Consider the following 50,938-nt stretch of genomic DNA (forward strand, 5'->3'; position numbering starts at 1 on the left):
ACACCGACACCTCCGGCTCGGCCGCCTACAACGTCGGCCTGTCCAACCGCCGCGCCCGCACCGTTGCGGACGCGCTGGTCGCCCAGGGCGTCAACGGCGGCGTCATCTCGCTGGACGGCCAGGGCGAAACCAACCTGGCCCGCCCGACCGCCGACGGCGTTCGCGAGCCTCTGAACCGTCGCGCCACCATCGGCATCAACTTCTAGGACAGTTGACGTCGACCGCCCCGGTCTCCGGGCCAGGGCGGGCGCAACACAAGACCAGAGCCGCCGGTCCCTCACGGGGCCGGCGGTTTTGCTTTGCCGGTGGCCTCTTGGGACAAACGACCCACAGCAGTGTGTCTCCTCCGCCACCGAACCGGGCTGTCATCTCTCTGTCACACGATTGTCGTCCGATATTCCGACGTGACCCGTAGAGGGAGCGGGATTTCAGCCGGCCGAGGGCCGGTCGGTGAGCGCTCACGCTCTTCTGCATCGGGGATAGATGACAATGACGAACCGCAAACGCGCGTTCTGGGCGACGACCGCCCTCGCCACCAGCATGCTGGCGGCAAGCGCCGTGTACGCCCAGGAGACCACTGCGGCCGTGCGCGGTGCCGTAGTTGCGGATGACGGCTCCGGCGTGGCCGGCGCCGCTGTCACCCTGACGCACCTGCCCTCCGGCACCACGCTCAACACGGTGACCGACACGAGCGGAGCTTTCGCGGCGCGTGGTCTGCGGCCCGGCGGTCCTTACCGGATCGCGGTCTCCAGCCCCAACGGTATGACCGCAGAGCTGTCCGACATCAATCTGCAGGTCGCCCAGACCACCCCTCTGACCCTGACGTTGTCCAGCGCCAGCAACGTTGAGGACGTAGTCGTGTTGGGCGCGCGCGACGTCACCGCCGACAACTCAGGCGTCACCTCGGTCCTCGACCGCGAGGGCGTCCAGAGCGTCGTGGCCGTCACCCGTGACATCCGCGATCTCGCCCGTCGCAACATTCTGGTGTCGCAGAACACCCGCAGCGACGGCGGCATTTCCATCGCCGGTTCCAATCCCCGCACCAACCGCGTGACCATCGACGGCACCCAGGCCCAAGACGACTACGGCCTGAACACTGGTGGCCTGCCGACCCGCCGCGGACCGGTGTCGCTGGACGCCATCGAGCAGTTCAGCGTCAGCGCCGTGCCGATTGATGTCGAGAATGGCGATTTCTCGGGCGGCGCGCTTGATGTCGTGCTGCGTTCTGGCGGCAACGATTTCCACGGCACCGCCTTCTACAACTTCCTGAACAGCGACCTTGTCGGGGACAGCATCCGCGGCGTACCGATCGCCAACGAGGTGGACCAAGAGAACTGGGGCGCCTTCCTGTCGGGCCCGATCTTCCGCGACCGGCTATTCTTCGCCGTGTCCTACGAAACCTATGAAACCACCGATACAACATCGACCGGCCCGACGGGCGGCGGTTTCTCCAACTCCGTCCGTGGCATCACCGAGCAGAACGTCAGCGACTTTGTCGATCTGTTCAACAACACCTATGCTACCGAGTTCGAAATCGGTGAATTCGCCCGCTCCAAGCCGGTGACCGACGAGAAGTACACGGCCAAGCTGGACTGGAACATCAACGACAACCACCGTCTGTCGCTGACGTACCGCAACGCCGAATCCGGCGTGATCCAGCGCACCAACATCAGCACGTCGTCCGCGGGCTTCGACTCGCAATGGTATCTGACGGGCGAGACCGACACCGCTTATGCGGCGGAGTTGAACTCCCAGTGGACGTCGGATTTCTCGACCCAGTTCCGGCTCACCTACCGTGACTACGAGCGACTCCAGCAACCGCCGTCCGGCCAGGAGTTTTCGGACATCACCGTCTGCTCGGACGCGACCAGTATCGTCACATCGGGCGCGATTACCGGTTGCGGCTCGAACTCCGTCTACCGTTTTGGCCCCGACCAGTTCCGTCACGCCAACTATCTGACGACGGATAATCTGCAGTTTCACGCCAAGGGCGAGTACATCCTTGGCGACAACCTCTTCAAGTTTGGCTACCAGTTCCAGGAAGTGGGCCTGTACAACCTGTTCGTTCCGAACAGCAACGGCACCTATTACTTCGACTCGCTGGCCGACTTCCAGGCCGGTCGCGCCAGTCGCCTGATCTACTCCAACGCCATCACCGGCGACCCGGCCGACGGCGCGGCGGATCTCAGTTATGCCGTCCATACTGCTTATGGGCAGGACACGCTTCAGTTGTTTGAGAACTTCAGCATCCAGCTCGGCGCCCGCTTCGACTGGTACAAGATGGACGACGCGCCCGCCTTCAACCAGAATTTCGTCAATCGGACCGGCTTCACCAACCAGACCACGTACGATGGCATGAGCGTGCTCATGCCCCGCGCCTCCTTCGAATGGCAGGCGAACAGCTGGCTGACCTTCAACGGTGGTGTCGGCCTGTTCTCCGGCGGTCTGCCGGACGTCATCCTCGCCAACAGCTTCGGCAACACCGGCGTCCTCACGGCGGGCATCCAGATCGAGCGCAATGCCGACGGCACCTTCCGCGAAACGACGAACGCCGCGGGCTTCACCCAAGCGGTTGGCGCGGCCGCGCTGAACATCGACGTCAACAGCCCGGCCTTTGGCTATGAGATCCCGACCGCGGTCCAGCAACTTCAAGGGGGCGCCGCCGCGCCGATCGCGTCCGAGGTCAACGCCTTGGCGCCGGGCTTCGACATGCCGTCGGACTGGAAATACTTCCTCACCACCACTATCGAAGCTCCGGAAGGCTGGGCCTCGTTCGCGGGGGCCGGGATCTCCGGCTTCCTCGACAACTGGCGTGTGTCGGTTGACCTTGTTTACACCGAGGTCAATGACGGCATAACCTTCCGCGACGCCCGGGCGCAGCCCCTGATGGTCAACGGCGTCCAGCAATACACTCCCGACGGCCGGATCCGTTACGACGGTCTGGGCGGGACGGCGATCCAGCGGGCCGCCTTCGGCGTCACCTCGACCAACCCGGGTTCGAACCGCGATATCGTCGCCTTCAACACCAACGATGGCCGCAGCTACACGGCCGGCGTCAGCGCGAGCAAATCCTTCTTCAACAGAGACCTCGACGTCCTGATCGGTTATGCGCGCTCCAACGTCCGCGACGTCTCCTCGGGTGTCCGTTTCGGCTCCACCGCCAGCACCCAGTACGGTGGCGGCGCGTCGCGGCTCGACCCGAACCAGGACTCGCTGGGCACTTCCTTCGAAGAGATCGCCAATCGCTGGAAGGCCGAGATCAACTATTCGCACAACTTCTTCGGCGACCTGCAAACCCGCGTGAACCTGTTCGGCGAAATCCGGGACGGTCGCCCGATCAGCTTCGTGATGAACGACACCTCGTCGAGCCGCAGCCCGACCTTCGGTGTCAACCGCGGTTCCCACCTCCTGTATGTGCCGGACTTCGCCAACGACGCCAACCCGAACGACCTGACCGTCGGGTTCGTCACCTTCGACTCGGCCGCGACGCGGGACCGGTTCCGCGAACTGGTGGACACTTTCGGTCTTGAATATGGCCAGATCGCCAAGAAGGGCGAGGGATCGAACGACCAGCCCGAAACCTACCAGATCGACATGCAGTTCAGCCAGGAGCTGCCGGCCTTCGGTCTGCCCGGCAAGTTCCGCTTTGTCGCTGACGTGCAGAACCTCGCCAACCTGCTCAACGACGAGTGGGGCATTGTGGAAGAATACAGCGACACCTTGACCCTCATCAACGCCCAGTGCTCGACCGCGGCCGGTGTCGTGCCCGGCTCCGGCAGCCCGGTTTGCGACGGCTACCGTTATTCCAGCCCGAGCTCCACGGCGGACATCCTGAACCGCGACAACAACGGTCGTTCGTTCTGGGCCGTCCAATTGGGTCTGCGCTACGAGTTCTAGGCACGCGCCAAGCTGCGGAAGTGGGGGGCGGTCCGGTGACGGGCCGCCCCTTTCTTTTGCCGGCCCGTCACCCGGGGCAAAGTCGTCAAACCGTCGCCGGACGTTGAAGTCGAGCCCCGTCATGTCTATCTGGCGCGGTTCTCTCCCGCCCAAGGACGCTTCCGCCCATGACCACGCCCGTGCCCGCCGAATGGTCGCCGCATCGCGCCATGTGGGTCGGCTGGCCCAGCCATGGCGACCTGTGGGAGCAGAACCTCGAACCGGCCCAGGCCGAGGTCGAGGCCCTGGTGCGCGCCCTCGCCGGGCCCGGCCGGGAGACGGTAAGGCTGCTGGTCGGAACGCCCGATGCACTGCTCGACGCCCGCGCGCGCTTCGTCGGGGTCGCCAATGTCGAGGTCGTCGAGGGCCGGTTCGGCGACATCTGGCTGCGCGACACCGGCCCGATCTTCGGCCGGGCGTCGGCCACGGCCGCCGCGTTCCGCTTCAACGGCTGGGGCGGAAAGTACGAGCTTGCGCACGACGACACAGTGGCCGAACAGATCGGTCAGGCCGCCGGCGTTTCCCTGGACCGCCATGACGTCATCCTCGAGGGCGGGGCGCTCGACCACGATGGCCAGGGCACGATCCTCACCACGCGCCAGTGCCTGCTGAACCCCAATCGCAACCCTGGCTGGACCGAGGCCGCGGCCGAGGCCGCGCTCGCCGCCGCGCTCGGCGCGCGCAAGGTGCTGTGGCTGGGCGACGGCCTGCTCAACGATCACACCGACGGCCACGTCGACAACCTCGCCCGCTTCGTCGCCCCGGGCGTGGTGGCCTGCCCGGTAGCCTGGGGTCGCGGCGACCCCAACGACGACGTCTATGCCGAGGTGGCGCGGACCCTGTCGGAGATGACCGACGCGGCCGGCCAGCCCATCAAGGTCCTGCCGCTGCCGTCGCCGGGCTTCGTCGGCGATGAGGACGAACGCCCTGTCCCCGCCAGCCATATGAATTTCCTCATCGCCAACGGCGCGGTGATCGTCCCGACCTATGGCGACACCCGCGCCGCCGACCTGGTCTGCCAAGGCCTGAAGACGGTCTTCCCCGATCGCGAGATCATCCCCCTGCCGTCCCTCGCCATCCTGTCAGGTGGCGGATCCTTCCACTGCATCTCCCAGCAGGAGCCCGCCTGATGGCCCGCACGATCTCCGTCGCCGCCCTGCAGACGTCCTACGGCGAGGACCTGCAGGCGAACATCGACAAGACCATCGACCTGATCCGCGAGGCCGCCGGCAAGGGCGCCCAGGTCGTCCTGCCGTCCGAGCTGTTCCAGGGGCCGTATTTCTGCGTCTCCCAGGAGGAGAAATGGTTTGGCACGGCCTTCCCGTGGCGGGAGCACCCCTGCGTCACCGCCCTGCAGCCTGTCGCCGCCGAACTCGGCGTGGCCATCCCTGTGTCGATCTTCGAGCGCGAGGGGCCGCACTATTTCAACAGCATGGTCATGCTGGACGCCGACGGCTCGGCCATGGGCGTCTATCGCAAGAGCCACATCCCCGACGGCCCCGGCTATCAGGAAAAATACTATTTCCGGCCAGGCGACACCGGCTTCCAGGTCTGGAACACCCGTCACGGCCGGATCGGCGTCGGCATCTGCTGGGACCAGTGGTACCCCGAGACCGCCCGGGCGATGATGCTTCAGGGCGCCGAGGTGCTGTTCTACCCGACCGCCATCGGCTCCGAGCCGCATGACAAGGAACTGGACACCGCCGAGCCGTGGCGCCGCGCCATGCAGGGTCACGCCGTTTCCAACGTCGTCCCGGTCGTCGGCGCCAACCGCATCGGCCACGAACAGGTCAATGAGGCCGGGCAGGTCTTTTACGGCTCTTCCTTCATCGCCGACCATCGCGGCGACCTGGTCGAGAGCTTCGACCGCGAGGCGGAGGGGGCGCTGGTCCACACCTTCGACCTCGACTACATCGACCGCCACCGCGCCGCATGGGGCTTCTTCCGCGACCGTCGCACCGACCTGTACGGATCGCTGGTCAGTCCCCGCCCGGCCTGAGCGCACGCCGTTCGGCGGCGCAGGCGGGGCTGGTCAGGCCCTCGGTCCGGGCCCGGGCGAGTTCGGCGCGGGCGGCCTCCAGGTCCGGCTGGAACGCCGGCGACGTCTCCGCCCGGGCATAGAGGGCCTGACCGAGACGCAGCCCGTCCTCGACGTCGGAGGGCCAGTTCATCGCGCAGACCGCGCGACTGACGCCGATCTCGCGGCCCATGGCGCGGGCGTGGGCGGCGCGGTCCGGGGCCAGCGAGGCGAACAACTCGCCGTAGGCTGCGCCAATCACGGCGCCCGTCGCCGGCCATGACCCCCTCGACCGGTCCGCGTCCGTCATCCGCTGGCAGGCGCGACGCGAGGGGTCGGCGACAATCGGCCGGGGCCTCGGGTGCGCCGCCGCGAGACGAGCGCTCAACGCGGTCGAATCCGTCAGGAGGCGGTTCATGATTCGGGACAGGGCGGGCCGGGGGCTCGCAGCAAGCAGAGTTCCCAGCACGCAGTCGAAATGCTGGGCGGCCTCGGGCGGCCGCAGCTCGGCGTGGGCTATGGCCATCCACCAGCGGTCGGTGTCCTCTAAGGCGCGTAATGCTTCGGAGGCGGCCAGGTCGTCGCGATCCCGCCACGTCGCGGCTTCCGCGACCAGCGCCGCCATGCGGCCTGGCGGCAGATAGCCCGGTGTCGGTCCGGTGGGGGCGGGCGTCCTGACCCCGGCGCAGGCGACCGTCAGCAACCCGGCGGCCACAATGGCCGCCGCCGGTTTCACCGACCGGCAGTCCATGTCAGTTGCACGCTGGTCGGTTCGCCCTCGAGTCGGGTCGCCACGACGCTCAGCAGCTGGCCCCGGCCATCCGCCCCGTCCCCGGCCGCATAGCCCATGGAGTCGCCCCGGTTCATGGTGTTGATCGCCTTCAGACCGGCCGATTCGGCGCGCTGGCGATAGAAGTCGATGACATCGGCGGGCGCCGCATCCGTGGTGAATTCGACGATGCCGCCGGGGCCCTCCGGGCCCTGCGCCACCGTCGCGGGGCCGCCGGGCGCGCCGCCGGGATAGATCACGGCGAAGACCGGCGCCCCGTCCGCGGCCGGCGCCGCGCTGGAACCGCCGGTGCGCGGGGCGGAAGGGGCCGCCGGGCCGTCGGCGACCGGGGAGGGCGCTTCGACCAGAGCGACGTCCGCTTCGACGTCGGCGCCCGCGGGGGTACGCTCGCCACAGGCGGTCATGGCCATGGCCGCCAATAAGGCGGTGGCCGCAAGACTACGCTTCATCCCTTGGTCGTCCCTGAAAAAGACTGTGTTGTTGCCGCACCGTGGCGCATGGCGGCGGCGGCGGCAAGGCGGCTTGGCTCCCGGCCAGGGGCGCTGGATGTCACAGGCTTAGCCGGTCGCCGCATCGACGCCGTCGCCCACGCCCGACTTGTCTTCGGAGGGGCCGCCATCGCCGGCCCGGTCGTCGCCGGTGTTGTTGATCGCATCCTCGGCGCTGGTCCCGACTGGCGAAACGGGCGCGGCCGACCGCATCCCTTCGCTGGCCAGGCTCTCGTTGATGCGGTCCTGGTCGGGGTCGATCTCTGACCCGCTGGCGGACCCGCCGCGCAGCGATCCGGCCCGGGTGTCCGAGCCCATGCCGCTGCCGGAAACGGCCTCGGTCAGGGCGTCCGGGGTGCGGCCCAGATCCGGCTTCTCGCCCATGTCGTCCGCCTCGCGGGCGTCGTCGGTCTGGTGCGGGTTCTGGTCGGTCATGGCGAACTCCTTCGACAAATAAGCGAACGGCCCGGGGAGCGGTTCCCGCAGTGTTTAAGCCGCCGCGGCGGGCACGAAAAAGGGCCGGGATTCGCATCCCGGCCCTCCCATCGTTCGGCTGCTCGTTACTTGCCGAACAGCTTGTTCCAGCGGCGCTTGTCGCGATTCTTCCACGCTCCGCGGTGGTAGGCGTCGGAACCGATCAGCGGCACCACGGTGGTGGCTTCGGCGAAGACCATCTGCTCGTGGGTGGTCTGCACCTTGCCCCACGAAGCGGCTTCCTTGAGCGTCGACGACGAGCAGGCGCCGTCGCGCACGTCGGCGACGGTGATCTGGACCGCATAGCGGTGCATCTCCGCCTCGATGCCCAGGATCTCGGCGCAGACGACCGTGTCCTGCGCAAAGTTCTTGGGCACGCCGCCGCCGACCATGAACAGGCCGGTGACGCCCGCCGCGATCTTGATGTCGGTCAGTTCGCGAAAGTCCGCCACCGCGTCGATCATCAGATAGGGCTTGCCCGCCGCCATCCGCTCCTTCTGGTGCTTGACCAGGCCGAAGCCGGCCGAGCTGTCGACGAAGGCCGGGCAGAAGATCGGCACGCCCTCTTCGTAGGCGGTCTGGATCAGGCTGCCGGGCTTTTTGGCGTTCCCTTCGGACAGCCATTTGCCCATCTCCCAGATGAACTCGCGCGAGGAATAGCCGCGCGGCTCCAGGCGGTTGCAGATCTCCAGGATGGTGTGGTCGCAGGCCTGGAGCTCTTCCTCGTCGATGTAGGTGTCGTAGATCCGGTCGATGTAGTTGTCGCGCAGGACGTTGTCGTCGACCTCGCCGGCGGCCTGGTAGTGTTTGAAGCCGAGGGCCTCGAAGAAATCCATGTCGACGATCGAGGCGCCGGTGGCGACCACGGCGTCGATCATGCCGAACTTCACCATGTCGCGGTACACGTGCATGCAGCCGCCGGCCGAGGTCGAGCCGGCGAGGATCAGCCACGGCGAGCAGTCCTTGTCCTCGATGGCCATGTTGAAGATGTCGGCGGCCCGCGCCGTGTCGCGGCTCGAGAACGACATCTTGCGCATGCTGTCGATGATCGGACGGGCGTCGAAGGACGTGATGTCCACGTGCTCGACGGTGTTCTGAAGCAGTTGGGCTTTCTGGTTCGACTGAACAGGAGCGTTCATAGCAAGGGTTTCCCTTTGGTGTGAGCGCCCGTCGTCAAGAGAAGCAGCGGCCCGGACGGAGCGACGGGCCGCTGCTGTTTGTTTAGCGCCGAAAAGCGACGATCTAGCGGCGTTGCTTCTTGCGTTGGCCGGCCTTGCCCTTGGGGCGCGACAGACGAACGACCTTGCGGGCCTGTTCTTCCGCCGTGGTGCGAACCGTCGGGATCGAACGCGGCGCCAGGCCGTACAGCGACGCCATCGGCGCGTCCCCGACGATGGCGAGGTCGTGCTCGCCATAGCCGTTGAAGCCGGTCGACATGGCCACGCCATAGGCGCCGAGCATGCCGATCTCGATGAAGTCGCCTTCCTGCACATCGGCCGGCAGCCAGAACGGTCCCGGCATATGGTCGATGCTGTCGCAGGTCGGGCCGTAGAAGCGGAACGGCTTGAGATCGGCCGAGGCCGCCCCGTCCCGGACCAGTTTGGTCGGGAAGGGCCAGCGCGAGTGCGTGGCGTCGAACAGCGAGCCATAGGACCCGTCGTTCAGATACAGGGCGTCGCCCTTGCGCAGGTCGACGCGGCACAGCACCGACGATGACTCGGCGACCAGCGCGCGGCCGGGCTCGCACCAAAGTTCGGTGGTGTGGGTGACCGGCATCTCGGCGAAGCCGCGATGGATGGCGTCCGCGTACTCACTCATGTCCGGCGGGACCATGCCCGGATAGACCGAGGGGAAACCGCCGCCGACATCAACGATGTCGACGATCACGCCCGCGCGGGTGATGGCGCGGCCGACCTGGGCCATGGCGGCCTCATAGGCGGACGGGCGCATGCACTGCGAACCGACGTGGAAGCTGACGCCCATCAGGCCGTCCTTCACCGCCTGGCGGGTGGCCAGCAGCAGCGACGGGGCTTGGTCCGGCGAGACGCCGAACTTGCCCGACAGGGAATAGGCCGCGCCATCGGCCGACACCGCCATGCGCACGACCAGATTCAGGTCGGCCGCGCCGCCGGTGGCGTCGAGGATCTTGGCCAGCTCGTCGTGGCTGTCGAGCGAGAAGGTGCGGACGCCGAACTCGAAATAGGCGCGGGTGATGGCGCCGCGGCTCTTGACCGGGTGCATGAAGGCCAGGCGCGCGTCGGCGCTGACCGAACGCACCAGTTCGACCTCGGAGATCGACGCAACGTCAAAGGCGGTCACGCCAGCCTCGATCAGGGTCTCGATGACCCAGCGCGAGGGATTGGCCTTCACCGCATAGAAGACGTCAGCCTTTAGATTGTCCTGGAACCAGCGCGCCGCTACGGAAACCGAACGCGGTCGCACGAGTGCGACGGGACGTTCAGGGGACCGCTCGCGGACCAGGTCCAGGGGAAATGGATACGTGCGCAATTCACGTAAACCCCTGTAATTGTTGAACCCAGCCGGCGTTAGCAGCGCAAAGTGTCAGACCACGGGGTCCGCCGGAAGGCGCGATGTAGGGTCAGCGGCCTGTCATGTAAAGCGGTAATTTCGTGTCCAGGCGTCGCTCGGGGCCGTGATTGACGGGGCAAACGAACCTTGGCGGTAGCCGGGCGTTGGATGTTTGACCGTCATCGGGCGGCGGGGACGCAAGAATGAACCGCTGGAAATTCTATTGGCTCAGGCTGACCCGCGAACTGTGGGTCCGGGCCAGCGCCTACGCCGCCTTCGGCGTGGCGGCGGCCCTGCTGGCGTCGGTCGCCGCGCGGTGGGTCCCCGAAGGCCTGGCGGAACGGCTGGGCGGCGAGTCGGTCGAGCAGCTCCTGACCATCCTCGCTTCCAGCCTGCTGGCGGTCGCCACCTTCTCGGTCGGGGCCATGGTCACCGCCTACACCGCCGTGTCCCAGGGCGCGACGCCGCGGGTGGCCGCCCTGGTCACCAGCGACGGCCAGACCCAGCGCTCGCTGGCGACCTTCGTCGGCGCTTTCCTGTACGCCATCGTCGCCGTGACCGCGATCAACGCCGGCTACTATGGCGCGGAGGGCCGGGCGATCCTGTTCCTCGTCAGTCTCGCCGTGGTGGCGCTGGTCGCCTACCGCCTGCTGGCGTGGATCAACCGGCTCTCCAGCCTGGCCCGGATCGGCCACATGATCGATCTGGTCGAGGACCGCACCCGCGAGGCCTTGGTCGCCCGTAGCCGCAGGCCCTTCCTCGGCGGCCGGCCGGGCGTGCTGGCGACGGGCTTTCTGATCCTCAGCGACAAGACCGGCTGGGTCCAGAATGTCGATCCGGACCGGCTCGAGGCCGCCGGGGGCCATGGTGACTGCGACATCCAGGTTCTGGCCGCCCCGGGGGCCTTTGTCCGGCGCGGCGAGGCGCTGGCGCGGATCGGCCGCGATCATTGCGACGAGAAGACCCGATCGGAAGTCCACTCGGCCTTCATTCTCGGGCCGTCCCGCTCCTATGATCAGGATCCCCGTTTCGGCCTGATCGTCCTGGGCGAGATCGCCGGCAAGGCGTTGTCGCCCGCCGTCAACGACCCGGGCACGGCGATTCAGGTCATCGGCGCCGGCGTGCGACTGCTGGATATCTGGCTGGAGCCGCCAAAGGACGACGCCGACCCCTCGCCCTGCTCCAGGGTCCTGGCCGCGCCCTTGGCCGATGCCGACTTGCTGGATGACATCTTCGGCCAGATCGCCCGGTACGGCGCGGGCGATGTTCCGGCGACGATCCGCCTGCTCAAGGCGCTCAGGTCCCTCGCCGCGACCCCTGGCCCCATGCAGGCCCCGGCGCGGGATATGGCGCGCGAACTGATGACACGGGCGCGGCAGTCGATGCCCATCCCCGCGGACCTCGCCCGGGTCCGCGCGGTCAAGGTTTGAGCGGACCGTCACGCTGGACGAAATCGCCGCGGACGTGCCATTAAGACTTGCCTCGCGGGCCTGATCGGGCGATGCGGCGCGCCCCTGCAACCGCACCCAGCGTGTCCATGACCCTAGCCACCGCCGCCGTCGCGTCCGTCAGGGATGTGTCCAAGACATTCGGCGCCCGCAAGGCGCTGAACGGCGTGTCCGTGGAGGTCGGAGCCGGCGAGATGGTCGCCCTGATCGGCCCGTCCGGCTCGGGCAAGTCGACACTGCTGCGCTCCATCACCGGCCTGCAGACCATCGACGCCGGCAAGGGCGTGATCACCGTATTCGGCGAATGCGTCCAGAAGAACGGCCGGACCACCGGCGCCACCCGCGCGGCGCGCCAGAAGCTGGGCATGATCTTCCAGCAGTTCAATCTGGTCGGCCGGCTGTCGCTGTTCTCCAACGTCATGCTCGGCGCCCTCGGGCGGCTGCCGGAATGGAAGGGCCTCCTCGGCCTGTGGCCCGCCGGCGACAAGCGCAAGGCCATGGAGGCCCTTCACCGCGTCGGCGTCTCCGACTACGCCGCCCAGCGCGCCAACACCCTGTCGGGCGGCCAGCAACAGCGCGGCGCCATCGCCCGCGCCCTCGTCCAAGGCGCCCAGGCCATCCTCGCCGACGAGCCGGTCGCCTCGCTGGACCCGGTCTCGGCCCGCAAGGTCATGGAGCTGCTGGTCGAGCTGAACCAGCGCGACGGCCTCGGCGTCATCGTCACCCTGCATCAGGTCGACTACGCCATCCGCTATTGCGACCGCGTCATCGCCCTCAAGGCCGGCCAGATCGTCTATGACGGCCCGGCCACCGGCCTGGACACCAAACAGCTCATCGACATCTACGGTCCCGAGTTCGAGGACGCGTTCTGGGAAACCAAGGCATGACCCTGCCATCCTTCACCCGCCGGCTGGCCCTCGCCGCCGCCCTCGCCCTCGCCCTCGGTGTCGCTTCGTGCGGCGGCGGCGATGACACCAAGGCCGGCGGCCCGCCGGAGGAGGTCGTGTTCTCGATCCTGTCGGCCGAGGGCCAGGCCTCGGCCGGTCCGCTGTGGCAGCCGCTGCTCGACGACATGTCGAAGGCCATCGGCCTGCCGGTGAAGCCCTTCTTCGGCTCCAACTACACCGTCCTGGTCAAGGCCATGGAGGGCGAGCAGACCCACGTCGCCTGGTTCTCGGCCAAGCCGGCCATCGAGGCCATCGACCGCGCCAACGCCGAGGTCATCGCCCGCACCGTCAACAAGGAGGGGATGGACAGCTACGAATCCACCCTGATCGTCCGTGCCGGGTCCGGCATCACCCTCGACCAGGTCCTGGCCTGCGGCAAACGCTTCGATTTCGGCATCGGCGACGCCCAGTCGACCTCGGGCACGCTGGCCCCCATGGCCTTCCTGTTCAATCCGCGCGGCATTGCTCCGTCTGAGTGCTTCAAGACCGTGCGCTCGGCCAATCACCAGTCGAACGCCTTCTCGGTCGCCTCGGGCGTGCTGGACGTCGCCACGTCGAACACCGTCAACACCGTCTTCCTGACCAAGCAGAACCCGCAGGTCGCGGCCCAGATCGAAGAGATCTGGAAGTCGCCGCCGATCCCGGAGAGCGGCATCGTCCTGCGCGAGGACCTCGATCCCGCGCTGAAGGAGAAGATCCGCAGCTTCTTCCTGACCTACGGCCAGGGCGAGGGCGCCGAGGCCGAGCGCCAGCGCGGGGTGCTTGCCGATCTGGAATATTCGCGCTTCAGCGCCGCCGACGACAGCTATCTGAACCCGGTCCGGGAGATGGTCGCCGACCAGCAGCTGGGCGAGGCGCGTGCGAGGGGCGACGCCGCCGCGGTCGCCGCCGCCGAACGTGAGCTGCAGCGTCTGCGCAGCCTGCGTGAGGTCCAGCCTTGACCGAAACCGCCGCCACGACGGCCGCGACGATCCCGAACCCGCCGGCCAAGCCGCTGGGCGCCTGGGTGCTGGACGTCCTGATCTGGGGCGGCGTCGCCGCCCTGCTGGTCTACAGCTTCGGCCCGGTCGAACTGGGCAACATCTCGCGCCTGTTCAGCAATTCCGAGAATACCCAGAATTTCGCCCGCGAGTTGCTGCGGCCCGACTTCACCGACTGGCGGCTGTTCGTCGCCAAGATGTGGGAGACGGTCCAGATCGCCCTGTGGGGCACCTTCCTCGCCGTCTTCGCCGCCATTCCGATGGGATTGGCCGCCGCCCGCAACATCGCCCCCGTCTGGGTCGTCACCCCGGTCCGGTGGCTGATGAACCTGCTGCGCTCAATACCCGATCTGGTGATCGGCCTGCTGTTCGTGGTCGCCGTGGGCTTGGGCCCGTTGCCCGGCGTCCTCGCCATCGCCCTGAACACCGCCGGCGTGCTGGCCAAGCTGTTCTCCGAAGCCGTCGAGTCGATCGACAAGGGCCCGGTCGAGGGCGTGCGCGCCACCGGCGCCACCAAGCTGCATGAGATCATGTGGGGCGTTATCCCGCAGGTCGCCCCGCTGTGGACCTCGTTCGCCCTCTACCGCTTCGAGTCGAACAGCCGGTCGGCGACGGTGCTGGGTCTGATCGGGGCCGGCGGCATCGGCCAGGTGCTGTTCGACCGCATGAACGCCTTCGACTTCCGCGACGTCTCGGCCATCGTCATCGTCGTGGTCATCGCCGTGACCCTGATCGACATGCTGTCGCAGGCGATGCGCAAACGCCTGCTGTAACACCGAAAAGCGGACGGACCCGCAAGGGCCCGTCCGTCATCGTTTTCGTCAGGCGGCCGGACGCATGGCCTCGGCGTTGATCGCCGCGTCGGCGATCGTGGTCAGGTCCTCGTCGGTCTGCGACTCCTCCTGCAGGGTCTCGTCCAGCAGCTTGGCGGCGTCCTTCAGACCCAGCACATTGGCCCAGCGCTTCAGCGTGCCGTAGCGCGTGATCTCATAGTGCTCGACCGCCTGGGCGGCGGCCAGCAGGCCAGCGTCCAGGGCCGGCGAACCCTTGTACTCCTCGGCGATCTCGTCGCCTTCGGCGAGGATACCTTCGATGGCGTCGCAGGTCTTGCCGCGGGCCGGCTTGCCGATGATCTCGAACACCTGCTGCAGCCGCTCGATCTGACCCTCGGTCTGGCCGATATGCTTCTCGAAGGCGGCCTTCAGCTCGGGCGACTGGGCGGCGCGCTTCATCTTCGGCAAGGACTTCAGGATCTTGCGCTCGGCGTAATAGATGTCCTTGAGCGTGTCGTGGAACAGGGTGTCGAGAGTTTTCTCGGCCATGATGTCTAATCCTTTGGGAGGGCGCACGGTGCGCGTCCCGTCCAAAGCCGCCGCCGGTTCGATCAGTTCCTGTGTCTGGAATCCGACATGCCGGCGTTATGCCCGCAGATCGGGTGGTGTCGCCTCTTGCGTCAGAATGCGGATCGCGTCGTCCAGGGACACCACCTCCTGGGCCTGCGAGCCCAGCCGGCGGATCGCCACCGTGCCCTGTTCGGCCTCGGTCTTGCCGACCACGGCGATGACCGGAACCTTGCCGACCGAGTGTTCACGCACCTTGTAGCCGACCTTCTCGTTGCGCAGGTCGATCTCGGTGCGCAGGCCCGCCGCCTTGAACCGCGCCACGACTTCGCGGGCATAGTCGTCGGCCTCGGACACGATCGTCGCCACCACGGCCTGGGTCGGCGCGAGCCACAGCGGGAAGGCCCCGGCGTAGTTCTCGATCATGATGCCGATGAAGCGCTCGAACGAGCCGAGGATGGCCCGGTGCAGCATGACCGGCCGGTGCTTCTGGCCGTCCTCGCCGATGTATTCGGCGCCCAGCCGCTCGGGCAGGACATAGTCGAGCTGGATTGTGCCGCAGGTCCATTCGCGGCCGATGGCGTCCTTGACCACGAAGTCCAGCTTGGGCGCATAGAAGGCCCCGTCGCCCTCGGTGACCACCGGCTCGGTCCCCGCGGCGCGGGCGGCCTCGGCCATCAGCGCCTCGGCCTTGTCCCAGAACTCGTCGGACCCTGCGCGGTTCTCCGGCCGCGTGCCCAAGCTTATGTAAGCTGTTTGCATGCCGAGGTCGGCGTGGACGCTGCGCGCCAGCTTGATGAACTCGGACGTCTCCTCGACGATCTGGTCCTCGCGGCAGAAGATGTGGGCGTCGTCCTGGGTGAAGCCGCGCACCCGCATCAGGCCGTGCAGCGAGCCGGACGGCTCATAGCGGTGGCAGGCCCCGAACTCGGCCATGCGCAGCGGCAGTTCGCGGTAGGACCGCTGGCCCTGGTCGAAGATCTGCACGTGGCCCGGGCAGTTCATCGGCTTGAGCGAAAGCTCCTCGCCCTCGACCGTCTCGCAGACGAACATGTTCGGCCGGTATTTGTCCCAGTGGCCCGACTTCTCCCAGAAGGTCCGGTCCAGCACCTGCGGCGTTTTGACCTCGACATAGCCGGCCGCGTCGAGGCGGCGGCGCATATAGGCCTCGATCACGCGCCACAGTTCCCAGCCCTTGGGGTGCCAGAAGACCATGCCCCGGCCCTCTTCCTGCATGTGGAACAGGCCCATGGCCTTGCCGATCTTGCGGTGGTCGCGCTTCTCGGCCTCCTCGACACGCAGCAGATAGGCGTCCAGATCCTCCTTCGAGGCCCAGGCCGTGCCGTAGATGCGCTGCAGCTGTTCGCGGCTGGAATCCCCGCGCCAGTAGGCGCCGGCCAGTTTGGTCAGCTTGAAGGCCTTGCCGACATGGCGCGTGGACGGGAAGTGCGGGCCGCGGCACAGGTCGATCCAGTCGCCCTGTCGGTAGAGGGTGATCGTCTCCGTGCCCGGCAGGTCGCGGATCAGCTCGGCCTTGAACTTCTCGCCCCGGTCCTCGAAGAACTGGATGGCCTCGGCGCGGTCCCACACCTCCCGCTCGAATTTCGCGTCCCGCTCGACGATCCGGCCCATCTCCTTCTCGATCGCCGCGAAGTCGTCAGTCGAGAAAGGCTCCTCGCGGAAGAAGTCGTAATAAAATCCGTCCTCGATGGCCGGGCCGATCGTGACCTGGGTGCCCGGGAACAGCGTCTGCACGGCCTCGGCCAGCACATGGGCGGTGTCGTGGCGGATGGTGTAGAGGGCCGCCGGATCGTCGCGCATGATCAGGCGGAAATCGCCGCCCGTCTCCAGCACCCGGTTCATGTCCCGCTGCTCGCCGTTCAGCTCGGCCAGCACCGCCCGCTTGGCCAGCGACGGCGAGATGGAGGCGGCCACGTCACGCGCCGTCGAGCCGTCGGGATATTCGCGGCTGGCGCCGTCGGGGAATTTGAGTTCGATCATCGTTCAGTCTTTGCAGGCGGAACCGGGTCATAGCCCGATTTGCCGAAGGGGTGACATTTGCAGAGGCGTCTGACCGTCAGCCATCCCCCCTTGATCGGCCCGTGCTGGATCAGCGCGTCGCGGCCATAGTCGGAGCAGGTCGGCAGGAACCGGCACTGCTGCCCGATCAGGGGGGACAGCGTCAGCTTGTAGCCGCGATGGGCCAGCCGCACGCTGCGTTCATAGAGATTTTCGCCAGGCGCCATGTCGCCGCGCTTATCCCCCGCGACGCGCGCGGGGGCAACGGGCTATGCCGCGCCGGCGAGGCTAGTTCGCGTGTCCGGGGCTTTGCGCGCCAGCGCCTGCCTTACAGCGTCCAGCGTGGCCTCGATGGCCACCATGGTCGAGGCGTGGCGCGCCGGATAGTCGGCGACCAGCTTCAGGGTCCGCAGCCCCTCGAACCGGCCGTCCGGGCCTTCGCCGCCGGCCTTGAGCATGGCGATCATGGCGTCGCGGGCGTCGGCGATCTCCTCGAGCGAGGCCCCGATGACGGACTCGCCGAGCACGCCCGCCGCCGCCTGTCCGAGGGCGCAGGCCTTCACATCCTGGGCGAAGGCGGCGACCCGCCCGTCAGCATCCAGCGAAACATCGACGATCGCCTTGGAGCCGCACAGCTTGGCCACCCGCTCGCCGGTGCCCTGCGGATCGGCCAGCCGCCCGCTGTGCGGCAGATTGGCCGCCAGCTTGAGAATGCGCGCGCTGTAGAGCTCGTCGATCATGCCGTGAAGATAGGACGGGAGGACGGGGCGGGAAAGGTGCGCGCGCCTACGAAGCGGCGGGGTCGCCGTCGCGCCGGAGCGTCAGGGACATTCGCCCGTCCTCCGACACCGCGAGCCGCGCATCGCCATAATCCGTCAGCGTCGGATACGGGGTGGCGATCGGATGGGTCCGGGCCGCCGTGACGACCACGACGTCGGCGCCCGCCGCCTCTCCCGCCTCGATGCCGGCCTCCGCATCCTCGAACACGAGGCAGTCGGCGGCGGCGAAGCCCAGCGCCCGCGCCGCCATATGGTAGCCGGTCGGATCGGGCTTGCCGCGCTCGACGTCACCGGCGGTGATCAGGACGCGGGGCGGGGCGAGACCCGCCGCCTTCAGCCGCGCCATGGCCAGCGGCGCCGCGGCCGAGGTCACCACCGCCCAGCGGTCGGGCGGCAGGCGCCGCACGAACTCGACGGCCCCGGGAATAGGGACCACGCCGTCCAGGTCCTCGGTCTCCGCGCGCTCGACCCAGGCGACTTCGGCGTCCAGGTCGATGTCCGGCAGGTTCTGGCGGCGGATGGTGTCGATCGCCCGCACGCCATGAACGGTCGGAAGAAAGGCCGCGACGTCGAGGCCGTGCCGTTCGGCCCAGCGGGTCCAGACCCGTTCGGCGGCGGCGATCGAGGTGATGAGGGTTCCGTCCATGTCGAACAGGAAGGCGTCGTAGGCGGGGAGGGGGGAGGCCATGGCCTCATCCAGCACGCGGCCGGACGGGGCGCAACGCCCTAGCCGCCCTGCAGCGAACCCCAGGTCCGGGCCTGATCGGCGGCGGCCGAGCCCGCGCGGGCCCGCAGCCATTCGAGATTGCGGTCGGCGGCATCGGGCGGCAGGTCGCGGCGCATCATCTGCTCGGCCTCACCCATCTTGCCGTTCAGCCCGAGCGCCATGGCCAGGTTCAGCCGCACCTTCAGCGAGGCCCCCGGCTGGGCGGCGGCCCGGCGCAGCAACGGCTCGGCCGCGGAGGTGTCGCCCCGGGTCATGGCCGAAATGGCCATATTCGTCAGGACGTCGGGATTGTCGGGCGACAGCGCCAGCGCCTGGGCCCAGGCCGCCTGGGCGTCCTGCGACCGGCGCACCTGCTCATAGGCGGCTCCCAGTAGCGACCAGGCCCGCCAGTCGGACGGACGGGCGTCGCGGGCCCGCTCCAGCGCCGACACGCCATAGAAGGCCTGCCCCCGGGCGATATGGCTGCGCCCGACCTCCAGCATGGCCTCGACATTGGCGGGCTGCACCAGCAGCACCCGCTCGGCCATGTCGGCGGCTTCCTGATAGCGGCCCAGATCGCGCATCGCCTGCGCCGCCTTGACCCCGGCGACCGGATCCATCGGATTCAGCTCGGCCTGTTCTGTCCAGAACACCGACCGGCTCAGCGGATCGGCCCGGTCATAGGCCGCGCGCGCCTCGGCGCTCGCCGGGGCCGGGGGCGCCGCCTGCGTCTGCGGGGCGGCCTGCTGCGCCACGGCGGGGGCGGCGGCGGCCAGCAAGGACGCGGCGAACACGGCGATGGTTGCGATGCGGGCGGTCGTGCGCGACATGGGGAGAACGTTCCGGAAGGTTCGGCCACAGACTCGGCCCTTCCCGTCAATCCTTAGTTAAGATCGGCCGCCCGCCATGTCCGTCCTCCACCCCGACCTGCTGACAGCCGACGGCGCCGACGCCCTGCCGGTGCGGATCGTGCGCAAGGATGCGCCGGTCGACGGGGTCTGGGCCGCCTGGGCGCGGGCCAACGACTTCACCGGCAAGGCCGGCCAGCTGCTGTTGCTCCCGGCCTCCGACGACGGCGTGTCGGGCGCCCTGTTCGGGGCCGGCGACGCCTTCGACCCCATGAGCGCCCGTTGCCTCGCCGCGAAACTGCCCGAGGGGCTGTGGCGGCTGGAAGGGCTGGAGCCGGCCGAGGCCGCCCGCGCCGCCCTCGCCTTCGCCCTCGGGGCCTATCGCTTCGACCGCTACAAGGCGCGCCGCGCCGGCTCCGTCCGCCTCGTCGTCGACGCAGGCGTCGACATCGCCGCCACCGTGCGCATCGCCGCCGCCTGCGCCCTCGCCCGCGAGATGGTCGACACCCCGGCCGCCGACATGGGGCCGCTGCAGATCGAGACCATCGCCCGCGAGATCGCCGAGGCCTCCGGCGCCACCCTCGCCGTCACCACCGGCGAGGCCCTGCTGGAGGAGAACTACCCCGCCGTCCACGCCGTCGGCCGCGCCGCCGCCCCGCACCGCGCCCCCCGTGTCATCGAGATCGGCTGGAAGCTCGACCGCGCCGATCTGCCGCTGGTCGCCCTCGTCGGCAAGGGCGTGGTCTTCGACACCGGCGGGCTCGACCTCAAGACCTCGGCCGGCATGCGCAACATGAAGAAGGACATGGGCGGCTCGGCCCACGCCCTGGCCTTGGGCCGGCTGGTCATGGAGGCCGATCTGCCGGTGCGGCTGGTGGTGCTGGTGGCGGCGGTCGAGAACGCCGTCTCCGCCGACGCCTTCCGCCCCGGCGACATACTGAACAGCCGCAAGGGCCTGACGATCGAGATCGGCAACACCGACGCCGAAGGCCGGCTGATCCTCGCCGACATCCTGACCCGCGCGGGAGAGCATGCGCCCGACCTGACCCTCGATTTCGCCACCCTGACCGGCGCCGCCCGCATCGCCCTCGGCCCGGAACTGCCGCCCCTGTACAGCGACGATGAGGCCCTGGTCGCCGACCTGCTGGCCGCCGCCGCCGCCGTCGGCGACCCGCTGTGGCGCATGCCGCTGTGGCCCGGCTATCGCGCCGCGCTGGACAGCGAGATCGCCGACATCCGCAACGATTCCGCCGCCTGGGCCCAAGCCGGCTCGATCACCGCCGCCCTGTTCCTGCAGAAATTCGCCCCGACCACCGGCGCCTGGGCGCATATGGACATCTTCGCCTGGAACCCCCGCGCCCAGCCCGGCCGGCCCGAGGGCGGCGAGGCGCAGGGCCTGCGCGCCTGTTTCGAAATGCTTTCGCGCCGGTTCCCGGCCGTCGGCTGACGTCGGTTTCGCCACGATAAAGCCTCGGTTCGTTAACGGCCCTTTTGGCTTATGGAGTCATCCTGCCGTCTCAACCGGACGCGCCTTGCTTGACCCCTGACGCCGCCACGCCCGACCCCCGCACCACGCTCGCGCGGCCCGACCTGGCCGAGCAGGCGCTGGAGGGGCGCGTGCGCGCCGCCGCCTATCGCCCCGTCCGCCCGATGCACGCCGTCGCCCCGGTGACCGACATCCACGCCGGCGCCGACCCCGCCTCCGAACGCATCGACCAGCTGATCCATGGCGAAGCCTTCGACGTCCTCGACCAGGCCGGCGACCGCCTGTGGGGCCGCGCCCGCCGCGACGGCCTTGTCGGCTGGATCGCGGCCTCGGCGCTGAGGCCCGGCGCGCCCCTGCCGACCCACCGCGTCGCCGCCGTCGCCGCCCGCCTGCCGCTCAACGCCCTGATCGCCGACGCCGCCGACGTCCCGGCCGTCGACCTCGCCCCGATCGGCGCCTTCGAGACCGACCCCGTCGCCGTCGCCGAACGCCTGATCGGCGTCCCGCACAGCCTCGGCGCCCGGTCCTCGACCGCCACCGACTGCTCCGGCCTGGTGCAGCAGGCCCTCTACGCCTGCGGCCTCGCCGGCCCGCGCCACGCCGACCAGCAGGCCGAACTGGGCCAGGCCGTCGTCCGCGAACAGGCCCGCCGAGGCGATCTCGTCGTCTGGCTGTCGCCCCCCGGCGACCACAGCTGGACCGGCCATTCGGCCTTCATGCTCGACGCCGACCGCGTGCTCCACGCCACCGGCCATCACGGCGCCGTGGTCATCGAGGCCTTCGCCGAGGCCGACGCCCGCTACCGCGCCGACGGCTTCCACGCCCCGGTCTTCCGCCGCCTCTAGACCTGATCGCCGGTCCATTCGGCCCGCACCGCGGCGTCCGCCTCGCCGGGCAGCCGTTCCCCCCTCAGCCCCGCGAACCCCGCCTCGTCCATCAGCCGCGACAGCGCCCAGACGGCCGCGCCGCGCACCACCGGGGCCGGATCGTCGACCAACGCCCGCGCCGCCTTGACCAGCCCCGGATCGCCGCTGTTGCCGATCGCGTACAACACATTGCGCACGAACCGGTCGCGCCCGATCCGCTTGACCGGGCTCTTCGAGAACAGCGCCCGGAAGCCCGCGTCGTCCAGCGCCGCCAGATCAGCCAGCTGCGGCGACACCAGCGCCTCGCGCGCCTGCACCCGGCTCTCGTGCGAGGCCACCGCGAACTTGTTCCACGGGCAGACCGCCAGACAGTCGTCGCAGCCATAGATGCGCGACCCGGTCGCCGCCCGGAACTCGACCGGCCACGGCCCGGCGAACTCGATCGTCAGATAGGACAGGCACCGCCGCGCATCCAGCTGGAACGGCGCCGGAAACGCCTGCGTCGGGCAGGCCTTCAGACAGGCGGTGCAGCCGCCGCAATGCTCGCCCTCCGGCGCGTCCGGCTCCAGTTCGGCGGCGCTGAGAATGACGCCGAGGAACAGCCAGTTGCCCCGCGTCCGCGACAGCAGATTGGTGTGCTTGCCCTGCCAGCCCACCCCGGCCCGCTGCGCCAGAGGCTTCTCCATCAGCGGGGCGGTGTCGACGAACACCTTGACGTCTTCCCCCGTGCGCGCGGCGATCTGCCCGGCCAGGGTCTTCAGCCGCCCCTTGATCACCTCGTGATAGTCGTCGCCGCGCGCATAGACCGAAATATAGCCGGCCGAGCCGTCGGCCATCTCGGGCAGGGGATCATATCCGGGGCCGTAGTTCAGGCCCAGGACGACGGCCGTCCTCGCCCCGGACCACATGGCGGTCGGATGGGCCCGCCGCTCCAGCGTCGTTTCCATCCAGCCCATGTCGCCGTGCCGCCCGGCCCCGACGAAATGCGCCAGCCGCTCGCCCGCGCTCCACGGCTCGCTGGCCGAGGCGAAGCGGCAGACGTCGAAGCCGAGGGCCGACGCACGCTCGCGGATGAAATCTCTGGGATCGGCCGCCATTCGCGTCGTCTGACGCCTCGGGGCTCAGAAGTCGAGGTCGTGGTACCAGGCCGAGGGCTGCACCCCGGGGAACCGGTCCGCCAGCAGCGGCCGGAAGCAGGGTCGCGACTTCAGCTTCATGTACCAGGTCTTGAGCGCCGGCCAGTTCGCCCACGGGACCTCGCCGAAATAGTCGAGCACCGACAGATGCGCCGCGGCGACGATGTCGGCTTGGCTGATCCGCCGTCCGGCGAGGGCGTCGCGCGTCGCCAGCAGGCCTTCCAGCATCAGCAGATGCGATTTCAGCGCCTCGCGTCCGGCCCGCAGCGCCCGCGCTTCCGGCGGTCCGAGGCGGAGCAGCGGCTTCTCCATCCGCTCGTGCAGCAGGACGGCGTTGACCTCGTCATTGAAACGGCGGTCGAACCAGCCGACCAGCCGCCGGGTCTCGGCCCGCTCGACCGGGTCGACCGGCATCAGGAACGGCTCCTTCACGCGGTCCTCCAGCCAGCCGAAGATGGCGGCAGGCTCGCACAGGGTCAGGGCCCGCCCGGCATCCGTGGTCTGCAGCACCGGCGGCATGCCCGAAGGGTTCAGCGTCGCGACCGGGCAGCCGTCCTCCCACGGCCGCACCACCGTGTCGGTGAACTCGACCCGGGCCTCGCCCAGCGCCAGCCGCGCGGCGCGCGAGCCGGGATCGAACGGGAAATGATAGAGGACGCAGGCCGACATGCCGGAGGCATGCGCCAGAGGGCGTTAAGTCTACGTTAGTTATGGACCCGCCGGGCTGCAACGATCAGCTGTCGGTTCCGACTCCGACTGCGACTTCGTCCCCGGCTTCCGGCACGCTGAGCGATGCCGCCCGGCCTCTCGGATCGGCGTGGATCAGGATGTCGGCCCGCGGATAGGCCTCCAGCAGCCGCTGCTCCGCCCCGACGACGATGGCGTGGGCCTGTTCCAGCGTCAGGCTCGGCTCCAGATCGACATGCATCTGGATCGACATCACCGACCCGACCATGCGGCTGCGCAGCTGGTGCACGCCCGAGATGCGCGGATCGGCCAATACGGCGGTGGTGATGGCGATGCGGTCGGTATCGGGCACGGCCCGGTCCAGCAGGTGGTCCGCCGCTTCCCGGAGCAGGCCCAGCGCGCCCCAGAACAGCCAGACGGCGACGATCAGGCCGGCCGCGGCGTCCAGACCCGGGGCCGAGAGAAACGCGCCCGAAGCCACGCCGATCAGCACCACCACCCCCGCCGCCATGTCTGCGGCGTAATGGGCCTGATCGGCCTTCACCGCCATCGAGCCGCTGCGCCTGATGGCCCGGTCCTGCATCCAAACCAGCCAGCCGGTCACCGCGATCGAAATCAGCATGACCAGCACGGCCCAGTAGCCCGAGCTGACGGGCCGGGGATCGAAGATGCGCTGCACGGCCTCCCAGCCGATGAAGATGGCCGAGGCGAAAATCAGGCCCGACTGGACCAGGGCGGCCATCGCCTCGCCCTTGCCGTGGCCGTGCCTGTGCTCGGCGTCAGGCGGGGCGGCGGCCCAGCGCACGGCGAAGAAGGTGGCCAGCGAGGCGGCCAGATCCAGCGCCGAGTCCGTCAGGGAGGCGAGGATGGCCACCGAGCCCGAGGCGCCAAGGGCGAAGGCCTTCAAGGCGATCAGCCCCACCGCCACGCCCACCGACAGGCGGGTCACGCTGCGGGTCGCCAGGTCGGCGTCGTCGGTCGCGGTTGAGCTCATCGCCGCCTTGTCGCGGAAACCTTCGACGGCGCCAAGGGCGCCTCGGGTACCGGCGTTAGCGGCATCGTCATGAAATGGCCGCAAGGTGGGGCCGCCATGGGCCGGGCCCGGGCTTTCGGAGGCGACATGCAGTCTGAAACGACAGCAGCGCAGGCCGGCCGCTGGATCGGACGCGGCGAGGCCCTGGCCCGACTGGGGGTCAAGGCCCAGACCCTGTACGCCTATGTCAGCCGCGGCCGGATCACCGCCCGGCCGGATCCCGAAGACAGCCGTCGCAGCCTCTACGCCGTGTCCGACATCGTCCGCCTTAGCGGCGACGAACCGGCCGCGGGCGAAATCGGCCAATGGCTGCCGCCGCCCGAAGAGACGGAGGGGGCGGATCTCGAACTCCGCTCCTCGGTCTCGGTCAGCAGCCAGGGGCGACTCTATTATCGCGGTCTCGACGCCATTCAGCTCGCCGAGACAGCCACGCTCGAGGACGTCGCCCGGCTGCTGTGGGACGCGCGCGCCACCAATCCCTTCGCCGAGGTGCGTCCGCGCGTCGGCGCCACGCCGGGGTCTTCGGCCCGCGGCCGGCTGTTCGCCAGCCTCGCCCGCCGGGCCGATGAGGACGCCGACCTCAAGACGCGATCCGCCGATTTGCTGCAGGTCGAATGCGCCCGCGTGCTCGACGAGGCCGTCGACGCCGTGGCCGGCCCCGGGCCGCGACTGTTCCTGCACCAGCGCCTCGCCCGCGCCTGGAAGGTGCGCGAGCCCGACGCCCATCTGATCAGACGTGTGCTGGCCCTTGTGGCCGACAACGGTCTCGACGCCCCCGCCCTGACCACCCGCGCCGCCGCCGGCGCCGGCGCCTGTCCGGCCGGCGCGGCCTTGGCCGGACTGACGACCCTGGCCGGATCGCCCGCCATCAGCGATCTGGCCCGGGCCTCGGCCTGGGTCCTGGCCGTCCGCCGCCAGGCCGCCGACGCCGCCCGCCGCGCCCACGAAGCCGGGGCCCTGTCCGGCTTCGGCGACGCGGCCTGGCCGCAGGGCCATCCCCGCGCCGCCGCCCTGCTGCGGGTCGCCGACCTGCCGCCCGATCTCGCCCGCGCCATGCGCGAGGGCGAGGAGATGACCGGGCGCCGACCGGGTCTGGGTCTCGCCCTCGTGGCCGTCACCCGCCGGCTGGAGTTGCCGCGCGAAGGCGCCGCCGACCTGCTGATGATCGGCCGTCTGGCCGGCCTGCTGGCCCATGCGATCGACCAGTCGACGAACGGCTCGCCTATCCGGGCGCGCCTGCGCTATGTGGGGCCCGAACCGGGCGCGAACTGATCCGCCCCACCTGTTTCGGGGACGTGGATGCCTGATTGGCTGGCGGCGATCATTCTGGGTCTGGTCGAGGGACTGACCGAGTTCATTCCGGTGTCCTCGACCGGCCACATGCTGCTGCTGGGCCATTTCCTCGGCTTCGAGAGCACCGGCAAGACGTTCGAGATCGTCATCCAGCTGGGCGCCCTGCTGGCCATCATCAGCGTCTATTTCAAACGCCTGTGGGAATTGGCGACCCGCTGGCCGTTCGACCCCGAGGCGCGGCGCTTCCTGATCGGCCTGCTGGTGGCCTTCGCCCCGGCGGTGGTCATCGGCCTGTTCGCCTATGACTTCATCAAGACCGTCCTGTTCGAAACCCCGCTGGTCATCTGCATCGCCCTGATCGTCGGCGGCGTCCTGCTGCTGTGGCTGGACCGGATGAAGAAGGTCCCGACCTGGCTCGAGGCCGACCGCTATCCGCTGCGGGTCTATTTCCTGATCGGCCTGTTCCAGTGCCTCGCCATGATTCCCGGTGTCTCCCGTTCCGGCGCCACCATCGCCGGCGGCTTGCTGCTGGGCACCGACAAGCGTTCGGCGGCTGAGTTCAGCTTCTTCCTCGCCTTGCCGACCATGGGCAGCGCCGTGGCCTGGGACTTGTTCAAGAGCTGGGACGGGCTCGACTTCAGCGACTTCGGCCTGATCGCGCTCGGCTTCGTGGTCGCCTTCCTGACCGCGCTCGCGGTTGTGCGCTTCCTGCTGGAGTTCGTCAGCCGCCACGGCTTCGCCCCCTTCGCCTGGTGGCGGATCGCGGTTGGGGTCGCGGGTCTGGTCGGCCTCGCGGCGACCGGGGCGCTCTGAGGCGTCAGGCGGTGGCCGGCCGTTCCGAGAACTGCCCGCCGCGGCGGTAGCGCCACAGATAGGACGGGGCGATCGCCTCGACGCCGGTCGGCTCGATGCCCAGTTCGGCCAGACCCTCGGCGCTGTCGGCGACGACATTGTCGGTTTCCAGCAGCGCCACCTGGTCGCGCGTCAGCACCGGCGCGATGCCAACCATGCTGGTCAGCTGAGCCAGCGAGCCGATGCCGCGCGCCGCGAAGAAGGGCAGGGGCAGCAGGCCGTTGTCGCGCCGCGTCTCCTTCAGGATCAGCTTCAGGATATCCTCGAACGTCATTGCCGCCGGGCCGCCCAGCTCGAACGTCCGGCCCGCCGCGTCCGGCCGTTCCACGGCGCGGACGATGGCTTCGGCCACGTCGCCGACATAGACCGGCTGGAAGCGGGTGCGGCCGCCGCCGATCAGCGGCAGGAACGGGCTCATCGAGGCCATGGAGGCGAAGCGGTTCAGGAAGTCGTCGCCCGGCCCGAACACGACCGAGGGCCGGATCACCACCGCGTCCGGCTTGACCTCGCGAACGGCCATTTCGCCGGCGGCCTTGGTGCAGGCGTAGGTTGAGTCGCTCTCGGGATTGGCCCCCAGGGCCGACATATGCACCAGACGGCCGACGCCGGCGGCGGCGCAGGCCGCGGCGATGTCGCGGGCGACGTCGACGTGCATCGCCTCGAAGGTCCGCGCGCCCGATTCGTACAGGATGCCGATCAGGTTGATCGCCGCGTCCGCTCCTTGCAGCGCCGCCTCGAGCTGCAGCGGGTCGCGCGCGTCGCAGCGCACCGCCTGGATCTGACCGACATGGCCCGAGGTCTGCAGCTTCCACGCGCGGTCGGGACGGCGCACCGCCACGCGGATGCGCCAGCCGCGCCGGGCCAGGTCCTGGACCACCTGGCTGCCGACAAAGCCGGAGCCGCCGAAGACGGTGATCAGGCCGGGGGCGGCTTCGCTCATGTCAGAACTCCGAGAGGCGGGCGGCCGGCGCGAAACCGGCTTCGGCGCGGGGATTAGACGATGGTCCCGGCGGCTGCAACGCAAACAGGCGAAAAGCCTGTTGACCCGCCCCGGGGGCTGCCTTAAGGGTCCGCGCCTTCCGGGTGAAAACGCGTGCGAACGCGGACATCTCCGGGCCCAGGTGGCGGAATTGGTAGACGCGCTGGCTTCAGGTGCCAGTGATAGAAATGTCGTGGAGGTTCGAGTCCTCTCCTGGGCACCATATTCGAAACGGCGTCGCATCCCTGATGCGGCGCCGTTTCTGTTTGGCCCTATCGCCTCGCGCGCGCCGAGGGGCTAGTTGAGGGCGGATGATTTCGCCGGGACCGACCGCATGACCGTACATCTCCACCACGGCGACCTGCCGGACGGCCTCGACCTCGGCCCCGAGGTGGCGATCGATTCCGAGACCATGGGCCTGCGCTTCCGTCGCGACCCGCTGTGCGTGGTCCAGCTCTCGTCCGGCGACGGCGACGCCCATGTCGTCCGCCTCGACCGCCCCGCCTACGACTGCCCGAACCTGAAGCGCCTGCTGACCGACCCGAAGGTGCTCAAGCTGTTCCACTTCGGCCGGTTCGACATCGGCATGTTCCAGCTCCATCTCGGGGTCGAGACCCGGCCGGTCTATTGCACCAAGATCGCCTCCAAGCTGGCGCGCACCTACACCGACCGCCACGGGCTCAAGGACGTGGTCCGCGAACTGGCCGGCGTCGACCTGTCCAAGGCGCAGCAGAGCTCCGACTGGGGCGCCGCCGAGCTGACCCCGGCCCAGCTGGAATACGCCGCCTCCGACGTCCTGCACCTGCACGCGGTCAAGGCCCGGCTGGACGAGATGCTGGTACGCGAGGGCCGGATGGAACTGGCCAAGGCCTGTTTCGACTTCCTGCCGTCCCGCTCCGGCCTCGATCTGGCCGGCTGGGACGAGATGGACATCTTCGCGCACAGCTGATGACCGGGCCCGGCGACACACGCGACCAGGCGGACGAGGCTCGCGTCGCCGCGACGGCGAGGGCCTTCCGGGCCCGTTCGCGCCGCGTGCGCCTGCTGCGCCGGGTCCTGCCGGTGGCCATCGTCATCCTCGCCGGCGGCACGGTCAGCTGGATCGTCCTGCGCAGCGTCATCTCCGACGTCGAGCGCAAGGCCGGGACCTCGCGCGAGGTGACGCTGGAGAACTCCCGCTTCCTCGGCCAGGACGCCCAGGGCCGCAGCTTCGTCATCGGCTTCGAACGCGCCGTGCGCGACGCCGACACCGGCCGCTTCCGCCTCGTCGGCCCGGCCCTGCGGCTCAATCTCGGCGGCCGCAAGGTCACCACCCTGACCGCCGACGGCGGCGTCTATGACGAGGCCAGCAAGACCGTGACCATCGGTCCCAATGTGAAGATTTCCGACGGCGGTTCCGGCTTCGACCTCGTCACGCCCGAGGCCGTGGTCAACACCGAGACCGGCGTGGTGACGGGCGCGAAGGGCGTCCGGGGCGCCGGCCCTCTTGGAACCATCACCGCTTCGTCCTATGCGATCTATGAACAGGGCGAACGGGTCGTGTTCAGCGGCTCGAGTGACAACAAGGCGCGCGGGACCTTCAACCCGACGAGGTCGGACAGATGAGCATGAGCAGAACCCTGAAGGCGACGGCCCTCGCCCTGGCCCTGGCGGCCCTGCCGGCCGTCGGCGGCGCCCAGACCGCCGCGGACAACCGCGCCCCGATCATGTGGACCGCCATCACCGTCGAATACGTCGGCGACACCCTGACCCTGCGCGGCCCCGCCGAACTGGTGCAGGGAAACCGCCGTTTCCGCGCCGACCTCATCTCCGGCTTCAGCCAGGCCGGCGACAGTCGGCTGGAGGCGACCGGCAACGTCTATTTCGTCACCCCGGACCAGACCATCCGCGGCGACCGCGCCACCTATGACACCGGCAGCGGCGTCATTGTCATGACCGGCGACGTCATCCTGACCCAGGGCGAAAACGTCGTCACCGGCGGCCGGCTGACCTACAATATCGAGACCGAGTCGGCGCGGATCGACGGCCCCGGCCAGGGCGGCCGCGTCCAGGGCGTCTTCTACCCCGACAGCAGCGGAGACTGAGCCCCGGCTCGGCCTGACCCTTTGGCGCGCAAGGAACTCTCAGCCCTCAACGTCCACGACGCCGCTCCTCCCGAGCCGGCGGTCGAGGCCCCGCGCCCGACCGGCCTGCGGGTCGAGCACATCGCCCGCGCCTTCGGGCCGCGGCAGGTGGTGCGCGACGTCTCCCTGCACGTCGAGCGCGGCCAGGTCGCCGGCCTGCTGGGCCCCAACGGCGCCGGCAAGACCACCTGCTTCTACATGATCACCGGCCTGATCCCGCCCGACAGCGGCACGATCTGGCTCGACGGCGAGGACATCACCGCCCAGCCGATGTACCAGCGCGCCCGCATGGGCCTGGGCTATCTGGCGCAGGAGGCCTCGATCTTCCGCGGCATGACGGTCGAGCAGAACGTCCGCGCGGTCGTCGAACTGCACCACACCGGCCGTCAGGCCATCGCCGACGAGACCACCCGCCTGCTGGAAGAGCTGCGCATCGACACCCTGCGCGACGCCCCCGCCTCCGGCCTGTCGGGCGGCGAGCGGCGTCGCTGCGAGATCGCCCGCGCCCTCGCCGGACGGCCCAGCTTCATGCTGCTGGACGAACCCTTCGCCGGCATCGACCCCCTCGCCATCGCCGACATCCGCCAGGTCATCCGCTATCTGGCCAGCCAGGGCATCGGCGTCCTGATCACCGACCACAATGTCCGCGAGACGCTGGAGATCATCGACCACGCCTCGATCATCTCGGCCGGCTCGGTGCTGTTCGAGGGCAAGGCCGAGGACGTCATCCGCGACCCCGAAGTGCGTCGCGTCTACCTCGGCGACATGTACGGCTGACGGCGAAGACCCCGGCCCTGCCGAGATTTCATCCGGCCGTCGCCGGGCTGACACGAAATCCGGTGTATCCGGGCGGTCATGAAAACGCTCAGCCGCCTGACCGCCCTCGCCCTGTCGGCCACGCTCGCCGTGTCCGCCGTCCCCGTCGCCGCGCAGGACACCGCGCCGCACGCCGCCTCGCATGCCGGCCCGGCGCCGGCCGAGGCCCCCGCCCGGGCCCGCAACGTCATCCTGTTCCTCGCCGACGCCGGCGGCGTCCCGACCCTCTCGGCCGCCAGTCTGATGGCCTATGGCGAGCCGCTGCGGCTGCACGTCCAGTCATGGCCGCACCTCGGTCTCAGCGAGACCTCGCCGGTCGACGAGTTCGTCTCTGATTCCGCCAACGGCATGTCGGCGATCGTCACCGGCGTGAAAACCCGCAACGGCGTCATCAGCCAGGGCCCCGAGGCCGTGCGCGGCCGCACCGACGGCGCCCCGACCAAATCCCTGCTCGAATACGCCGAGCAGCATGGCCTGCTGACCGGCGTCGTCACCAATATGGCGATCACCGACGCCACCCCGGCGGCCAACTACGCCCACTCGAACGACCGCGCCAAATGGGGCGAGATCTTCCCCCAGGCCTTCGCGCCGCGCTTCGGCGACGGCGTCGACGTCCTGTTCGGCGCCGGTCGTGAGCGGATCGGCGAACAGCTGGCCGCCCGCGGCTCCGGCTTCGACGCCCTCGCCGCCGCCCACGACCGGCCGATCTACGCCGCGCTCGACGCCGCCCCGGCCGCCAATCCGCGCCCCGTCGTCGTCGCCGAGGATATGGACGTCCACGCCGCGACCCTGCGCGCGCTCGACATCCTGCAGCGCTCCCAGACCGGCTATTTCCTCGTCGTCGAATGGGACGCCCACACCGACGAGCCGCGCCGGGGCCTGCAGAATGTGGTCGATTTCGACCGGCTGATCGCCGAGGTCCAGACCCGCGTCGACCTCGAAGACACCCTGCTGCTGTTCACCGCCGATCATTCCTTCGCCCTGCAGGTCGACGGCGGCCGGCGCGGCGAGCCGCTGCTCGAAGGCTATGACGCCTGGAAAGCCACGGGCAGCGAGGACGAGATCGTCCGGCTGCAGAATGTCATCGTCAACGACACCCACACCGCCGAGGAGGTCCCGGTCCTCGCCATCGGCGTCGGCGCCGACCGCGTCCGCGGCTATTTCCCCAACACCCATCTGTTCGGGGTGATGATGGACGCCTGGGGCTGGACGGCGGATGCGGCGGCAAACTAGGCCGGCGGGGTCGGCCGGCTGCTGAAAACCCCTCGCCGCTGGCGAATGTCCGCAGATGGCTTAGGGTGGTCAGGCGGCGGTTGGCCGGCTTCAGGTACTGTGGGGGAGGCGGATGAAGGTTTTCAGCTCTCTGGCGGCCGCTACGGCGCTCCTCGCCACCCCGGCCGCCGCGCACGAGTTCCGCGACTATTTCGCCCATGGGCGGACCGAGCTGTCGCCCGCTGGCTACCGGATGGTCCGGTCGGTCGCTGCCTATGCCCGGACGGGTCGTCCCACGCGCATCCTGATCGACGCACACATGGATACGGCCGAAGCTGCCGAATTCTCTGACGAGCTCAGCCGCCGGCGAGCGCAGGCGGTGGCGAGCGAGCTCGTCATCCTGGGTGTCGATCCCGCACCTATCGTGGTGCAGGGGCGGGGCGCATCGGCGCCGGCGCGACCGACCCCTCCAAACACAGCGGAGCCGCTGAATCGTCGCGTCACGGTCGGGATATACTTTTAAAGGACGGCCCAGGTCAGCAGCCACCGGTCCTGCTGGCGGGGTTCAACCGCCCCCGCCCCCGCTTAGACCCCCGTTAACCGTTCCGGCCACACAGTGGCCGCCAGCAAGTTTCGGGCCACTCGGCCCGGCGGGGGGCTGTGGACGGTGCTCGGACAAAGGCTGGAGATACGGCAGGGGCAGGGGCTTGTCATCACGCCCCAGCTGCAGCAGGCGATCAAGCTGCTGCAACTGTCGAACCTCGAGCTCGACGCCTTCGTCGAGGCCGAGCTGGAAAAGAACCCCCTGCTGCAACGCGAGGACGCCGACCCGACCGGCGAGGCCGACGCCCCCGCCGCCGAGACACACGACGCCTCTGAAATGACCTTCGACGAGGGCCGGGTCCAGGACGCCGACCGCGCGCTCGACGCCCGCTCCGACGACGTCTACGGCGACGCCAGCCCCGGCGAGCGCACCTCGGACCGGATGGAGGACGTCGGCGTCGGCGAGGCCCAGGTCGGGCTCAACGACTGGTCCCGCGCCGGCTCGGGCGGCGGCCTGCCCGACGGCGAGGGCCGCGAACAGCCCGACACCCGCGAGGCCACCCTGTGGGAGCATCTGCAGGCCCAGGCCTCCCAGGCCGGCTTCACCCCGGCCGACCACGCCATCGCCCTGACCCTGATCGATTCCGTCGACGAGGGCGGCTATCTGCGCGGCGAACTGGCCGAGACAGCCGACCGACTCGGCGTCTCGATGGATCGCGTCGAGGCCGTGCTGGCGACCTGTCACGGCTTCGAGCCGACCGGCGTCATGGCCCGCTCGGTGCCCGAATGCCTGAAGCTGCAGCTGGTCGAGCGCAACCGTTTCGATCCGGCCATGCAATGCCTGCTCGACAACCTCGACCTGCTGGCCAAACGCGACCTGTCGGCCCTGCGCAAGGCCTGCGGCGTCGACGGCGAGGACATGGCCGAGATGATCGCCGAGCTGAAGGCCCTGACGCCGCGCCCCGGCGCCGGCTTCGGCGGCGAGCCGGCCCAGACCGTCATCCCCGATGTCCACGTCCGCGCCGATCCGGCCGGCGGCTGGAAGGTCGAGCTGAACTCGGACACCCTGCCGCGCCTGATCATGGACAAGCGCTATCACGGCGTCGTCTCGGCCGGGGCCCGCTCGGACACCGAAAAGACCTTCGTCGCCGAATGCGCCGCCCAGGCCAGCTGGCTGGTCAAGTCGCTGGACCAGCGGGCCAAAACCATCCTCAAGGTGTCGTCCGAGATCGTCCGCCAGCAGGACGCCTTCCTCGCCTTCGGCGTCGAGTTCCTGCGGCCGCTCAATCTGAAGACCGTCGCCGACGCCATCGGCATGCATGAATCGACCGTCAGCCGCGTCACCTCGAACAAATACGTCTCGACCCCGCGCGGCGTGTTCGAGCTGAAATTCTTCTTCACCGCCGCCATCCAGTCGTCCGACGGCGGCGCCACCCACTCGGCCGAGGCCGTCCGTCACCGGATCAAGGCCATGATCGACGGCGAGGCGCGCGACGGCGACGTTTTGAGCGACGACCGCATCGTCGAGATACTCAACGAGACCGGCATCGACATCGCCCGCCGCACCGTCGCCAAATACCGCGAGGCCCTGCGCATTCCCTCGTCGGTCCAGCGCAAGCGGATGCTGCGCACCGGCTAGGGCGTTTGCGTTCTCCCTCCCCCGAAGTGGGGAGTGGAGGAGAGATTGGCGGAGCCAATCTGACGACGGGCGAGGCGCAGCCGAGCCCGGGTGGGGAACGCCAGTCCCGCACGACGGCGCCCGGCTTCTCAATTCCCCACCCGGCCGCTTCGCGGCCCCCCTCCCCACGTCGGGGGGGGGAGACCGTGCCGGGAATCCACACCACATTTCGGTGATCGACGTTGACACCAAACGCCATCAGTCGCGTTGTATCGACATGCAAATCCAGGTCAGCGGCAAGCAAGTCGATGTCGGGGAAGCGTTAGGCTCCCGCATCTCCCAGGAACTCCAGGACGGGATCGGCAAATACTTTGAACGCGGGGGCCAAGACGCCGAAGTGGTGGTGTCCAAGGACGGCTACGGCTTCAAGGTGGATTGCTGGGTCCGGCTCGCGTCGGGCCAGAGTCTGGTCACCACCGGTCACGGCGGCGACGCCCATTCCGCCTTCACCGACAGCCTCGACAAGATCGAGAAGCGGGTTCGTCGCTACAAGCGCCGGCTCAAGGATCACCACATCGGTCCCAAGGGCCTGTCGCCCGAAAAGACCGAGAACGCGGCCCGCGAGGTCGCCCACAGCGTGGTGCTGCGCAATCCGGACGAGGTCGAGGACTCCGACTTCGGCGAGGCCGGCGCGCCGGACGAACCGCCGCCCGTCGGCATGGTCATCGCCGAGACCGAGCACGAGATTCGCACCCTCACGGTCGGTCGCGCGGTGATGGAGCTGGATATGACCGGCTATCCGGTCGTGCTGTTCCGCAATGCGGGCCATGGCGGCCTGTCGGTGGTCTATCGCCGGCCCGACGGCAACGTCGGCTGGATCGACCCGGAGCGGACCACCAAATCGCTCAACGGACACGGTTCGGCAAACGGCGTCACGTCATAGGACTTCCCACGACCGGGCGGGTCGTCTAAACGGCGCCCGCCCATCGCGGATGGTTGGTAGAGTCGGGACAGGCGGATGGACATCGGTGATTTGCTCGCGGACGGCGGTGTCGTCCTGCGCAGCGGCGCGTCCTCGAAGCGCCAGGCGCTGCACACGGTGGCCGAGGCCGCCGCCCAGACCCTCGACCTGCCCGAGGCCCGCATCATGGATGCCCTGATGGAACGCGAGGCGCTCGGCTCGACCGGCCTCGGCTCGGGCGTGGCCGTGCCCCATGCGCGGATCGAGGGGCTGGAGCGGGTCACGGCCGTGTTCGTGCGGCTCGACACCCCGGTCGCCTATGGATCGGTCGACGACCGCCCGGTGGATCTGATCTTCGCCCTGTTCGCCCCGCCGCGGGACGGGACCGAACACCTGCGCGCCTTGGCGGCCGTTTCGCGCGCCCTGCGATCGGCGGAAATGCGCGAGCACCTGCGTCAGGCCCGCACCGCCGACGCCATCCGCGCCCTGTTCGTCAAGGACCACGCCCCCGCCACGGCGGCCTGAGGGGGCCAAGGGGCCTGCCTAGTGAACCGAAACCGGCTCCAGCTCGTGCGCCACGGCGGCGGCGAAGGCGGTTTCCCGATCCATCATCACGGCCAGCCGCTCGCCGTCGGCGCCGTGGACGGCGTACAGCACCGCCTCAGGGTCGATCTTCAGCCCCTTGGCCTCGGGGATCGGCGTGTCGGCCAGCACGTCCGCGGCGCGGATCTCGCGCACATAGACGAGGTCCGGGGCGCCCAGACTGCTGAAATCTTCCTTGGTCATCATCGTCATCGGCGTCATTGCGACCGCCTCCTTGTACTGAACTAACGCCGCTGGGGGCGTGGGGTTCGGTCCCGCGAGCGGCGACCGGATAAAGACGGCGCGATCAGCCCGTCGTGATGGGGATGCGCCGCACCGTCGGCAGGTCCTCGGGGCGACTCAGATCGACGTGCAGCAGGCCATGCTCCAGCCGCGCCTGATCGACCTCCATGCCGTCGGCGAGGACGAAGCTGCGCACGAAGCCGCGGCCGGCGATGCCGCGATGCAGGAAGGCCTGATCGCCCTTGCCGGCGGCGTCCTCGCGCTTGCCGGCGATGGTCAGCTGCCGCCCCTCGATGGTCACCGTCAGGTCGTCAGGCCCGAAGCCGGCGACGGCCAGGGTGATGCGCACCGAATGCTCGCCGGTCTGCTCGACATTGTAGGGCGGATAGCTGTCCGCCGCCGCCCGCGCCGCGCGATCGATCAGGGCCCGGGTGTGGTCGAACCCCAGCAGGAAGGGGCTGTCGAACAGGATGGTGCGCGTCGTCATCGTCTCATGCCCCCGAAGCAGGCCCGCGGTCGTCCACGCCCCCCGGAACCGGCGAGGCGTCGACCGCTGTCGACAAGATGGGGATCTGGCGGTCGCGGATCAACGGCAGGGGCCAGATGTGGCGAAGGCCCCGCGGTCGCCCGCGGGGCCTTCATGGTGGAGCTTAGCGGAGTCGAACCGCTGACCTCTTGCATGCCATGCAAGCGCTCTACCAACTGAGCTAAAGCCCCGAACCTTCAGGCCGTTGGCCTTTCGGTCGGATCGCTTGGGGGCCGCGAGGCCCTGCTGCGAGGCGGCGGAACCTATGTCAGGCCCTGATCGCGATCAAGCCCGGTTCCGCCATTTATTTTCACCCCGTCCGGAGCCGTCGGAAACGACCCCGGACGGGGCGAAAAACCTAGTCTTCGTCCTTGCCCGGCTTGACGATGTCGTCGTTGAAGGCGTCGTCGTCCTCGTCCTCTATGAAGGGCACGGAGTCGTCGTCATCGTCGTCGGCCAGGACGTCGTCCTCGCCGGCTTCGCCCATGCCGGACTCTTCCGTCGGATCGACCGGGGTCTCGTCGTCGTCGTCGTCCGGGGTCAGGATCGGCTCGTGGCCGTCCTCGTCGATCTCGGGCGTGGCGACGGCTTCTTCCTCGTCGTCATCCTCGTCGTCGGAGCCCTTCTTCTTGGCGACCTGATCTTCGGCGTCCTCGTCCGGGGTTTCGTCGGCGGCGTAGCCGGCCGGACGGCCGCGGCGGTTGCGCAGCTTCAGCGCCTCCTCCGGGTCGAAATCGGTGGCGCATTTGGGGCAATGCGCCGGGCGGCGGGTCAGGTCGTAGAATTTGGCCTGGCAGTTCGGGCAGACCTGCTTCTGGCCCAGTTCGGGATTGGCCACGGTGTAAGACCTTTGGCGGGAGTGGGAAATCGGGCGCGTCCCTTGCCACCATGGGGGGCCGCTGTCAAAAGCCATCTCTCGCGCCGCCCGCGCCGCCTGACCCTTGCCGGAGACCGCCGGGTGCCCGTCCCCTCCACCCTGACTGCCGCAAGCGCCTCCGCCCTGACCGGCGTGACCCGCGCACCGGGCGACAAGTCGATGTCACACCGCGCCCTGATCCTCGGCGCCATGGCCACCGGCGTCACCGAAATCGACGGCCTGCTGGAAGGCGACGACGTCCTCGCCACCGCCCGCGCGGTCGAGGCCTTCGGCGCCGGCGTCGAGCGGCTGGGTCAGGGCCGCTGGCGCGTCACCGGCCGTGGCGGCTTCCAGCAGCCCGCCGGCGTCATCGACTGCGGCAACGCCGGCACCGGCGTGCGCCTGCTGATGGGCGCGGCCGCCGGCTACGCCATCACCGCCAGCTTCGACGGCGACGCCTCGCTGCGCCAGCGGCCGATGAAGCGCGTCACCGGCCCGCTCGCCGCCATGGGCGCCCGCTTCGACTGGGCCGACCGGGAAGACCGCCTGCCGGTCGAAGTCTCCGGCGGGGCGCTCAAGTCGATCGACCATCTCCAGACCGTCGCCTCGGCCCAGATCAAATCGGCCATCCTGCTGGCCGGGCTCAAGGCCGACGGCGTCACCACCGTGACCGAGCCCGAGCCCAGCCGCGATCACACCGAGCGCATGCTGCGCGCCTTCGGGGCCGAGGTCGGCGTCCTGCCGCACGGCGACGGCTGGCGCATCACCCTGACCGGCGGCCAGCCCCTGACCGCCACCGCCGTCTCCGTGCCCGGCGACCCGTCCTCCGCCGCCTTCCCCCTCGCCGCCGCCCTGATCGTCCCCGGCTCGCAGGTCACGGTCGAGGGCGTCATGCTCAACCCCCTGCGCACCGGCCTGTTCGAGACCTGGCGCGAGATGGGCGCCGACCTGACCGTCTCGAACCGCCGCATGGCCGGCGGCGAGGAGGTCGGCGACGTCACCGCCCGCCATTCGAAACTCCACGGCGTCGTCGTCCCGCCCGGGCGCGCCGCCTCGATGATCGACGAATATCCCATCCTCGCCGCCACGGCCGCCTTCGCCGACGGCGCCACGGTGATGCGCGGCATCGGCGAGATGCGGGTCAAGGAAAGCGACCGCATCGCCCTGATGGCCGCGGGCCTGCAGGCCTGCGGCGTCACGGTCGAGGAGGAGGCCGAGGGCTTCACCGTCACCGGCGGACCGGTCCAGGGTGGCGCCACCGTCACCACCCACGGCGACCACCGCATCGCCATGAGCCATCTGGTGCTCGGTCTCGCCGCCGCCCAGCCCGTCACGGTCGACGAGCCCGGCATGATCGCCACCAGCTTCCCCGGTTTCGTCGAGCTGATGCGCGGCCTCGGCGCCGATATCGCCGCCGCATGACGCCCCCCCTGATCATCGCCGTCGACGGCCCCGCCGCCTCGGGCAAGGGCACCATCGCCGCCCGTCTCGCCGCCCTCTACGGCCTGCCGCACCTCGACACCGGCCTGCTGTACCGCGCCGTCGGCCTGGGCCTGCTCGACGCCGGCGGCTCGCTCGACGACGAGAGCGCCGCCGCCGCCGTCGCCCGCGCCCTCGACGCCAGCCATCTGACCGACATCGACCGCCTGACCGACCGCGGCGCCGGCGAGGCCGCCAGCCGCGTCGCCGGCTATCCCGGCGTGCGCGCCGCCCTGCTCGACTTCCAGAAGGCCTTCGCCGCTCGCCCCGGCGGCGCCGTGTTGGACGGCCGCGATATCGGCACGGTCATCGCCCCCGACGCCCAGGCCAAGCTGTTCGTCACCGCCACGCCCGATGTCCGCGCCACGCGTCGCTGGAAACAGCTGACCGCTCGCGGCGAGATCATTCACTACGCAGACATGCTGGCCGACATCATCCGCCGCGACGAGCGCGACGCCGGCCGCGGCGCCGCCCCGATGGTGCAGGCGAAAGACGCCGTCTTGCTGGATACGACCGATATGGATATAGAGACCGCCTTCGATGCGGCCCGCCGTATCGTCGAGGCGGCGCGCGTCCGACATGGTCTCCAGGGACCTTAGGGCAAATCCAACGCTCCCATCCTCGGCTTCCGCGGGCGTTCTGGCTCATTCGCCTCGTGTCCTGACGACCTGAATATCCCTTCAAAACTCACCTCGCGCGGGGCCATTCCGGTCGCGCGCCACAACCGTTAGAAACCCCAACCCTGCATGACCGATACCCAAAGCTTCAATCCCTCGCGTGACGACTTCGCCGCCCTGCTCGACGAGACCCTCCAAGGTCGCGACCTCGGCGAAGGCCAGGTCGTTCACGGCCGCGTCGTCGGCATCGAGAAAGACATCCTGATCATCGACGTCGGTCTGAAGACCGAAGGCCGCATCCCGGCCCGCGAGTTCGGCATCGGCGAAGGCGCCGTCATTCCGAAGCTCGGCGACAATGTCGAAGTCTACCTCGAGCGCGTCGAGAACGCCCTGGGTGAAGCCGTCATCAGCCGCGACAAGGCCCGCCGCGAGGAAGCCTGGACCCGTCTGGAAGTCGTCTTCGCTGAAGGCCAGCCGGTCAACGGCGCCATCATCGGCCGGGTCAAGGGCGGCTTCACCGTCGACCTCGGCGGCGCCTCGGCCTTCCTGCCGGGCTCGCAGGTCGACATCCGCCCCGTGCGCGACGTCGCCCCGCTGATGGGCAAGGAACAGCCCTTCGCCATCCTGAAAATGGACCGTCCGCGCGGCAACATCGTCGTCTCGCGTCGCGCCATCCTGGAAGAGGCCCGCGCCGAACAGCGCACCGAGCTGGTCGGCCAGCTGCAAGAGGGTGAAGTCCGCGAAGGCGTGGTCAAGAACATCACCGACTACGGCGCGTTCGTGGATCTGGGCGGCATCGACGGCCTGCTGCACGTCACCGACATGTCGTGGAAGCGCGTCTCGCACCCCTCGCAGGTCCTCGCCGTCGGCGACACCGTCAAGGTCCAGATCGTCAAGATCAACCCGGACACCCAGCGCATCAGCCTCGGCATGAAGCAGCTGCAGGCCGATCCGTGGGATGGCGTCGAAGCCAAATACCCGGTCGGCGCCAAGATGTCGGGCCGCATCACCAACATCACCGACTACGGCGCGTTCGTCGAGCTGGAAGCCGGCGTTGAAGGCTTGGTCCACGTCTCGGAAATGTCTTGGACCAAGAAGAACGTCCACCCCGGCAAGATCGTCTCGACCTCGCAGGAAGTCGACGTCGTCGTGCTGGATGTCGACGCCTCCAAGCGCCGCATCTCGCTGGGCCTGAAGCAGGCCCAGGACAATCCGTGGGACGCCTTCGTCGCCGCCAACCCGATCGGCTCGACCGTCGAGGGCGAGGTCAAGAACGCCACCGAATTCGGCCTGTTCATCGGCCTCGAGAACGACATCGACGGCATGGTCCACCTGTCGGACCTCGACTGGAACGTCTCGGGCGAGGAAGCCATCCAGCGCTACCGCAAGGGCGAAACCGTCAAGGCCAAGGTGCTGGACGTCGACGTCGAGAAGGAACGCGTCTCGCTCGGCATCAAGCAGCTGGGCGGCGATCCGATGGAAGGCGACACCTTCAAGAAGGGTCAGCAGATCACCGTCACCGTGACGGCGGTCGAGACCGGCGGCATCGAGGTCAAGTTCGGTGAGGACGACGCCCCGGCGACCGCCTTCATCCGCAAGTCGGACCTGTCGCGCGATCGCAACGAACAGCGCACCGAGCGTTTCGCCGTCGGTGATCGCGTCGACGCCATGGTCACCGGCATGGACAAGGCCTCGCGCCGCGTCTCGGTCTCGATCAAGGCGCTGGAAATGAAGGACGAGAAGGAAGCCGTCGAACAGTTCGGCTCCTCCGACTCCGGCGCCTCGCTGGGCGACATCCTCGGCGCCGCCCTGCGCGAGAAGGCCAGCACGAAAGAGTAGGGCGCAAGCCGCGAACCCCCAGGCCGATCGCAGATCGGACTCGGGGGCGAGCGTCAGGCTCTACTCGGCCTCAAGCCGCGAACGACTGCGTCGTGAGCGCTAGGCCAACCGGCCTCAAGCAGCGAGCGACCGCGTCGCGAGCGCTAGGCCAAAAAAAGAAATCGGGCGGCCGGAGCGATCCGGCCGCCCTTTTCAATTTCCGCTCCGTGCACGGTTAACGTCGACTAACCGACATTTCGGCCCCGCGGCCCTTTTGCCGCGGGCGGGTGGAGGCTAAGGTAGGGATTGCATTCGGCTTTCGGATGCACCCGTATGGTCCTGGGAAGGGCTTTGGAGGGCGGGGGCCTGACATGATCAAATCCGGGCTGATCGAAAAGCTGGCGGCTGAAAACACGCATCTGACCCACGCCGAGGTCGAACGCGTGGTCAATATCGTCCTCGGCCGCATGGTCGAGGCGCTCGGCGACGGCGGCCGGGTCGAGCTGCGCGGCTTCGGCGCCTTCTCCGTCCGCGGCCGTCCGGCCCGGGCCGGACGCAATCCCCGCACCGGCGAGACGGTCGAGGTGCCGGCCAAGGCCGTGCCCTTCTTCAAGAGCGGCAAGGAGCTGCGCGAGCGGCTGAACGCCACCGACGCCTGACCATGGGATTGCTGACCGAGTTCAAGGAGTTCGCCGCGCGCGGCAATGTCGTCGACCTCGCCGTCGGCGTGATCATCGGCGCCTCCTTCGGCAAGATCGTCACCAGCCTGGTGGATCAGGTGATCATGCCGCCGATCGGCCTGATGCTCGGCAATGTCGACTTCTCGCGGCTGCAGTGGGTGCTCAGGCCCGAGGACCCGGCCACCGAGGCGGTCGAAAAGGTCGCCATCCAGTACGGCGCCTTCATCAACACCCTGCTCCAGTTCCTGATCGTCGCCTTCGTCGTCTTCCTGCTGGTCAAGGCCATCAACCGCCTGCGCCGCGAACAGGCGGCGGCGCCGGAGACGGCGCCGGCCGCCCCGACCGCCACCGAGGCCCTGCTGGCCGAGATCCGCGACGAGCTGAAGGCGCGGCGGTAGGGGGTCGTCGGACCTGCGTTGCACAACGCGCGGAACCCACCTTTGTTTATGTATACACAAAAACTTGCGGACGCGACCGGTCTGGCGTACATACAATAACTGTATGGCTCCCCCGTTCGACCCTGCAAAGGACGCCGCAAACATCGCGAGGCACGGCGTCTCGCTGTGGTTGGCGTTCGACATGGACTTCGGTGTGGCTCTCATCCGGGAGGACACACGGGCCGCGTACGGGGAGCAACGCTTCCAGGCCATCGGCCCGATAGGCGCCGCTCTCTACGTCCTTGTCTTCACCTATCGCGACGAAGAAATCCGCCCGATCAGCCTCCGCCGCGCCGAAAAGGCCGAGGCCCGCATGTTCCGCAAAGAGTTGGAGTAATCATATGGTCAAGCACGACGACGAAAACCCGATCCTTGACGCCGCCTTCTTCGCGGAGGCCCGGCCGGCCGGCGAGGTGCTGTCGGCAGACGCCATTGCAGCCTTCAGGGCCAAGGGCGGCCGGCCGAAGGCCGATCAGGTCAAGACACCGGTCTCAATCCGGTTGGACCCGGATCTGCTGCTCGCTCTGAAGGCGACGGGACCGGGTTGGCAGTCCCGGGTGAATGGCCTCCTGCGTGACGCTGTACTGCCCGAGAAGCGGACCAGTGCGGCTCCCGGCGGCGGGGCGAAGGCGAGAGCGGTGAGGTAATCAGGAATTTATTCCTCCCCCCACCCTTGACCCCCCGAACCCCCCTCCCATGTCAGCAGGGCACGGCCTTCCCGGCCCTGCGGGGTCTTTGACAATCCGAAGCGAGGCGCGGCGGCTCCAGCGGCGTTTCTGAAGTGGAGCGATCTACGGCCGGCCCGCGTGGGTTCCCCTCCAGGAGGCGGACGGTCCGGACGGTGTGGACTATCTGGACGGTGTTTTTCGAATAACACCCGGGTAAAAATCCCCATCCCCGGCGGAATCGATTCCCCGTTTGACTCCGTTCCCATACCGGAACAAACAATGAACATTCAGCTTCTGAATGATCATGACCCCTTCGCCCGCCCTGTCACAGGACCCGTTCCCGGAGTTGGCCGCCCCGCTTGAGGAGGCCTGCGCCCCCCTGCCGCGCGACGTGGCCGCGGCCCTGGTGTTCGCCCTGTCGCGGCGGCGCGCGGGCGACGCCCGGCCGGTGCTGATGACGGCGCCCAAGGCGTGGTTCGTCGAATACGGCCGGCCCTACGGCCCCGGCCTGGCCGGGATTCCGCTGATCCTCGCCCCGGCCGCGACTCTGGCCGAGGCGCTGTGGGCGATGGAGCAGGGGCTGCGTTCGGGCGCGGTGTCGATGGGGCTGGGCGCGGTCGAGGGGGCCACCCTGGCCCAGACCCGCCGGCTCGATTTCGCCGCGAAACAGGGCGAGGCCGCCGGGTTGATCCTGTCGCGCGGTCAGGACGGGCTCAGCGCCGCCCGGCGCCGCTGGCGCATCTCGACCCGGCCCTCCGCCGCCGACCCCGAGGACGACCGGGCCCCGGGGCCAGCCCGTCTTCTGGCCGAACTGACACGCGGGCGCGGTGAACGGCCGGGCGCCTGGATGCTGGAGCAGGATGATGAGACGCATCGTCTCCGTCTGGCTGATCGACTGGCCGATTTCGGTCCGCCGTCGATCGCTGGAACGGTCGCGCCGTCCGGCCTCGCCGCCTGAGCCGGTCGATGACCCCCGCAACCCCTTCGCCCTGATTGCAAAGAACAATCGGGGCGCGGCGGTGATCCACGCCCTGAATCCGGCCGCCCGCCGGGCCGGCCTCCGGCGCGGCCAGACCCAGGCCGACGCCCGGGCCATGATCCCGTATCTGATCGGCCAGCCGGCCGACCCCGCCGCCGACGCCCGGGCCCTGACGGCGCTGGCGCAATGGGCCGAGCGCTGGTCGCCCTCGGTCAGCGTCGATCCGTCCGGGGAAGGGCTGGAGGGCCTGTTCCTCGACGTCACCGGCGCCGCCCATCTGTTCGGCGGCGAGGCGGCGCTGCTGCGCCAGATACGCGACCGGCTGGTCGAGGCCGGGGCCCCCGCCCGCGTCGCCCTCGGCCCCACCCCCGGCGCCGCCTGGGCCCTCGCCCGCTGGGGTGAAGAGGCGGCCGGCGCGCCGCCGATCGCCACGCCGGACGACGTTCGCGACCGCCTCGCCCCCCTGCCGGTCGAGGCCCTGCGCATCCGGGACAGAACCCTTGTCCAGGCCCGCCGCTTCGGCCTGAAGCGGATCGGCGACCTCTATCCCATGCCCCGGGCCGGGCTGGCCCGCCGCTTCCGCGACGACGGCGGGGTCGATCTGGTGCAGCGGCTGGATCAGGCCCTCGGCCACGCCGGCGAGGCCCTGACGCCGCTGCGCCCGCCGCCGCGCTACCGGGCGTGGGAGACGTGGATGGAGCCGGTCGGCGATCTGGAGGGGGTCGCGGCGCGCCTGCCCGAACTGGCCGCCGACCTCGCCGGCCCGCTGGAGCGCGACGGTCAGGGGGCGCGGGCCCTGACCCTGACCGGATTCCGTTCGGACGGCCGGACCACCGCCCTGTCGGTCCGCATGGGCCGGCCGGGGCGGGATGTCGGCGTCTGGCTGCGGCTGTTCCGCGAGGCCGGGCTGGGCCGGCTTGAGCTGGGCTTCGGTCTCGACGCCCTGATGCTGACCGCCGACGTCGTCGAACCGATGGCCGCCCGCCAGGCGGCGCTGGAGAGCGAGGCCGGGGTCAAACAGTCCGAAAGCCTCGCCGCCCTGATCGACCGGCTGACGGCGCGGCTGGGCGAGGACCGGGTGCTGACGCCGGAGGCCGAGGACAGCTGGATCCCCGAGCGGGCCGACCGGCTGCGCCCCGCCCTCGGCCGACGCGTCGTCGCCGATCCGGGCGCTGACGGTCGCCGGCCGATCCTGCTGCTGGACCCGCCCGAGCCGATCCACGACCCGCTGTTCGACCTCCCCGACGGGGCCCCGGCCCGCTTCACCTGGCGCCGCGCCCCGCGCCGGGTGGTCCGCGCCGAGGGCCCCGAACGTCTGGCCCCGGAATGGTGGCGCGCCGCCAGGGCGCGGACCCGCGACTACTACTGCCTCGAGGACGCCGAGGGCGGCCGCTACTGGGTCTTCCGCGAAGGCCTCTACGGTCGGGAATATTCGGGCGGCCCCGAGGAGCGGGCCCCCAGCTGGTGGATGCACGGGGTGCTGGCGTGACCGGCTGGGACGGCGCTTACGCCGAGCTCGGGGCGATGAGCAATTTCAGCTTCCTCGAGGGCGCCTCCCACCCCGGCGAACTGATGCTGCAGGCCAAGGCGCTGGGGCTGGCCGCCGTCGGCGTGGCCGACCGCAACACCCTCGCCGGCATCGTCCGCGCCCTGATGGGCGCCGAACAGGCCGACATCCGGCTGATCATCGGCGCGCGGCTGGGCTTCACCGACGGGACCGAGCTGATCGTCTTCCCGCGCGACCGCCCCGCCTACGGCCGCCTGTGCCGCCTGCTCTCGCTGGGCAAGAGCGAGGTGGTGCCGCAACCGGGCGCCGACCCCGCCGGCGAGCGGATCGCCAAGGCCGAGACCCGCCTGACCTTCGACCAGGCGGTCGCTCTCGGCGAGGGCATGATCGCCCTCGTCCCGGCCCCCGCCAACCCCGACGCCGCCTTCGAGGCCCGGCTGACGGACTGGCGCCGCGCCTGGCCCGATGCGGTTTACCTCGCCGCCTCGCCCCTGTGGCGCGGCGACGACCGGCGCCGGATCAACCGGCTCGCGGCCATGGCCCGCCGCGCCCGCGCGCCGATGATCGCCACCAACGCCGTCCTCTACCACCACCCCGACCGGCGCCGGCTGCAGGACGTCCTGACCTGCATCCGCGAGGGGACGACCATCGACAAGGCCGGCCGCCGCCTTCAGGCCAACGCCGAACGCTCCCTCAAGCCGCCCGCCCAGATGGCCCGCATGTTCCGCGGCCACGAGGCGGCGCTGGCGCGGACCATGGAGGTGGCCCGGGCCTGCACCTTCTCGCTCAGGGAGCTCGAGTATCAATACCCTGACGAGCCGGTGCCCGCGGGCTGGACGGCGCAGCGCCGCCTGATCCGCCTGACCTTCAAGGGCGCGCGAGGCCACTGGCCGGGGGGTGTTTCGCGAAAGGTTCGGGAAACGATCGTCAAGGAGCTGAAGCTCATCAAGACGCTCAAATACCCCAACTACTTCCTGACAGTGCACGACATCGTCGACTGGGCGCGAACGCAGGAGAAGCCGATCCTGTGCCAGGGCCGGGGGTCGGCCGCGAACTCGGTGGTCTGCTTCTGCCTCGGCGTCACCAATGTGAACCCCGCCGAGCAGGACGTGCTGATCGAGCGGTTCATGTCCGCGGATCGGGAGGAGCCGCCGGATATCGACGTCGACTTCGAGCACGAGCGGCGCGAGGAGGTCATGCAGTACGTCTACCGCCGCTATGGTCGGGACCGGGCGGCGATCGTGGCGACGATCATCCACTACCGGCCCCGCTCGGCGATCCGCGACGTCGGCAAGGCCCTGGGTCTGACCGAAGACGTCACCGCGCGGATGGCGGACACGGTCTGGGGGTCGTGGGGCGACGCGGTGAAGCAGGAACACGTCGACCGGACGGGCCTGAGCCGGGACGACGCCCGCATGCAGCTGGCGCTGGAGCTTACAGCGGAGCTGATCAAATTTCCGCGCCATCTGAGCCAGCACGTGGGCGGCTATGTGTTGAGCCGGACGCCGCTGCTGGAGATCGTGCCTATCGGCAACGGAGCGATGGCGGATCGAACCTTCATCGAATGGGACAAGAACGACATCGACTTCCTAAAGCTGATGAAGGTCGATGTGCTGGCCCTGGGCATGCTGACCGCGCTGAGGCGCGGGTTCGACCTGATCGCGGAAAATTATGGTCGTCGCTTCGAACTGCACACAGTCCCGCCCGAGGACCCGGCGGTCTACGGCATGCTGCAGAAGGGCGACTCGATCGGCGTGTTCCAGGTCGAGAGCCGGGCGCAGATGTCGATGCTGCCGCGGCTGAGGCCCGAGACCTTCTACGATCTGGTGGTCGAGGTGGCGATCGTCCGGCCCGGACCCATCCAGGGCGGCATGGTCCATCCCTATCTGAAGCGGCGCAAGGAGCGACGCGAGGCGCAGGAAAGGGGCGAGCCCTACGAGATCGATTACCCCAGCCCGTCACCGGGGCATGGGCCCGCCGACGAACTGAAGCAGGTCCTGCACAAGACGCTGGGCGTGCCGCTGTTTCAGGAACAGGCGATGCGGATCGCCATGGAGGCGGCGAGATTCAGTTCGATGGAGGCCAATGGCCTGCGCCGCGCCATGGCCACCTTCCGGCACATGGGCACCATCCATGAGTACGAGGGTCTGTTCGTCGGCAGGATGATCGAGCGGGGCTACGATCCCGACTTCGCCCATAGCTGTTTCAAGCAGATCAGGGGGTTCGGCGAATACGGCTTCCCGGAGAGCCACGCCTGCTCGTTCGCCCTGCTCGTCTACATCTCGGCCTGGATGAAGCATCACTGGCCCGAGGTCTTCACGGCGGCCCTGCTGAACAGCCAGCCGATGGGATTCTACGCCCCGGCCCAGCTGGTGCGGGACGCGCGGGAGCACGGGGTCGAGGTGCGGCATCCGGACGTCAACGCCAGCGACTGGGACGCCACGCTGGAGCCTCGGCCGCGTCGGCGGCGTCACGCCCTGCGGCTGGGTCTGCGGTCCATCGACGGGTTCAGGAAGGCCTGGGCCGAGGCGATCATGGAAACGCGCGAGGCGCGGCCCTTCGCCGATCTGGAGGATCTGCGGCTGCGGGCCCGGTTGCCGCCGCCGGCGCTGGACCGGCTGGCCGAGGCGGACGCCTTCGGCACGCTGGAGCTGACCCGGCGGCAGGGGCTGTGGGCGGCGCGAGGGGCGCAGGCGGCGAGTTCGGCGCCGCTGTTCGAGGCCATGGGGCTGGAGGAGAGCGATGGGCGGCCGCCGGAGGCCCTGCCGGAGCTGGCCGCGTCGGAGGAGGTGGTCGGCGACTACCAGACCATCCGGCTGTCGCTGAAGGGGCATCCGGTCAGCTTCCTGCGCGAACGGCTGACGCAGGCGGGAGCCCTGACGGCGGGGGACTATCCGGCGCGGGCCAACGGCCGAAGGGTGGCCGTGGGCGGGGTGGTGCTGGTCAGGCAGCGGCCGGGGACGGCCAAGGGCGTCTGTTTCATGACCCTCGAGGACGAGACCGGGGTGGCCAATCTGGTGCTGTGGGAGAGCGTCTTCGAGCGGTTCCGGCCGACGGCGATGGGGGCGCGGATGGTGCTGGCCAGGGGGCGGGTGCAGACGGCCGAGGGGGTGACCCATCTGGTGGTCGAGGAGCTCGAGGACTGGACGCCGATGCTGGGCGACCTGACCCCCGATTCCGCGCCGGGATCGGCCCACCAGCCGGCGCGGGGGCGGCATCCGCGCGATGTGCGGGTGCTGCCGGGGTCGCGGGATTTCCACTAGGTCGGCCCGCAGCCTATCAGGCCAATGTCAAAGACCGGGGCGGGACCCTACCCCCGCCGCTGAAACCGCCATTTCCACACACGGTAGCCGACGATCGGGGCGAAGCCGCCGATCAGGGCCGCCGCCAGGACGGTCCAGAAGCCGCCGCCGAGGCCGTACTCCCCGACCGCCGCCCCGATCCCGGCCGCCAGCAGCGGGCCGAGCCAGGGCAGCCACGACGGGGGCTTAGGCATCCACCTTGATGACGCCGCGCCGGATCTGGTCCAGCTCGATGGAGTCGAACAGGGCCTGGAAATTGCCCTCGCCGAAGGCCTGGTTGCCCTTGCGCTGGATGATCTCGAAGAAGATCGGGCCGAAGGTGTCCTGGGTGAAGATCTGCAGCAGCAGGCCGTCCTCGTCCGAACCGTCGATCAGGATGCGGTTCAGCCGCATGCGGGCGACGTCCTCGCCATGGCCGGGCAGGCGTTTGTCGATCAGGTCGAAATAGGTCTCGATCGTATCCTGGAAGGGGATGCCGCGACGCTTCATCTCCTCGACGGTCTCGAAGATGTTGTCGGTGGCCAGGGCGATGTGCTGGATGCCCTCGCCGTTGTAGCGGCGCAGGAACTCCTCGATCTGGGAGTTGTCGTCCTGGCTCTCGTTCAGGGGGATGCGGATGGCGCGGTCGGGGGCGATCATCGCCTGCGACAGCAGGCCGGTCGCCTTGCCCTTGATGTTGAAATATTTCTGCTCCTCGAAGGCGAAGACGTCGCCGTAGAAGCCCGACCATGTGCGCATCTGGCCGCGACGGACATTGTGGGTCAGGTGGTCGAGGCTGAACAGGCCGACGGAGTTCTTGCGCTCGGCCTCCTCCCAGCCCTCGATCTCGTCCCAGCCGTCGTAGAGGGAGCCGGCCTCGCCATAGGCGTCGACAATGTAGAGCAGCGAGCCGCCGATGCCCTGCAGCACATAGGGATAGCCGCCGGCCAGGGCGCCGCCGTCGTGGCGTTCGGCCGGCTTTGCGCCGCGCGAGACGGCGCCCTCATAGGCCGCCCTGGCGTCGCGGACGCGGAAGGCCATGCCATTGGCCGAGGGGCCGTGGTCGGTCGCGAATTCCGCGGCCTGGCCCGAGGGCGTGCGGTGGACCAGCAGGGTGATGTCGCCCTGTTTCATCCGCACCACGCCATTGGCCGGATTCACATGGGTCGGGGTGAAGCCCATCAGCTCGAGACGGGCCTCCATGGCCTTCGGCTCGGGGCCGGTGAACTCGACGAATTCGAAACCGTCCACGCCGAGCGGGTTCTCCTGGTCCAGCCGGGCGGCGGGGGTCTGGGTCGCGTCGGTCATCGGGGCGTCTCCTGAAAGTCGGGCGGCGTTCGCCGTGTTGCGGCGGAACCTAGTGGCGGGGAGACGCGAAGCCAAGCGCGGGGCCGGTCACAGGACCGGGAGGAGCGCCCCCGAGCCGGCGGACCGGCCGGGGAGGCCCTGACGCCGGCCCGGTATTTTACCCGGGTAAAACACTGTTTGCACCGTCCAGATCGTCCACACCGTCCGGACCGTCCGCCGCGGCGGCGGCGCGTCGTTCGACCGCCTGTTCGTCGGCCAGCTCGGCCCAGCCGGCGCGTTCGTGGCGCAGGGCCTCGTGCTGGGCCAGGGCGCGGTCCAGCTCGGCCTCTTCGGCGTCCATGGCGTGCATCACCCGCCGCCAGCGCAGGGCCGCGGCCGCGTCGCCGCGCAGCACGGCGCGCATCATGCGGCGATGGGCGACGAACGACAGTTCGCACAGATCGACCTTGTCGAGATCGCCGCCGACGCGATCCTCCAGCTTCAGCCCCTCGTCCTCGGCGTCGAGGGCGTTGGGCGGCGGGGCCCAGGGCTGGTCGATGCGCCGCCAGCCCTCGCGCGCGGCCCGGGCGCGCAGGGCGCTGAGCCCGACGCCGTGACGGCGGCAGGCCTCGGGTGCGGACAGGCCGCCCAGATAGTCGTCGCGCACCCTGAGCCAGACCCCGTCGGGGGTGTTGAACCGGCCGCCGTCGAAGGGGCGGGGGTCGGTCGTCGTCGGGTCGTCAGCCATCGGAAATCCTTTCTCATCGCCGTTCGGCCGCCATTATGCGGGCGCCGCCTGCTGGGGCAGGAAGATCGGTTTGAGAAAAGGTTATGTGGTTGATTAGGCCGGGGAAAATTTTGATAAGTCGACTATAGATTCGCGGATTGTAAGCACAGCGTCATGGGGGGCGAATTCACCTCCCCATGAGCCTCGCGAGTGGGGAGGTGGCTGGACCGCGATCAGCGGGCCAGACGGAGGGGGCGGCGCCGGCGTCGGCCCGTGATCCGCTCCTCACGCCGGGCCGGAGTCGCCCCCTCCACCCCCCGGGCTGAGTAGATCGGAAGAGCACAC

The 50,938-nt window shown here is 69.5% G+C and carries 52 protein-coding genes and 2 tRNA genes; 32 read left to right on the forward strand and 22 right to left on the reverse strand.

What is annotated here, in order from left to right:
- The 4 genes from ACK4JY_RS12630 to aguB all read left to right on the forward strand — a co-directional run.
- A partial coding sequence (locus ACK4JY_RS12630; protein WP_409606233.1) for an OmpA family protein occupies positions 1 to 206 on the forward strand: 206 nt, incomplete at its 5' end.
- A gap of 283 nt (positions 207 to 489) precedes the next feature.
- Positions 490 to 3,897 carry a carboxypeptidase regulatory-like domain-containing protein gene (locus ACK4JY_RS12635; RefSeq protein WP_409606235.1) on the forward strand — a complete coding sequence of 1,136 codons (3,408 nt, stop codon included), beginning with the start codon at positions 490 to 492 and terminating at the stop codon, positions 3,895 to 3,897.
- A 167-nt stretch (positions 3,898 to 4,064) separates the two neighbouring features.
- Complete coding sequence (locus tag ACK4JY_RS12640; protein WP_409606237.1) at positions 4,065 to 5,066, forward strand: agmatine deiminase family protein; 1,002 nt, start codon at positions 4,065 to 4,067, stop codon at positions 5,064 to 5,066.
- On the forward strand, positions 5,066 to 5,935 hold the full coding sequence (gene aguB / locus ACK4JY_RS12645) for an N-carbamoylputrescine amidase (RefSeq protein WP_409606239.1): 870 nt from the start codon (positions 5,066 to 5,068) through the stop codon (positions 5,933 to 5,935). The genes ACK4JY_RS12640 and aguB overlap by 1 nt, the downstream gene beginning before the upstream one ends.
- Here the strand turns inward: aguB and ACK4JY_RS12650 are convergent.
- From ACK4JY_RS12650 to ACK4JY_RS12670, 5 genes are all read right to left on the reverse strand, one after another.
- Positions 5,916 to 6,689: a PA-phosphatase gene (locus tag ACK4JY_RS12650; protein ID WP_409606241.1), complete on the reverse strand. Its 774-nt coding sequence runs from the start codon at positions 6,687 to 6,689 to the stop codon at positions 5,916 to 5,918. The genes aguB and ACK4JY_RS12650 overlap by 20 nt on opposite strands.
- The gene (locus ACK4JY_RS12655) at positions 6,686 to 7,192 is read right to left on the reverse strand and encodes a hypothetical protein (protein WP_409606242.1); all 507 of its coding nucleotides are present in this window, start codon (positions 7,190 to 7,192) and stop codon (positions 6,686 to 6,688) included. Before ACK4JY_RS12655 ends, ACK4JY_RS12650 begins: the two co-directional genes overlap by 4 nt.
- Before the next feature lie 108 nt (positions 7,193 to 7,300).
- Positions 7,301 to 7,666: a ribonuclease gene (locus ACK4JY_RS12660; protein ID WP_409606244.1), complete on the reverse strand. Its 366-nt coding sequence runs from the start codon at positions 7,664 to 7,666 to the stop codon at positions 7,301 to 7,303.
- A gap of 125 nt (positions 7,667 to 7,791) precedes the next feature.
- Positions 7,792 to 8,844, reverse strand: a complete 1,053-nt coding sequence (locus ACK4JY_RS12665) for a 1,9-bis(guanidino)-5-aza-nonane synthase (RefSeq protein WP_409606245.1) — start codon at positions 8,842 to 8,844, stop codon at positions 7,792 to 7,794.
- Between the two features lie 103 nt (positions 8,845 to 8,947).
- On the reverse strand, positions 8,948 to 10,213 hold the full coding sequence (locus ACK4JY_RS12670) for a type III PLP-dependent enzyme (RefSeq protein ID WP_409606247.1): 1,266 nt from the start codon (positions 10,211 to 10,213) through the stop codon (positions 8,948 to 8,950).
- A 224-nt stretch (positions 10,214 to 10,437) separates the two neighbouring features.
- On the opposite strand from ACK4JY_RS12670, the gene ACK4JY_RS12675 reads away from it, so the two are divergent.
- From ACK4JY_RS12675 to phnE, 4 genes are all read left to right on the forward strand, one after another.
- Positions 10,438 to 11,664, forward strand: coding sequence for a DUF2254 domain-containing protein (locus ACK4JY_RS12675; RefSeq protein ID WP_409606249.1), 1,227 nt, complete (start codon positions 10,438 to 10,440; stop codon positions 11,662 to 11,664).
- Positions 11,665 to 11,771: 107 nt separating this feature from the next.
- Entirely contained in the window at positions 11,772 to 12,569 is a 798-nt protein-coding gene (gene phnC, locus ACK4JY_RS12680; protein WP_409606251.1) for a phosphonate ABC transporter ATP-binding protein, read from the forward strand.
- Positions 12,566 to 13,570: a phosphate/phosphite/phosphonate ABC transporter substrate-binding protein gene (phnD, locus tag ACK4JY_RS12685; RefSeq protein WP_409606253.1), complete on the forward strand. Its 1,005-nt coding sequence runs from the start codon at positions 12,566 to 12,568 to the stop codon at positions 13,568 to 13,570. Before phnC ends, phnD begins: the two co-directional genes overlap by 4 nt.
- Positions 13,567 to 14,382 (forward strand): phosphonate ABC transporter, permease protein PhnE, encoded by an 816-nt coding sequence (phnE, locus tag ACK4JY_RS12690; RefSeq protein WP_409606255.1) that lies wholly within the window; start codon positions 13,567 to 13,569, stop codon positions 14,380 to 14,382. Before phnD ends, phnE begins: the two co-directional genes overlap by 4 nt.
- A gap of 48 nt (positions 14,383 to 14,430) precedes the next feature.
- Here phnE and ACK4JY_RS12695 read toward each other — a convergent pair whose 3' ends face one another.
- The 6 genes from ACK4JY_RS12695 to ACK4JY_RS12720 form a co-directional block, all read right to left on the reverse strand.
- Complete coding sequence (locus tag ACK4JY_RS12695) at positions 14,431 to 14,931, reverse strand: ferritin-like domain-containing protein (RefSeq protein WP_409606257.1); 501 nt, start codon at positions 14,929 to 14,931, stop codon at positions 14,431 to 14,433.
- A gap of 96 nt (positions 14,932 to 15,027) precedes the next feature.
- The gene (thrS, locus tag ACK4JY_RS12700) at positions 15,028 to 16,950 is read right to left on the reverse strand and encodes a threonine--tRNA ligase (RefSeq protein ID WP_409606259.1); all 1,923 of its coding nucleotides are present in this window, start codon (positions 16,948 to 16,950) and stop codon (positions 15,028 to 15,030) included.
- A complete protein-coding gene (gene yidD, locus ACK4JY_RS12705) occupies positions 16,947 to 17,195 on the reverse strand; it encodes a membrane protein insertion efficiency factor YidD (protein ID WP_409606261.1) in 249 nt (82 codons plus the stop codon). Before yidD ends, thrS begins: the two co-directional genes overlap by 4 nt.
- A 42-nt stretch (positions 17,196 to 17,237) precedes the next feature.
- Positions 17,238 to 17,708, reverse strand: coding sequence for an iron-sulfur cluster assembly scaffold protein (locus tag ACK4JY_RS12710; protein WP_409606263.1), 471 nt, complete (start codon positions 17,706 to 17,708; stop codon positions 17,238 to 17,240).
- 46 nt (positions 17,709 to 17,754) lie between these two features.
- Complete coding sequence (locus ACK4JY_RS12715; protein WP_409606265.1) at positions 17,755 to 18,435, reverse strand: HAD-IA family hydrolase; 681 nt, start codon at positions 18,433 to 18,435, stop codon at positions 17,755 to 17,757.
- Between the two features lie 38 nt (positions 18,436 to 18,473).
- Entirely contained in the window at positions 18,474 to 19,283 is an 810-nt protein-coding gene (locus ACK4JY_RS12720; protein ID WP_409606267.1) for a tetratricopeptide repeat protein, read from the reverse strand.
- Positions 19,284 to 19,359: 76 nt separating this feature from the next.
- On the opposite strand from ACK4JY_RS12720, the gene ACK4JY_RS12725 reads away from it, so the two are divergent.
- The gene (locus ACK4JY_RS12725) at positions 19,360 to 20,748 is read left to right on the forward strand and encodes a leucyl aminopeptidase family protein (RefSeq protein WP_409606269.1); all 1,389 of its coding nucleotides are present in this window, start codon (positions 19,360 to 19,362) and stop codon (positions 20,746 to 20,748) included.
- An 89-nt stretch (positions 20,749 to 20,837) separates the two neighbouring features.
- Complete coding sequence (locus ACK4JY_RS12730) at positions 20,838 to 21,632, forward strand: NlpC/P60 family protein (RefSeq protein ID WP_409606271.1); 795 nt, start codon at positions 20,838 to 20,840, stop codon at positions 21,630 to 21,632.
- Here ACK4JY_RS12730 and queG read toward each other — a convergent pair.
- The 3 genes from queG to ACK4JY_RS12745 form a co-directional block, all read right to left on the reverse strand.
- The gene (gene queG, locus ACK4JY_RS12735) at positions 21,629 to 22,750 is read right to left on the reverse strand and encodes a tRNA epoxyqueuosine(34) reductase QueG (protein ID WP_409606273.1); all 1,122 of its coding nucleotides are present in this window, start codon (positions 22,748 to 22,750) and stop codon (positions 21,629 to 21,631) included. The two genes, ACK4JY_RS12730 and queG, sit on opposite strands and share 4 nt — an antisense overlap.
- A 24-nt stretch (positions 22,751 to 22,774) precedes the next feature.
- Complete coding sequence (locus tag ACK4JY_RS12740; RefSeq protein ID WP_409606275.1) at positions 22,775 to 23,458, reverse strand: glutathione S-transferase family protein; 684 nt, start codon at positions 23,456 to 23,458, stop codon at positions 22,775 to 22,777.
- A 64-nt stretch (positions 23,459 to 23,522) separates the two neighbouring features.
- On the reverse strand, positions 23,523 to 24,470 hold the full coding sequence (locus ACK4JY_RS12745) for a cation diffusion facilitator family transporter (RefSeq protein ID WP_409606277.1): 948 nt from the start codon (positions 24,468 to 24,470) through the stop codon (positions 23,523 to 23,525).
- Positions 24,471 to 24,596: 126 nt separating this feature from the next.
- Between ACK4JY_RS12745 and ACK4JY_RS12750 the strand changes: the two genes are divergently transcribed.
- Together ACK4JY_RS12750 and ACK4JY_RS12755 are read left to right on the forward strand one after the other, a co-directional pair.
- Positions 24,597 to 25,781: a citrate/2-methylcitrate synthase gene (locus tag ACK4JY_RS12750; protein ID WP_409606279.1), complete on the forward strand. Its 1,185-nt coding sequence runs from the start codon at positions 24,597 to 24,599 to the stop codon at positions 25,779 to 25,781.
- Between the two features lie 27 nt (positions 25,782 to 25,808).
- The gene (locus ACK4JY_RS12755) at positions 25,809 to 26,615 is read left to right on the forward strand and encodes an undecaprenyl-diphosphate phosphatase (protein ID WP_409606281.1); all 807 of its coding nucleotides are present in this window, start codon (positions 25,809 to 25,811) and stop codon (positions 26,613 to 26,615) included.
- A gap of 4 nt (positions 26,616 to 26,619) precedes the next feature.
- On the opposite strand, the gene ACK4JY_RS12760 is transcribed toward ACK4JY_RS12755, so the two are convergent.
- A complete protein-coding gene (locus tag ACK4JY_RS12760) occupies positions 26,620 to 27,594 on the reverse strand; it encodes a complex I NDUFA9 subunit family protein (protein WP_409606283.1) in 975 nt (324 codons plus the stop codon).
- 175 nt (positions 27,595 to 27,769) lie between these two features.
- On the opposite strand from ACK4JY_RS12760, the gene ACK4JY_RS12765 reads away from it, so the two are divergent.
- The 10 genes from ACK4JY_RS12765 (at position 27,770) to ACK4JY_RS12810 (ending at position 35,431) form a co-directional block, all read left to right on the forward strand.
- Positions 27,770 to 27,856: transfer RNA gene (locus ACK4JY_RS12765), tRNA-Leu, on the forward strand.
- Positions 27,857 to 27,967: 111 nt separating this feature from the next.
- Positions 27,968 to 28,582: a ribonuclease D gene (locus ACK4JY_RS12770; protein WP_409606285.1), complete on the forward strand. Its 615-nt coding sequence runs from the start codon at positions 27,968 to 27,970 to the stop codon at positions 28,580 to 28,582.
- The gene (lptC, locus tag ACK4JY_RS12775; protein WP_409606287.1) at positions 28,582 to 29,238 is read left to right on the forward strand and encodes an LPS export ABC transporter periplasmic protein LptC; all 657 of its coding nucleotides are present in this window, start codon (positions 28,582 to 28,584) and stop codon (positions 29,236 to 29,238) included. The genes ACK4JY_RS12770 and lptC overlap by 1 nt, the downstream gene beginning before the upstream one ends.
- Before the next feature lie 2 nt (positions 29,239 to 29,240).
- Positions 29,241 to 29,717: an LptA/OstA family protein gene (locus ACK4JY_RS12780; RefSeq protein ID WP_409606289.1), complete on the forward strand. Its 477-nt coding sequence runs from the start codon at positions 29,241 to 29,243 to the stop codon at positions 29,715 to 29,717.
- A gap of 21 nt (positions 29,718 to 29,738) precedes the next feature.
- Positions 29,739 to 30,533 (forward strand): LPS export ABC transporter ATP-binding protein, encoded by a 795-nt coding sequence (gene lptB / locus ACK4JY_RS12785; RefSeq protein ID WP_409606291.1) that lies wholly within the window; start codon positions 29,739 to 29,741, stop codon positions 30,531 to 30,533.
- Between the two features lie 78 nt (positions 30,534 to 30,611).
- Positions 30,612 to 31,805: an alkaline phosphatase gene (locus tag ACK4JY_RS12790; protein WP_409606293.1), complete on the forward strand. Its 1,194-nt coding sequence runs from the start codon at positions 30,612 to 30,614 to the stop codon at positions 31,803 to 31,805.
- Between the two features lie 112 nt (positions 31,806 to 31,917).
- Positions 31,918 to 32,307: an OmpA family protein gene (locus ACK4JY_RS12795; RefSeq protein WP_409606295.1), complete on the forward strand. Its 390-nt coding sequence runs from the start codon at positions 31,918 to 31,920 to the stop codon at positions 32,305 to 32,307.
- A gap of 144 nt (positions 32,308 to 32,451) precedes the next feature.
- Complete coding sequence (gene rpoN, locus ACK4JY_RS12800; protein ID WP_409606329.1) at positions 32,452 to 33,966, forward strand: RNA polymerase factor sigma-54; 1,515 nt, start codon at positions 32,452 to 32,454, stop codon at positions 33,964 to 33,966.
- A gap of 256 nt (positions 33,967 to 34,222) precedes the next feature.
- Positions 34,223 to 34,888 carry a ribosome hibernation-promoting factor, HPF/YfiA family gene (gene hpf / locus ACK4JY_RS12805; protein WP_409606331.1) on the forward strand — a complete coding sequence of 222 codons (666 nt, stop codon included), beginning with the start codon at positions 34,223 to 34,225 and terminating at the stop codon, positions 34,886 to 34,888.
- 75 nt (positions 34,889 to 34,963) lie between these two features.
- Positions 34,964 to 35,431 (forward strand): PTS sugar transporter subunit IIA, encoded by a 468-nt coding sequence (locus ACK4JY_RS12810; protein ID WP_409606297.1) that lies wholly within the window; start codon positions 34,964 to 34,966, stop codon positions 35,429 to 35,431.
- An 18-nt stretch (positions 35,432 to 35,449) separates the two neighbouring features.
- Here the strand turns inward: ACK4JY_RS12810 and ACK4JY_RS12815 are convergent, their stop codons facing one another.
- The 4 genes from ACK4JY_RS12815 to ACK4JY_RS12830 form a co-directional block, all read right to left on the reverse strand.
- Positions 35,450 to 35,710 (reverse strand): DUF1150 family protein, encoded by a 261-nt coding sequence (locus ACK4JY_RS12815; protein ID WP_409606299.1) that lies wholly within the window; start codon positions 35,708 to 35,710, stop codon positions 35,450 to 35,452.
- Between the two features lie 85 nt (positions 35,711 to 35,795).
- On the reverse strand, positions 35,796 to 36,218 hold the full coding sequence (locus ACK4JY_RS12820) for an Hsp20 family protein (protein WP_409606301.1): 423 nt from the start codon (positions 36,216 to 36,218) through the stop codon (positions 35,796 to 35,798).
- 154 nt (positions 36,219 to 36,372) lie between these two features.
- Positions 36,373 to 36,448 (reverse strand) — tRNA-Ala (locus tag ACK4JY_RS12825).
- Between the two features lie 167 nt (positions 36,449 to 36,615).
- Positions 36,616 to 37,095 (reverse strand): TIGR02300 family protein, encoded by a 480-nt coding sequence (locus ACK4JY_RS12830; RefSeq protein ID WP_409606303.1) that lies wholly within the window; start codon positions 37,093 to 37,095, stop codon positions 36,616 to 36,618.
- Positions 37,096 to 37,233: 138 nt separating this feature from the next.
- On the opposite strand from ACK4JY_RS12830, the gene aroA reads away from it, so the two are divergent.
- The 10 genes from aroA to ACK4JY_RS12880 all read left to right on the forward strand — a co-directional run bounded on the left by aroA (position 37,234) and on the right by ACK4JY_RS12880 (position 48,561).
- Positions 37,234 to 38,535: a 3-phosphoshikimate 1-carboxyvinyltransferase gene (gene aroA, locus ACK4JY_RS12835; RefSeq protein ID WP_409606333.1), complete on the forward strand. Its 1,302-nt coding sequence runs from the start codon at positions 37,234 to 37,236 to the stop codon at positions 38,533 to 38,535.
- Positions 38,532 to 39,191, forward strand: coding sequence for a (d)CMP kinase (cmk, locus tag ACK4JY_RS12840; protein WP_409606305.1), 660 nt, complete (start codon positions 38,532 to 38,534; stop codon positions 39,189 to 39,191). Before aroA ends, cmk begins: the two co-directional genes overlap by 4 nt.
- A 147-nt stretch (positions 39,192 to 39,338) precedes the next feature.
- Positions 39,339 to 41,048 carry a 30S ribosomal protein S1 gene (gene rpsA, locus ACK4JY_RS12845; protein ID WP_409606307.1) on the forward strand — a complete coding sequence of 570 codons (1,710 nt, stop codon included), beginning with the start codon at positions 39,339 to 39,341 and terminating at the stop codon, positions 41,046 to 41,048.
- A gap of 350 nt (positions 41,049 to 41,398) precedes the next feature.
- Positions 41,399 to 41,686, forward strand: coding sequence for an integration host factor subunit beta (locus tag ACK4JY_RS12850; protein ID WP_409606309.1), 288 nt, complete (start codon positions 41,399 to 41,401; stop codon positions 41,684 to 41,686).
- A gap of 2 nt (positions 41,687 to 41,688) precedes the next feature.
- On the forward strand, positions 41,689 to 42,105 hold the full coding sequence (gene mscL, locus ACK4JY_RS12855) for a large-conductance mechanosensitive channel protein MscL (protein WP_409606311.1): 417 nt from the start codon (positions 41,689 to 41,691) through the stop codon (positions 42,103 to 42,105).
- 103 nt (positions 42,106 to 42,208) lie between these two features.
- Positions 42,209 to 42,481 (forward strand): BrnT family toxin, encoded by a 273-nt coding sequence (locus tag ACK4JY_RS12860; RefSeq protein ID WP_409606313.1) that lies wholly within the window; start codon positions 42,209 to 42,211, stop codon positions 42,479 to 42,481.
- 4 nt (positions 42,482 to 42,485) lie between these two features.
- Positions 42,486 to 42,791, forward strand: a complete 306-nt coding sequence (locus ACK4JY_RS12865; protein ID WP_409606315.1) for a BrnA antitoxin family protein — start codon at positions 42,486 to 42,488, stop codon at positions 42,789 to 42,791.
- Positions 42,792 to 43,116: 325 nt separating this feature from the next.
- Positions 43,117 to 43,770, forward strand: coding sequence for a hypothetical protein (locus ACK4JY_RS12870; protein WP_409606317.1), 654 nt, complete (start codon positions 43,117 to 43,119; stop codon positions 43,768 to 43,770).
- On the forward strand, positions 43,673 to 45,280 hold the full coding sequence (locus ACK4JY_RS12875) for a Y-family DNA polymerase (RefSeq protein WP_409606319.1): 1,608 nt from the start codon (positions 43,673 to 43,675) through the stop codon (positions 45,278 to 45,280). Before ACK4JY_RS12870 ends, ACK4JY_RS12875 begins: the two co-directional genes overlap by 98 nt.
- On the forward strand, positions 45,277 to 48,561 hold the full coding sequence (locus ACK4JY_RS12880) for an error-prone DNA polymerase (protein ID WP_409606321.1): 3,285 nt from the start codon (positions 45,277 to 45,279) through the stop codon (positions 48,559 to 48,561). The genes ACK4JY_RS12875 and ACK4JY_RS12880 overlap by 4 nt, the downstream gene beginning before the upstream one ends.
- 47 nt (positions 48,562 to 48,608) lie before the next feature.
- Here ACK4JY_RS12880 and ACK4JY_RS12885 read toward each other — a convergent pair whose 3' ends face one another.
- The 3 genes from ACK4JY_RS12885 to ACK4JY_RS12895 all read right to left on the reverse strand — a co-directional run bounded on the left by ACK4JY_RS12885 (position 48,609) and on the right by ACK4JY_RS12895 (position 50,614).
- The gene (locus ACK4JY_RS12885; RefSeq protein WP_409606323.1) at positions 48,609 to 48,794 is read right to left on the reverse strand and encodes a hypothetical protein; all 186 of its coding nucleotides are present in this window, start codon (positions 48,792 to 48,794) and stop codon (positions 48,609 to 48,611) included.
- Entirely contained in the window at positions 48,787 to 49,887 is a 1,101-nt protein-coding gene (gene hppD / locus ACK4JY_RS12890; RefSeq protein ID WP_409606325.1) for a 4-hydroxyphenylpyruvate dioxygenase, read from the reverse strand. The genes ACK4JY_RS12885 and hppD overlap by 8 nt, the downstream gene beginning before the upstream one ends.
- Positions 49,888 to 50,044: 157 nt before the next feature.
- Positions 50,045 to 50,614, reverse strand: a complete 570-nt coding sequence (locus tag ACK4JY_RS12895; protein ID WP_409606327.1) for a hypothetical protein — start codon at positions 50,612 to 50,614, stop codon at positions 50,045 to 50,047.
- Positions 50,615 to 50,938 lie beyond the last annotated feature (324 nt).

Origin of the sequence: Brevundimonas sp. (assembly GCF_046295595.1) — a bacterium.
In the GTDB taxonomy this organism is placed as follows: Bacteria; Pseudomonadota; Alphaproteobacteria; order Caulobacterales; family Caulobacteraceae; genus Brevundimonas.

Excerpts from the sequence above, each read along its gene's own strand:
- ACK4JY_RS12635 (WP_409606235.1), top strand. The coding sequence starts at position 490 with ATGACGAACCGCAAACGCGCGTTCTGGGCGACGACCGCCCTCGCCACC.
- ACK4JY_RS12640 (WP_409606237.1), top strand. The coding sequence starts at position 4,065 with ATGACCACGCCCGTGCCCGCCGAATGGTCGCCGCATCGCGCCATGTGG.
- aguB (WP_409606239.1), top strand. The coding sequence starts at position 5,066 with ATGGCCCGCACGATCTCCGTCGCCGCCCTGCAGACGTCCTACGGCGAG.
- ACK4JY_RS12655 (WP_409606242.1), bottom strand. The coding sequence starts at position 7,192 with ATGAAGCGTAGTCTTGCGGCCACCGCCTTATTGGCGGCCATGGCCATG.
- ACK4JY_RS12660 (WP_409606244.1), bottom strand. The coding sequence starts at position 7,666 with ATGACCGACCAGAACCCGCACCAGACCGACGACGCCCGCGAGGCGGAC.
- ACK4JY_RS12665 (WP_409606245.1), bottom strand. The coding sequence starts at position 8,844 with ATGAACGCTCCTGTTCAGTCGAACCAGAAAGCCCAACTGCTTCAGAAC.
- ACK4JY_RS12675 (WP_409606249.1), top strand. The coding sequence starts at position 10,438 with ATGAACCGCTGGAAATTCTATTGGCTCAGGCTGACCCGCGAACTGTGG.
- phnC (WP_409606251.1), top strand. The coding sequence starts at position 11,772 with ATGACCCTAGCCACCGCCGCCGTCGCGTCCGTCAGGGATGTGTCCAAG.
- phnD (WP_409606253.1), top strand. The coding sequence starts at position 12,566 with ATGACCCTGCCATCCTTCACCCGCCGGCTGGCCCTCGCCGCCGCCCTC.
- ACK4JY_RS12695 (WP_409606257.1), bottom strand. The coding sequence starts at position 14,931 with ATGGCCGAGAAAACTCTCGACACCCTGTTCCACGACACGCTCAAGGAC.
- thrS (WP_409606259.1), bottom strand. The coding sequence starts at position 16,950 with ATGATCGAACTCAAATTCCCCGACGGCGCCAGCCGCGAATATCCCGAC.
- yidD (WP_409606261.1), bottom strand. The coding sequence starts at position 17,195 with ATGGCGCCTGGCGAAAATCTCTATGAACGCAGCGTGCGGCTGGCCCAT.
- ACK4JY_RS12710 (WP_409606263.1), bottom strand. The coding sequence starts at position 17,708 with ATGATCGACGAGCTCTACAGCGCGCGCATTCTCAAGCTGGCGGCCAAT.
- ACK4JY_RS12715 (WP_409606265.1), bottom strand. The coding sequence starts at position 18,435 with ATGGCCTCCCCCCTCCCCGCCTACGACGCCTTCCTGTTCGACATGGAC.
- ACK4JY_RS12720 (WP_409606267.1), bottom strand. The coding sequence starts at position 19,283 with ATGTCGCGCACGACCGCCCGCATCGCAACCATCGCCGTGTTCGCCGCG.
- ACK4JY_RS12725 (WP_409606269.1), top strand. The coding sequence starts at position 19,360 with ATGTCCGTCCTCCACCCCGACCTGCTGACAGCCGACGGCGCCGACGCC.
- queG (WP_409606273.1), bottom strand. The coding sequence starts at position 22,750 with ATGGCGGCCGATCCCAGAGATTTCATCCGCGAGCGTGCGTCGGCCCTC.
- ACK4JY_RS12740 (WP_409606275.1), bottom strand. The coding sequence starts at position 23,458 with ATGTCGGCCTGCGTCCTCTATCATTTCCCGTTCGATCCCGGCTCGCGC.
- ACK4JY_RS12745 (WP_409606277.1), bottom strand. The coding sequence starts at position 24,470 with ATGAGCTCAACCGCGACCGACGACGCCGACCTGGCGACCCGCAGCGTG.
- ACK4JY_RS12750 (WP_409606279.1), top strand. The coding sequence starts at position 24,597 with ATGCAGTCTGAAACGACAGCAGCGCAGGCCGGCCGCTGGATCGGACGC.
- ACK4JY_RS12755 (WP_409606281.1), top strand. The coding sequence starts at position 25,809 with ATGCCTGATTGGCTGGCGGCGATCATTCTGGGTCTGGTCGAGGGACTG.
- ACK4JY_RS12760 (WP_409606283.1), bottom strand. The coding sequence starts at position 27,594 with ATGAGCGAAGCCGCCCCCGGCCTGATCACCGTCTTCGGCGGCTCCGGC.
- ACK4JY_RS12770 (WP_409606285.1), top strand. The coding sequence starts at position 27,968 with ATGACCGTACATCTCCACCACGGCGACCTGCCGGACGGCCTCGACCTC.
- lptC (WP_409606287.1), top strand. The coding sequence starts at position 28,582 with ATGACCGGGCCCGGCGACACACGCGACCAGGCGGACGAGGCTCGCGTC.
- ACK4JY_RS12780 (WP_409606289.1), top strand. The coding sequence starts at position 29,241 with ATGAGCAGAACCCTGAAGGCGACGGCCCTCGCCCTGGCCCTGGCGGCC.
- ACK4JY_RS12790 (WP_409606293.1), top strand. The coding sequence starts at position 30,612 with ATGAAAACGCTCAGCCGCCTGACCGCCCTCGCCCTGTCGGCCACGCTC.
- ACK4JY_RS12795 (WP_409606295.1), top strand. The coding sequence starts at position 31,918 with ATGAAGGTTTTCAGCTCTCTGGCGGCCGCTACGGCGCTCCTCGCCACC.
- hpf (WP_409606331.1), top strand. The coding sequence starts at position 34,223 with ATGCAAATCCAGGTCAGCGGCAAGCAAGTCGATGTCGGGGAAGCGTTA.
- ACK4JY_RS12810 (WP_409606297.1), top strand. The coding sequence starts at position 34,964 with ATGGACATCGGTGATTTGCTCGCGGACGGCGGTGTCGTCCTGCGCAGC.
- ACK4JY_RS12815 (WP_409606299.1), bottom strand. The coding sequence starts at position 35,710 with ATGACGCCGATGACGATGATGACCAAGGAAGATTTCAGCAGTCTGGGC.
- ACK4JY_RS12820 (WP_409606301.1), bottom strand. The coding sequence starts at position 36,218 with ATGACGACGCGCACCATCCTGTTCGACAGCCCCTTCCTGCTGGGGTTC.
- cmk (WP_409606305.1), top strand. The coding sequence starts at position 38,532 with ATGACGCCCCCCCTGATCATCGCCGTCGACGGCCCCGCCGCCTCGGGC.
- rpsA (WP_409606307.1), top strand. The coding sequence starts at position 39,339 with ATGACCGATACCCAAAGCTTCAATCCCTCGCGTGACGACTTCGCCGCC.
- ACK4JY_RS12850 (WP_409606309.1), top strand. The coding sequence starts at position 41,399 with ATGATCAAATCCGGGCTGATCGAAAAGCTGGCGGCTGAAAACACGCAT.
- mscL (WP_409606311.1), top strand. The coding sequence starts at position 41,689 with ATGGGATTGCTGACCGAGTTCAAGGAGTTCGCCGCGCGCGGCAATGTC.
- ACK4JY_RS12860 (WP_409606313.1), top strand. The coding sequence starts at position 42,209 with ATGGCTCCCCCGTTCGACCCTGCAAAGGACGCCGCAAACATCGCGAGG.
- ACK4JY_RS12865 (WP_409606315.1), top strand. The coding sequence starts at position 42,486 with ATGGTCAAGCACGACGACGAAAACCCGATCCTTGACGCCGCCTTCTTC.
- ACK4JY_RS12870 (WP_409606317.1), top strand. The coding sequence starts at position 43,117 with ATGACCCCTTCGCCCGCCCTGTCACAGGACCCGTTCCCGGAGTTGGCC.
- ACK4JY_RS12875 (WP_409606319.1), top strand. The coding sequence starts at position 43,673 with ATGATGAGACGCATCGTCTCCGTCTGGCTGATCGACTGGCCGATTTCG.
- ACK4JY_RS12885 (WP_409606323.1), bottom strand. The coding sequence starts at position 48,794 with ATGCCTAAGCCCCCGTCGTGGCTGCCCTGGCTCGGCCCGCTGCTGGCG.
- hppD (WP_409606325.1), bottom strand. The coding sequence starts at position 49,887 with ATGACCGACGCGACCCAGACCCCCGCCGCCCGGCTGGACCAGGAGAAC.
- ACK4JY_RS12895 (WP_409606327.1), bottom strand. The coding sequence starts at position 50,614 with ATGGCTGACGACCCGACGACGACCGACCCCCGCCCCTTCGACGGCGGC.